The following is a 41,449-nucleotide window of genomic DNA, read 5'->3' as shown; positions in this document are numbered from 1 at the left end:
ACAGGCCGGGGTATCAACATATCTGGCGTTGACTTTTGGCACGCTGTTGAGTTCTCAAGGAACGGACGCTTCCTTCGAAACCATCTCACCGGTTTCTCCGGACGTTTGCCCTTTCGGTGTCTCCGACCTTACCAGAATCTTTTCCCGGCTCGTTTCCGAGCTGATTTCGGATTCCTGGCAATCGGTCGCCCTCGGACCGTAGTTGGCCCGGGTTCCCGATGCGGTGGAGATGTAAACGTACTGGAGCGGGGCGCCCGGAGGCAAATCGAGGCGCCCCGCTCGTCGTGGGCCCGAGCTCGTGCCTCGAGCGCGGACCCGACGGAGGGTCAGACCTCGACGACCACAGGGAGGATCATCGGGCGTCGGCGGTAGGTGTCCGAGACCCACTTGCCGACCGTGCGGCGCACCAGCTGCTGCAGCTGGTGGGTCTCCGCGACGCCGTCCTGGGCCGACTTGGCAAGGGCCTCATCGAGCTTCGGGATGACCGCGGCGAAGTCGGAATCGTCGATGCCGGAGCCACGGGACTGGAGATGAGGGCCGCCCACGATCTTGCCGGTGGTGCTGTCCACCACGACGAAGATCGAGATGATGCCCTCGTCACCAAGGATGCGGCGGTCCTTGAGGGAGGACTCGGTGACATCGCCGACCGAGAGACCGTCGACATACACATAGCCGGCCTGGACCTTGCCGCTGATCTTGGCCTTGCCGTCGACCAGGTCGACCACGACGCCGTCCTCGGCGATCACGATGCGGTCATGGGGTACCCCGGTCGCCGCGCCCAGTTCCGCGTTGGCGCGCAGGTGACGCCATTCACCGTGGACGGGCATCAGGTTCCGGGGCTGGCAGATGTTGTAGAAGTACAGCAGCTCGCCGGCGGAGGCATGCCCGGAGACATGGACCTTGGCGTTGCCCTTGTGGACGACGTTGGCGCCCCAGCGGGTCAGTCCGTTGATCACCCGGTAGACGGCGTTCTCGTTGCCCGGGATGAGGGAGGACGCCAGGATCACCGTGTCGCCCTGGACGATCCGGATCTGGTGGTCGCGGTTGGCCATCCGGGAGAGGGCGGCCATGGGCTCGCCCTGGGAGCCGGTACAGACGAGCACGACCTCGTCGTCCGGCAGGTCGTCGAGTGTCTTGACGTCGACGACGAGGCCGGCCGGGACCTGGAGGTAGCCCAGATCGCGGGCGATGCCCATGTTGCGGACCATGGAGCGGCCGACGAAGGCGACGCGGCGGCCGTGTTCGTGGGCGGCGTCCAGGATCTGCTGGATGCGGTGCACATGGCTGGCGAAGCTGGCCACGATGATCCGCTTCTGAGCGCTGGAGAAGACCTGGCGCAGCACCGCGGAGATCTCGCGCTCGGGCGGCACGAAGCCGGGGACCTCGGCGTTGGTCGAGTCGCTGAGCAGCAGGTCGATGCCCTCTTCGCCGAGGCGGGAGAAGGCCCGCAGGTCGGTGAGGCGGCCGTCCATCGGCAGCTGGTCCATCTTGAAGTCGCCGGTGTGGACGACCATGCCGGCCGGGGTGCGGATCGCGACGGCCAGGGCGTCGGGGATGGAGTGGTTGACCGGGAGGAATTCGCAGTCGAAGGGACCGATGCGCTCCTGGTGCCCTTCCTCGACCTCCAGGGTGTAGGGCCGGATGCGGTGCTCCTGGAGCTTGGCCTCGATCAGGGCGAGGGTCAGCTTGGAGCCGATCAGCGGGATGTCCGCCTTCTCCCGCAGGAGGTAGGGGACGCCGCCGATGTGGTCCTCGTGGCCGTGGGTGAGGACGATGCCGTCGATGTCGTCGAGGCGGTCCCTCAGACAGGTGAAGTCGGGGAGGATCAGATCGATACCGGGCTGCTCCTCCTCGGGGAAGAGGACGCCGCAGTCGACGATCAGAAGCCTGCCGCCGTACTCGAATACGGTCATGTTGCGGCCGATCTCGCCGAGGCCGCCCAGCGGGGTGACGCGTAGGCCCCCCTCGGGGAGCTTTGGCGGCGGGCCGAGCTCGGGATGCGGATGACTCAAAAGACTCTCCTTACCACGCGCGCCACGCACCCGCCTGGGCACGTGGCGCGCGATATTCATGATGCGCACGCAGACGCACGTGTTCGTCCGTACGTGTCGTGCTTGTTCCGAAGGGTCATGCACTGTCGTGCACTGCTGCCGTTGTCCGGCGGTATGCAGTTGTGAAGTCTGAGACCTACAGATGTACCCCGCCGTGGGCGAGATCGTGCTTGAGCTGCTCCAGCTCCTCCGGGGACAGCTCGACCAGCGGAAGGCGGAGCGGACCCGCGGGAAGGCCCAGGCGGGCCAGCGCGGCCTTGGTCGTGATGACGCCCTGGGTGCGGAACATGCCGGTGAAGACCGGGAGCAGCTTCTGGTGGATCTCGGTCGCCTTGGCGACGTCACCGCTCAGGTGCGCCTCCAGCAGGGCGCGCAGTTCCGGCGTGACGACGTGGCCGACCACGGAGACGAAGCCGACGGCGCCGACGGACAGCAGCGGCAGGTTGAGCATGTCGTCGCCGCTGTACCAGGCGAGGCCGCTGGTGGCGACGGCCCAGCTCGCACGGCCGAGGTCGCCCTTGGCGTCCTTGTTCGCGACGATGCGGGGGTGCTCGGCGAGCCGGACGAACGTCTCGGTGTTGATCGGGACACCGCTGCGGCCCGGGATGTCGTACAGCATCACCGGGAGGTCCGTGGCGTCGGCGATGGCGGTGAAGTGCCGGAAGAGGCCTTCCTGCGGGGGCTTGCTGTAGTACGGCGTCACCGCCAGGAGACCGTGCGCGCCCGCCTTCTCGGCGGCGCGGGCCAGCTCGACGCTGTGTGCCGTGTCGTTGGTGCCGGCTCCGGCGACCACGTGTGCCCGGTCTCCTACGGCCTCCACGACCGCCTTGACCAGCTGGGCTTTCTCCGCATCGGTGGTGGTCGGGGACTCACCGGTGGTGCCGTTGACGACGAGGCCGTCGTTGCCGGCGTCCACCAGGTGGGCGGCGAGCTGCTGCGCGCCGTCGAGGTCGAGCGCGCCGTCCGCGGTGAACGGCGTGACCATCGCGGTCAGGACCCGCCCGAAGGGCGTCTGCGGTGTGGAGGTCGGAGCCATAAGGTCCACGCTACTCGCAGCGCACCCCGCGACGCTCCCTCGGGGCCGCTCATGTGGCGGGGATCCGCCGGGGAAACGGTGGGGTTCCGGCCTCGGGGGTGTGAGAAGAGGGCCCCGGCACTGCCTGCTCGGGGGTTCAGGCAGTGCCGGGACCGCACAATCACCCTAGATGAACATCTTCAAACGTCGCAATACGGACACCTCTCGCACCCCGCCGACCGGGGGCAGGTCAGCTCAGGGTGCGACGCGGCCGTTGGCGTTGAACGCGGCGTACGTCAGCGGCATCAACTTGGCCCACTGCTCCTCCATCAGCTCCCCCACCATCTCGATCTCGCGCTGCGGGAAGCTGGGCACCTTGGCCTGCTCGTGCTGGGTGCGCAGCCCGAGGAAGTGCATCAGCGAGCGGGCGTTGCAGGTGGCGTACATGGAGGAGTAGAGCCCCACCGGCAGCACCGCACGGGCGACCTCGCGGGCGACGCCGGCCGCCAGCATCTCCTCGTACGTCTCGTAGGCCCTGCGGTAGACCTCCTCCATGGAGCGGCTCGTCAGCTCGTGCTGCTCCTCGGTGCCTTCCACGAACTCGTACTTGCCCGGGCGGCCCTGCTGGACGAGCTTGCGGGACGGGTCGGGGACGTAGAAGACGGGCTGCAGCTGCCGGTAGCGGCCGGACTCCTCGTTGTACGAATTGTGGACGACGATTCCGTTTGCGAGGAAATTGTGCCAGGGGCCCTCGACCGACAGGTCGTAGGTCATCTCCTCGCCGTCTTCGATCACCGCGACGATCTCGTCCGGGCGGGCCACCGCCACGTTGCCGCCTCGTTTCGCCCGGGCCTGCTCACCTGCACTTTTGGTCGCATGGCAATCAGCGCAGGCGGGGGCGAGATTACTTTCGTCCAGAGCGCGCGACAGGTCGTCCACCACAGGGATGACGTGGTCGAGGGCGAGGTCCTGCCGGGCGAATGGACGTGAGCAGAGATGGCAGCGATCCTGCTCGGCGATCAGACGCTCACGCTGCATCGAGGTCCACACGCCGATACCACGGCGCAGGCTCGGCGGTACGAGCCGTTCACTCGGCCGCGCCTCCGTGCCGGCGGTCATGACGGCATCTCCCACCATGAGCTCGCCGGCCTTGCGCCAACCGTCAGGAGTGAAGACGGCGTGATCGACCGAACAGCGCAGCTCGCGGCCTGAAGCAGTCGTGATCTTGATCAGCCGCTTCACTCCGGACTCGATCACGTCGACGATCCGAGCGCGCTGAGCGGTGAGGGTCTCCTCGTCGTAGCACCGCACGTGGTTGCGGCGCACCGAGCCGAGCCGTCGCAGCCGGGTGGTCGGATGCTGCTCCCGGAACTCCAGCACCGCGCTTTCGGCAGCCTCCCGGCTCTCGTGGAGGCCGAGGTAGTGACAAACACCCTGGCGCCTTACCTGAGCCATCCATTTGCTCGCCTTGCTGTGCCAGGTCACTTCCCCTGCGGACCAAGGGAGCTGGTCCTCCAGGCCGTGGTGCCACTGCTGGTACAAGTCCTTGATCGTCTTGCGCCGGAGGTTCCCCGCTTCGCTCTCCAGCGTGATCTCCGTGTCACCTGCCAGACACCACCCGACGCGGTGACGGTGGAACTCCCGGAAGACGAAGAGCGGGGCGCTGATGAAGAAGGTCATCGAGTTGTGCTCGAAGGGGCTGCCGTGGCGGTCCCGCATCAGGTAGTTGATCAGGCCCTTGGAGCGCTCCGGGTCCTTCTTCAGCTCGTCCAGGGACTGCTCGCCCGCGGTGGAGACCCGGGCCGCCCAGAGCACATCGGTGTCGGACGCGCTGTGCTTGATCAGCTCGACCGTCATGTCGCTGCGGAAACTGGGGGCGGGCGGGGCGGGGGTTTCGGTCACCGGCTGGTCCTTCCACGTACGTCTGCCAGAGCGGGAGCCAGCCTACGGGGAGGGTCCGACAGCGGGAGCCGGGACGGATGAATAGTCCGCTTTGACCATCCTTAACCGGACAAACGAGTCTCAGGGAGGAAGAAACGCGACCCCGATGACATACCTCTGCGTCCCGGTTGATATTTTTCACATGCGTCCGTCGGCAGCGGGCACTCAGACGCCGACCCGGACGTTCACCTCATAACCGACCCAGCTACATGACCGACCCAGAACGATCACGCAGGAGCGCACCTTCATGTCCCGCCGCGGAGAATCCGTTCCGTTCGCCTTCATAGCCGAGGCAGACCGGTTCCGCAGCAATGTCACCCCGCCGCCCCCTGCCCGCCGCAGCTTCCGCCAGGTCGCAGGCAGCGCCCTGGTGGGGCTGACCATCGTCGCCGGGCTCGTGGGCTCGGTCCTGCTCGGCCTGCCGGCACTCAGCGACAACCAGACCCCGTCGCACGAACCCCCGGCAGCGGCCGAGGGCCGCTGACCCGACGGCCACCCCCGGCAACGGCACCCGGGGGTGGCCGCCTCGTTCGGGCCTCGCTAATGTCACCGCTCACACCGCTGCGGCGAGCAGCCGCGTGCCAGACCCGTCGTGAGCGAGCGAGGACGTGCCGTGCCCCTGCCCTTTGTGACAGCCGACCGCGAAGACGCCGTGCACGCGGCCCAGTCGGTCACCCTCGCCGAGGCCGACCGCGATCTGTGGCGGCGCCCCTACCGCCCGGGCCCCTGGCGGGTCGCCGGCGGCGCGCTGCTGCTTCTCCTCGCGTCCTATGTGCTCTTCTCCGCTCTGATCATCGCTCTCGCCGGCGGGCTGCCGAGCGGGGCGATATGCGCGGGAGGCGGACTGCTGCTGACCGTCCTCGCGGTGCGCCTGCTGCGCGCCGGGGTGTGGGTCAGCTCGTACGGGCTGCGCCAGGTTCGGGTGTTGCGGACGACGACGCTGCCCTGGGCCGAGGTGGGCACGCTGCGTACGCTGCAGCGGCCGGTGCGGTGGCTGGGGATGCCGCGCACGGTGCAGGGGCAGGCGCTGGTGCTGGTCCCTGCGGGGCGGGCCGTCGGCGAGCGTACGTTGCTGACCAACCAGAATGCTGATTTTCTCTCCCGGCCGCGGGCGTTCGACCGTGCGGCCGATGTCATCGAAGGCTGGGCCGCCGAGTCGCGGTGAGCGGCCAGGGCTCGCCGGCCGACGGCGCTAGTCGTGGCGAGCGGCCTCGTGCAGGGCGATCGCGTGCTGCATGGCCTTGCGGGCGCGGGGGGTGTCGCGGGCGTCGTGGTAGGCGACGGCGAGCCGGAACCAGGAGCGCCAGTCGTCCGGGTTCTGCTCCGTCTCGGCCTGCCGCCGGGCGAAGACCGCGTCCGCCGAGGCCCGGTCGACACGGCCCGAAGGCGTGCGTTCCAACTCGTCGACGGGCAGACCGCCCTCCGCCTCCAGCTGTCGCGCCAGCCGTCCGGCCCGCCGTGCGAAGCGCGTGGTGTGCCACAGGAACCAGGCCCCGATGAAGGGCAGCACCAGCACGGCGACGCCGAAGGCGATGGTGACCGCTGTGCCCTGCTCGATCAGCAGCACGCCCCTGCTGCCGACCAGGACGAAGTAGACGACCAGGACGGCGGCCAGGAGAAAGTAGGTGATCTTCGCGCGCATGCTGCTGTGCTCCGTCGGTCCGGTCAGTCCAGGTCGAGGAAGTGTTCGAGCCCGAAGGTGAGCCCCGGCACCGCGGACACCTTGCGCACACCGAGCAGCACGCCGGGCATGAACGAGCTGCGGTGCAGGGAGTCGTGCCGGATGGTGAGCGTCTCGGCCTCGTCGCCGAAGAGGACCTCCTGATGGGCGACCAGCCCCCGCAGCCGCACCGCGTGCACGGGCACTCCGTCGACGTCGGCGCCGCGCGCGCCCTCCAGCGAGGTGGTGGTGGCGTCCGGCTGGGCGGGCAGCTCCGCCGCTTCGCGGGCCTGTGCGACAAGCTGCGCGGTACGCACGGCGGTGCCGCTGGGTGCGTCCGCCTTGCCGGGGTGGTGCAGCTCGACGACCTCGACGGACTCGAAGAAGCGGGCGGCCTGCTGTGCGAAGCGCATCGTCAGCACGGCGCCGATTCCGAAGTTCGGGGCGATGAGCACGCCGGTGCCGGGCGACTGGGCCAGCTGGGCGCGTACGGTCGCCAGCCGCTCCTCCGTCCAGCCGGTGGTGCCGACGACGGCGTGGATGCCGTGGGCCAGGCAGAACTCCACATTGGCCATGACGACGTCCGGGCGGGTGAGGTCGACGGCGACCTGAGCGCCCGCCTCGGTCAGCGTGCTGAGCGGGTCGCCACTGCCGAGGGCCGCGACCAGTTCCATGTCGTCGGCGCCCTCGACGGCCCGTACGGCCTCGGAGCCCATGCGGCCCTTCGCGCCGAGAACGGCTACCCGCAGCTTGCTCATTGTGCTCGTTCCTTACGTGAGACGTGTGAGACGTGAGACGTGATCGAGGAGGAGGTGACGCCCGAGTCGTCAGGCTACGGCCTCGTGGAGATGAGCTGTCTGGCGGTCGGTGAGCCGCCCGATGGCGGCCACCGACGGGCGCCGGTCCAGCACGTCGCGGGCGACCTCGCGGATGTCGTCAGGGGTGACGGCGGAGATCTTGGCCAGCATGTCGTCCGTGGACATCTGCTCGCCCCAGCACAACTCGCTCTTGCCGACGCGGTGCATCAGCGCCCCGGTGTCCTCCAGACCGAGCACCGTGGAGCCGGACAGCTGGCCGACGGCACGGCGCACCTCGTCGTCGCTCAGCCCATGCCGTGCGACGCTGTCGAGCTCCTCACGGCAGATCTTCAGCACGTCGGGCACCTGGCTGGGGCGGCAGCCCACATAGATCCCGAAGAGGCCGCAGTCGGCGTAGCCGGAGGTGTAGGCGTACGTGCTGTAGGCCAGGCCGCGCCGTTCGCGGATCTCCTGGAAGAGCCGGGAGCTCATACCGCCACCGAGCGCGGTGCTGAGCACCGCGAGCGGCCAGCGGCGTTCGTCGTGCCGGGAGACGCCGGGCATGCCGAGCACCAGGTGCGCCTGCTCGGTCGGCCGGTCGAGGAAGTCGACGCGACCGCTGGTGCGCAGGGTGCGGCTGCCCGAGCGAGGGCCGACCGGGTCGGCGCCCTCGGTGCGTTCCAGGGCTCCCGCCCGGTCGAAGGCGGCCCGCACCTGCCGTACGACCTTCTCGTGGGAGAGGTTTCCGGCGGCGGCGACCACCAGCCGGGTGGGGTCGTAGTGCTTCTTGTAGAAGCGGGCCACCCGGTCGCGGGTGAGCGCGTTGACGGTGTCGACGGTTCCCAGCACGGGGCGGCCCAGCGGGGTGTCGCCGAACATGGTGTGCGCGAACAGATCGTGCACGCAGTCGCCCGCGTCGTCCTCCGTCATCGCGATCTCTTCGAGGATGACGCCGCGCTCGGACTCGACCTCGTCCGGGTCGATGACGGAGCTGGTGAGCATGTCGGAGACGACATCGATGGCCAGCGGCAGATCGGCGTCCAGGACCCGCGCGTAGTAGCAGGTGAATTCCTTGGTGGTGAACGCGTTCATCTCGCCGCCCACCGCGTCCAGCGCCGCGGAGATCTCCAGCGCGCTGCGCCGCTCGGTGCCCTTGAAGAGCAGATGCTCCAGATAGTGGGTGGCACCGCTCAGCGCGGGCGTCTCGTCACGGGAGCCGACATGCGCCCAGATGCCGAACGTCGCGGAGCGGACCGTCGGCAGGGTCTCGGTGAGCACGCGGAGTCCGCCGGGGAGCACGCTCTTGCGGACGGTACCCGCGCCGTTCTGCCCCGGGATCAGGGTCCGGGTGCGGGTCTTGGTACGGGCGACGGCCCGCCCTGCCGGGGTGGCGGGGCGGGCCGTCGTACGGAACGTACGCGTCACTTCGCGGTCTCGTCCTCGGTGTCGGAGGAGCCGGTCTCGGAGCCCGCGGCGGAGCCGCTGTCGGACTCGGCCTCGTCCATGACAGGGATCAGCGAGAGCTTGCCGCGCTGGTCGATCTCGGCGATCTCGACCTGGACCTTGTGGCCCACACCGACGACGTCCTCGACGTTCTCCACGCGCTTGCCGCCGGCCAGCTTGCGGATCTGCGAGATGTGCAGCAGACCGTCCTTGCCGGGCAGCAGCGAGACGAAGGCGCCGAAGGTGGTCGTCTTGACGACGGTGCCCAGGTAGCGCTCGCCGACCTCGGGCATCGTCGGGTTGGCGATGCCGTTGATGGTGGCGCGCGCTGCTTCGGCGGCCGGACCGTCGGCGGCACCGATGTAGATGGTGCCGTCGTCCTCGATCGTGATGTCGGCGCCGGTGTCCTCCTGGATCTGGTTGATCATCTTGCCCTTGGGGCCGATGACCTCGCCGATCTTGTCCACCGGGATCTTCACGGTGATGATCCGCGGCGCGTTCGGGGACATCTCGTCCGGGACGTCGATGGCCTCGTTCATCACGTCGAGGATGTGCAGCCGAGCGTCGCGGGCCTGCTTGAGGGCCGCGGCCAGCACGGAGGCCGGGATGCCGTCCAGCTTGGTGTCGAGCTGGAGGGCCGTGACGAACTGCTTGGTGCCGGCGACCTTGAAGTCCATGTCACCGAACGCGTCCTCGGCGCCGAGGATGTCGGTGAGGGTCACGTAGTGGGTCTCGCCCTCGATCTCCTGGGAGATCAGGCCCATGGCGATACCGGCGACCGGGGCCTTGAGCGGCACACCGGCGTTCAGCAGCGACATGGTGGAGGCGCAGACCGAGCCCATCGATGTCGAGCCGTTGGAGCCCAGCGCCTCGGAGACCTGCCGGATCGCGTACGGGAACTCCTCGCGGGTCGGCAGCACCGGCGTCAGCGCACGCTCGGCCAGCGCGCCGTGGCCGATCTCGCGGCGCTTGGGCGAACCGACGCGGCCCGTCTCACCGGTGGAGTAGGGCGGGAAGTTGTAGTTGTGCATGTAGCGCTTGCGGGTCACCGGCGAGAGGGTGTCCAGCTGCTGCTCCATGCGCAGCATGTTCAGCGTGGTGACGCCCAGGATCTGGGTCTCGCCGCGCTCGAACAGCGCCGAGCCGTGCACCCGCGGGATGGCCTCGACCTCGGCGGCCAGCGTACGGATGTCCGTGACGCCGCGGCCGTCGATGCGCTTCTTCTCCTTGATGACGCGCTCGCGCACCAGGGACTTGGTCAGCGCGCGGTAGGCGGCGGAGATCTCCTTCTCGCGCCCCTCGAACTGCGGGAGCAGCTTCTCGGCGGCGAGCGCCTTGACGCGGTCCAGCTCGTTCTCGCGCTCCTGCTTGGCCGCGATGGTCAGCGCCTGGGCGAGCTCGTCACGGACGGCCTCGCTGAGCGCCTGCAGGACGTCGTCCTGGTAGTCCAGGAAGATCGGGAACTCGCCGGTGGGCTTGGCGGCCTTCGCGGCGAGGTCGGCCTGCGCCCGGCACAGCACCTTGATGAACGGCTTCGCGGCGTCCAGACCGGCGGCCACGACCTCCTCGGTCGGTGCCTCGGCCCCGCCCTTGACCAGCTCGATGGTCTTCTCGGTGGCCTCGGCCTCGACCATCATCACGGCCACGTCGCCGTCGGGCAGCACGCGGCCCGCGACGACCATGTCGAAGACGGCCTCCTCCAGCTCGGTGTGGGTCGGGAAAGCGACCCACTGGCCCTTGATCAGGGCGACACGGGTGCCGCCGATCGGGCCGGAGAAGGGCAGGCCCGCCAGCTGCGTGGAGCAGGAGGCGGCGTTGATGGCGACCACGTCGTAGAGGTGGTCGGGGTTGAGCGCCATGATCGTCTCGACGACCTGGATCTCGTTGCGCAGGCCCTTCTTGAAGGAGGGGCGCAGCGGGCGGTCGATCAGGCGGCAGGTGAGGATCGCGTCCTCGGACGGGCGGCCCTCACGACGGAAGAAGGAGCCGGGGATCTTGCCCGCGGAGTACATCCGCTCCTCGACGTCGACCGTCAGGGGAAAGAAGTCCAGCTGGTCCTTGGGCTGCTTCGAGGCGGTGGTGGCCGACAGCACCATGGTGTCGTCGTCCAGGTAGGCCACGGCCGAACCGGCGGCCTGCTTGGCGAGGCGGCCGGTCTCGAAGCGGATGGTGCGGGTGCCGAAGGGGCCGTTGTCGATGACGGCCTCGGCGTAGTGGGTCTCGTTCTCCACCAGGAATATCTCCTCGTCTGCGTCCGCTGCTCGTCCGCGGCGGACTGTGTGCTTAAGGAGCGCTCCCGGTGCGGGCCGGTCTTCGATCGAAGCTCCCGGTGCCTCCGCGGGGTTTCCGCGGTTCCGGGGGCCACTACCGAGGACCGGCGTCTCGGGTGCGCTCCTCCTCATGCTGTCAGTGATGTCTTACGGCTTTGTCTCGCGTGACAAGACTACAAAGCTTCCACGTTCCGCGAGAGGCCGTCGTACTGCGATATGGGGAGCGGCCGTACTGCGATACGGCGAAGGGAGCGGCCCCCGGGTCCGGGAACCGCTCCCTTCGTCATGTACTAGCGGGCGCCCGCCGCGCCGCGGCGGATGCCGAGGCGCTCGACCAGCGCACGGAAGCGCTGGATGTCCTTCTTGGCGAGGTACTGCAGCAGGCGGCGACGCTGGCCGACCAGCAGCAGCAGGCCACGGCGCGAGTGGTGGTCGTGCTTGTGGGTCTTCAGGTGCTCGGTCAGGTCGCTGATGCGACGGGAGAGCAGCGCCACCTGGACCTCGGGGGAGCCGGTGTCACCCTCCTTGGTGGCGAACTCGGAGATGATCTGCTTCTTCGTCGCGGCGTCGAGAGACGACACTCGTACTCCTCAGGGTTGCAAGCCGCCGAGCGCCCCTGGTCTTCTTCACAGGGGAGGCTTCGATACTCGGGAGGCCGGTACAGGGTATCAGTGGCTAACTGGTGAGACTGCGGGCCGCCGAGTAGACGTTCATCACCGCCAGGCACAGCGGCACCAGCGTGAGCAGGAAGAACGTCTCCAGGATCTCCAGGAACCGGCCCCAGAAGGGGGTCAGACCCTTGTTGGGGACCGTCAGCCCGATGGCGACGGCCAGCAGCGCGGTGACGGCGAGCGCAGCGCTCAGCCACACGGTGCGCACCGCGTCACCGTCGGCGGGGAAGTCCACAGCGAGCCCGGTGCCGAGCAGCAGCAGCGCCGCCAGGCCGGCGACCAGGGAGCTGCTGACCTGTGAGGTGTAGCGGAAGAGACGGGAGCGCAGCAGCATGGCGATGCCCGTGGCGAGGGTGAGCAGCTGTCCCCAGCCGGAGGAGGAGAAGCTGAGCACCGCGCTGGAGACGACGACCACCGCCGCGCAACCGCCGACCAGGCCGACGAGCAGTTCGTGGCCGCGCCGGGCCTGGGCCGCGATCCGCTCCGCGTCGATCGGTCCCTGCGTCTGCGGTGCGGCGTCCGGGTCGCTGTCGTAGTCGCTCATCCGGGTGCGGGTGGCCTCGAAGCCGATGGGCAGCCGCGCGAAGCGGGTCGAGAGGCCCGGAAGGAACGCGAGGACACCGACGGCGACGGGCGCGCAGATGGCGGCCGTCTCCACCGGACGCAGTTCGGTGACGATCGCGATGAAGGTGATCAGGGTACCGACGGTCGCGGTGAAGGCGGCGGCGACGAACGGGCCGTCCCCGTTGGGGGTGAGCGCGACCAGGAGGGCCGCTCCCAGCAGCACGGCCACGCAGCCGAGCAGGAACTGGAGCCTGCCGATGCCGAGCCCGTCCTCCAGGGGCAGCAGGCCGCTGCCCGCCACCATCAGGTGCGGCATGGCGGCGAGGCCCAGGGTGACGGCTGTCGGCCGGTCGTCGTAGACGCGGGCCCGTACGGCGGACAGCGCCAGCAGCAGCACCCCGGTGACGGCCGCCAGGACGCCCGCCAGCCCGTGCATGTCGTGCCCGGCCGGGTCGGAGAACCACAGCACGACCGCCATCAGCGCCAGCAGCACACCGCCGCCGATCAGTCCGGCGGCGCGCAGCATGTCGTCGCCCCACAGCCGGCGGTCGCGGGTGACCGCGGAGGCGACCGCGTCGGAGACGTCGTCGAAGACGGCGGGCGGCAGCGACTCGGCGAACGGGCGCAGGCTGAGCACCTCGCCGTCCAGGATGCGCTGGGCCGCGAAGGAGCGGGAGCTGTCCAGGACCGTGCCGTCGCGGCGCACCAGGTGGTAGCCGACGGGCGCGCCCTGCGCCGGGCTCTGCCCGGAGAGCCGGAGGATCTCCGGGTACAGATCGGCGACCGGGATGTCCTCGGGGAGCGCGACGTCGATCCGGCTGTCCGGTGCCACGATGGTCACCCGGCAGAAGCCGGTGTCCAGTGCCGATCCGGCCGCCCGGCCGGACGGACCGGCCGCACCTCGGGCACCGCCGGAGCCCGGCTGCCCGCCGGATCCGGTGGCCGCGGCGGAAGCCGTCGTACTCACCTGTGTGTCCCCCTCGAAGAGCCTGCTGGGCACCTGCTCGAAAGTGTGCTGGGCGTCGGTGTGCCGGGCTGTGCTCGAAAGCCCGCCGGGCAGCGCCGCGGTCATCGCGGCAGCGCGCGACACCCTACCGCTCCCGGTCAACTCACTGTGCCACTAGGATCGCCAGCCGCGGAGGGGGACCGTCCTGAGGGGACCGTCGCCACGGGGTGCCTGCACCGACCGTCCCTTCCGCACCAGGGACGCAGGGAACCTAGCCGCAGGGACCCCAAGGGAACGCAAGGGAACGCAAGGGAAATTGGTGCGCGAGTGACCCAGATCGTCGTCAAGCGTCCGCCTCGGGCACTGCCCCCCGAAGTGCCCGAAGCAGAGCTCAGGCTGGAGCCGCCGCCCGAGCTGCCCAAGGGGCAGCAGGAGGGCATGTGGATGCAGTTGCTGCCGATGCTCGGCATGGGCGGCTCCAGCGTGTACTTCCTCATGCCCGGCATGAACTCGCACCCGATGATGAAGATCATGGGCGTCCTGATGCTCTTCTCGACGCTCACCATGGTCATCGCCATGGTGGTCCGGATGCGTCGGGGCACCCAGGGCGAGATGGCGCAGTCCCGGCGCGACTATCTCAGATATCTGGCGCAGACCCGCCGCACCGTCCGCAAGACGGCACTCAAACAGCGCGACGCCCAGTTCTATCTGCACCCCGCGCCCGACCAGCTGTGGTCCCTGGTGGCCGAGGGCAGCAGGGTGTGGGAGCGGCGCCCCTCCGACGTGGACTTCGGACAGGTGCGCGTCGGGCTCGGTGTGCAGCAGCTGGCCACCCCGCTGATCAGCCCGGAGACGGCACCGGTGGACGAGCTGGAGCCGCTGACGGTCGGCGCGATGCACCAGTTCATCAACACCCACGCCACCGTCGACGGGCTCCCGATGGCCGTGTCGCTGCGCGCCTTCTACCACATGACCGTCAGCGGCGACCCCGACTCGGTGTACGCCTCCGCGCGCGCCATGCTCTGCTCACTCGCCGCGACGCACTCCCCCGACGACCTGGTGATCGCCGTCGCCGCGGGCCGCGAGTCCTACGACGCCTGGGACTGGGCCAAGTGGCTGCCGCACGCCCAGGCCAAGGACCAGTCCGACGGCGCGGGGGCACGCCGGCTGATCGTCAACGACACCCTGGAACTGGAGGAGCTGCTCGCCGCCCGGCTGGAGGGCCGGCCCCGGTTCAGCTCCGCCGCCGAGACGGTGCTGGAACAGCCGCACATCGTCGTCGTCCTGGACGGCACAACGGTGCTCCCCAACTCGCTGCTGGCCGCTCAGGAGGGCCTGCAGGGGGTCACCATCGTCGAGATCGTCCCCGGCGACATCGACGTGGCACGCGGCGGCCTGTCCGTCGTCGTCCAGCCGCGCACCCTGCGGCTCGAATCGGGCCAGGGCATGGTCTACGACGGGACCCCCGACTCCCTCTCCTACCAGGCGGCCGAGGCGGTAGCCCGGCAGCTCGCACCGCTGCGGGTCGGCTCCGGCGACGACGGCGACGAACCCCTGCTGGCCAAACTGGAGTTCACCGACCTGCTCAATCTGGGTGACGCCGCCTCGGTGGACGTCTCCCGCACCTGGCGACCGCGTTCGCAGGCCGAGCGGCTGCGGGTGCCCATCGGCGTGGGTGAGGACGGCCAGCCGGTGATGCTCGACCTCAAGGAGGCCGCGCAGGACGGTATGGGCCCGCACGGGCTGTGCGTGGGCGCGACCGGTTCCGGCAAGTCGGAACTGCTGCGCACCCTGGTGCTCGGCCTGGCCGTCACCCACTCCTCGGAGACGCTGAACTTCGTCCTCGCCGACTTCAAGGGCGGTGCCACCTTCGCCGGCATGGCACATATGCCGCACGTCGCCGCCGTGATCACCAACCTCGCCGACGACCTGACCCTCGTCGACCGCATGGGCGACTCCATCCGCGGCGAGCTCAACCGGCGCCAGGAGATGCTGCGCGACGCCGGCAACTACGCCAACATCCACGACTACGAGAAGGCCCGCGCGGCCGGCGCCCCGCTCTCCCCCATCCCCTCGCTCGTCCTGGTCATCGACGAGTTCAGCGAACTGCTCACCGCCAAGCCGGACTTCATCGACATGTTCATCCAGATCGGCCGCATCGGCCGCTCCCTGGGTGTGCACCTGCTGCTGGCCTCGCAGCGCCTGGAGGAAGGCCGGCTGCGCGGACTGGAGACCTACCTCTCCTACCGGGTCGGTCTGCGGACCTTCTCCGCCGCCGAGTCCCGTGCCGCGCTCGGCGTCCCCGACGCCTACCACCTGCCCTCGGTGCCCGGCTCCGGCTACCTCAAGTTCGGCACCGACGAGATGACCCGCTTCAAGGCCGCCTACGTCTCCGGTGTCTACCGCGCGGGCAGCGACGACCTGCCCGCCGGCCCGCTGGCCCCCGGCCGGCGCCCCGTCCTGTTCACCGCGGCCGAAGTACCCCTGCCGGCGCCCGACCCGGAAGCGGCACCCGTGCCCGCACAGCCCGTCACCGGCGCCGACGACGACGCGCTCGCCGACACGGTGCTCGACGTGGTCGTACGCCGCATCGAGGGCCAGGGCACCCCCGCCCACCAGGTGTGGCTGCCGCCGCTGGACAACGCCTCGCCGCTGGATGAGCTGCTGCCGTCGCTCGCGCCCGTGGAAGGCCGCGGCCTGACCGCCACCGACTATCCGCGGCAAGGGCGGCTCGTCGTGCCGGTCGGACTCGTGGACAAGCCGTTCGAGCAGCGCCGCGACCCGCTGTACCTGGACTTCTCCGGCGCCGCCGGCCACATGCTCGTCGTGGGCGGACCGCAGTCCGGCAAGTCCACCCTGATGCGCACGCTGATCTCGGCGTTCGCCCTCACCCACACCCCCGCCGAGGTGCAGTTCTACGGGCTGGACTTCGGTGGCGGCGGCATGTCGGCCGTCTCCGGACTGCCGCACGTGGGCGGTATCGCCTCCCGCCTCGACCCGGAGCGGGTACGGCGCACCGTCGCCGAGGTCTACGGCATCCTCAACCGCCGCGAGGAGTACTTCCGCGCCAACAACATCGACTCCATCACGACCTACCGCAGGCGCCGCGCCCGCGGTGAGATCACCGACCAGCCGTGGGGCGATGTGTTCCTGGTCATCGACGGCTGGGGCAACTTCCGCAACGACTACGAGGGCCTGGGCGACATCGTCAACGACATCGCGGCCCGCGGTCTCGGCTACGGCGTCCACCTGGTCGTCACGGCCTCCCGCAACATGGAGGTACGGGCTGCCCTCAAGGACCTGCTGATGAACCGGCTGGAGCTGCGGCTCGGCGACACCATGGACTCCGAGTTCAACCGCAAGGTCGCCGCCAACGTCCCGGCCGGCGTACCCGGCCGGGGCCAGACGATGGACGCGCTGCACTTCATGGCCGGCGTCCCGCGCATCGACGGCATCGGCTCCGACGACGAACTCGCCGACGCCAGCGCCGAGATGTGCAACGCCGTCAGCGCCCACTGGCAGGGCGACCCCGCACCCCAGGTCCGGCTGCTGCCCAGGGAACTCCCGGCCGCCCGCCTCCCCGGCGGCGGCGCACACCCCGAGCGCGGCGTCGCCTTCGGAATCGACGAGAACAACCTGGAGCCGGTCTTCGTCGACTTCGAGACCGACCCGTTCTTCCTCGTCTTCGGCGAGAGCGAGTCCGGCAAGACGGCGCTACTGCGGCTGCTCGTCAAGCAGATCACCGAGCGGTACTCGGGCGACGAGGCGAAGATCGTCGTCGGCGACTACCGGCGCTCCCTGCTCGGCGCCATCCCGGACAGCCATCTGCTGGAGTACGCGCCAATGTCCAACACGATGGAGACGCATATGAACGCGCTCCGCGATCTGATGGACCGCCGCGCCCCGTCCTCCGACGTCACCCCGCAGCAGCTGCGCGACCGCAGCTGGTGGACGGGCCCGCAGATCTTCATCGTCGTCGACGACTACGAGCTGGTCGCCACCTCCAGCGGCAACCCGCTGGCCGTTCTGACCGAGCACCTGCCCTTCTCCCGCGACGTCGGCGTCCGCTTCATCATCGCCCGCAGCGCCGCCGGCGCCTCCCGGTCGATGTTCGAGTCCTTCATGACCCGCATCAAGGAACTCGGCGCCCAGGGCGTCGTGCTGTCCGGCGACCCGAGCGAAGGCGACCTTCTGGGCAACGTCCGCCCCCGCCCCATGCCCCCGGGGCGCGGCTTCTTCGTCTCCCGCAAGCGGGGCACGCCGCTGGTGCAGCTGGGATGGATGCCGGACGAGACCTGAGCCGGGGCCGAACACGTGGACGCGGCGCACGGTAGCGCCGCGTCCACGTAGGCTGACACTCCGAAGCCGGATGCCGGAGGAAGGAGCACTGCTGTGGGTACTCAGCAGGAAAAGGAAGAGCTGTACGCCATGGACATCTCCGACGCGGTCTGGGAGAGCGCCCCCGGCAGCCCGGAGGACGAACGCGTCGAGATCGCCCATCTGCCCGGCGGCGCCGTCGCCATGCGCAACTCGAAAGAGCCCGACGTCGTCCTGCGCTACACCGCGGCCGAGTGGGAGGCGTTCGTACTGGGCGCCCGCGACGGCGAATTCGACCTGGAGCCGGCGCCACGGAACGGGGCAGCCGCCCCTCAGGACTGAGTCGGCAGGGTGGCGGCTTCGTCGAGCTCCGCCGCACCCGTACTGCTGCACCCGCACTGCGAATGGGAGGGGTGGGCGCCCACTGCGCCCACCCCTCCCATTCAGCTCTCAGCTCCGCCGCGCGGAGGGGAGTACCACTACCCGTTGGGGTGGAACCACCTCGCGGACGCCAGGTCGGTCTCCTGGTAGCCGTCCCTACCCAGCCGAATGACCCTGACGATCTCGGTCAGAGCCTGCTGAACAGCCTGGCTCTTCGTGTCCCATTTGCGCATCGCTTCCTTGTAGGCGGTCTGCGCCTCGCCCTCCCACGCCTCGGAGATGGACGCGACTTGCTTGCGGATGTCCCCCAGGTCCTCCATCAGCGTCTTCGCGAAGCCCTCGATGGACGTGGCCGCCTCATCCAGGCTGGCATAAGTTACTTTCAGCCCGTCCTGGTACCCTTTTGGCATTTTGTCTCCAGTGCCATGTTGTTCCGCCGCTTGTTGAGGCCGCCCCATGCGACCCTCAGCTCATAAGCCCCTGTGCAGCGCCTTCGATGCGGCGCCCGATTCACCGAGCAGGCGGAGGCGAGTACATGTCGAGCTTCGACACCGACTGCCCGGACGCGTCCGTGCCCAAGCCGCCGCCGTCAACCACATCGACACCCTTGAGGGCCTGTGCGATGTCGAGTTCGTTCGCCCCGGACTTCTTCCGGGTGGCCTGGATCCCTTCCAGGAAGTAGGCCAGGAGGTTGTTGATTTCCTTCATTCGATTGTTGATCTCGTTCTGCTTCACGTCGAAGGCGTGCGCACCGATGCCCTGCCACTGGCCTTCGATGGCGTCGATGACACCCTGCAGCCCCCGCACCTGGCTGTTGATGTTTCCGATCTTCTCGATGAGAGCCTTCTGCTTGCTATCGAGTTGATCATCGCTGAGTTTCTGGTCGGCCATGACCTTTCCGTCCCTTCGTCGATCCTTGAACGAGTCGCCTTGAAGACGCGGAACCGTTCCGCACTAGTTCCGCCGGATACGTACAACCGCGAAGCCGCACCCCCCGAGGATGATGACTCCCGCTGCGATGCCGATGGCGGGGAGAAGCCAACTGCCGCCGTCATCCTCGGCCTTGGAGTCTGCCACCTTCACCTTGTCGGGGGCAGCCTCTTTGTTCGAGTCGTCTTTGCCGGAGCCCTTGCCGGAGTTCTTGGCATCCGAACCCGACTCCTTCGACTTGGTGTTGAGGGTCCGCTCACCGGTGAGCGGACTGATGTCCGGATCACCGGGATCGCCCTTGCCCTCCAGAAGGTTCATGCGAGGGCGGACGGCCCCGTGTCCTACGTAAATGCTGGGCTTGTCCGCCAGGTCACCTGTCTTCAACAGCACGCGAAGGACCTGGTTCGCGGTCCAGTCCGGGTGGTGCGACCAGATCAGGGCGGCGGAGGCGGAGGCAATGGCGGTGGCAGCACTCGTACCACCGCGCGGACAATAGGCCTGCTTCTTTCCGTCACACAGTACCGGGACCCCCTCGCCCGGTCCCGAAAGATCTGTCTGTTCGCCGTAAGTGGAGGATTCGGCAACCCTGCCGGTCTTGTCGATCGACGCCACGGCAGCTACGTTCGGATACGCAGCGGGATAATTCTCCTGGTTCCCTTTCTTGGCATCATTCCCCGTGCCGGCCAGTAGCAGCTTGCCCTTCTTCGTGGCATAGTCGAGCGCCTTTTTAAAAGCCGGGTGAGGCGCGCCACCGAAAGACATGTTGATGATTTGGGCATCGCTGTCGGCGGCCGCTCTGATGGCCTTGGCGCCACTGGCGTCCTTTGTGGCCTCTGGAACGCCCTTCAGGTTACCCTTAATAGGAATGATCTTCGCGTCCGGTGCGAGCCCTTTCAGGGCTCCGCCTTTCCCGGAACCCGCGATGATTTCGGCCATCGTTGTCCCATGACCGGCGTCATCGCGCATCTCGTCTCCTGGCGCCCCTGAAACGTCTTTCCCTGGAAGAACTCGACCGCGAAGTGACGGAGTGGAAGAGTCGACACCGGTGTCGACAACGGCCACCTTGATTCCTTCACCTGTGGCGACCTTCCACATCTTCTCAGCCTGCATCGGCTTGAGATACCACTGCTGAGATTGGACGCTGTCGGCGCCGGCGACGGGTGCCAATACGGTGAATGAAACTGCCCAAGCCCCCATTGCAGCGAGTCCAGTGAAGAGACGGCGCCTCATTCGCGGCTTCCGTGATGCTGTCGTCATCGTCATCTTCACTGGTTACTCAATAACTGGCGGAACGCTGCCACGCTGTGCGCCCGGCCGGGTCTGTTCGTTTTCTGTCAAGTAGTCCGGGCGCCGCGTCCCCTGGCGGGGGGTGTCTTCAGGAGTGACCGGCTCCCCTCCAATAACCAGGCCCCCGCCTCCAGGCGTGGATTCTCGCGAATCACGGTCCTGCCCAGTGTCACCGTTGGTGGGCTCCCCGACGATGCCATCGCGGTTCGTTGCTCTCCTCCGACCCGCCGCATTCCGCCCACCGCCATTGCCTGCTGCTCCCCCTGCACCCAGAGCGCTTACTGGCGGAACCATGCCCATCGGACGCCGGGCCGCTGCGGCGTTCTGTCCGTCGACGACCGTCCCCCTCGGTACACCGGAGCCGGACGAGTTCGAGCCCGGGCCCGGCTGGGTCGGGGTACCGCCCACGATTCCGCCGCGCTGGGCGGCTCGACCGACACCGGGACGTCCACCAGTGTTCGGGCCTCCCGTCGTTGTGGGGGGAACCCCCATCATCCCAGGGCGACCGAGCCCACGCGGCCCGTTGTTGCCCGCTTCCCTGGCTGTCAGCCCGGGCATCATCGGGCCGACGGGTCCTGGCCTCATCGGCCCCGGCCGCCCAACGGGACCGTTCGGGCCTGTCGGCCCGGTACGACCCGTGTTCGTAGGCGGCGGCACGAACGGACGCTGCTGGGGAGGACCGCCGGGGCCCACCCGGCCGGGAGGTGGCGGACTACCTGGCGGGACGTAAGCGGGAGCGGGGCCGGGAGGCCCACCACCGGGCGGCAGGCCGGGCTGACCGGGGGCCGGAGGCAGGTGAGGCGAAGGAGCACGATCCATCGGCTGCGCCACAGGAGCGGGAGGGGCGCTGTCGATATTCGTGGCAACCGACATGTCCGGGTAGACAGGATTTTCGGGAACAGAGGGCGGTACGACGGCACCAGTCCTGCCAACCGCTCCGTCGCCGGCTGGGATGAATACCTCGTTCCCGGACGCGTCAGGTGGAGCACTTCCTGCTGCGTAAGGAGCCGAAGCCGACTGCGGCCCGCCCACACCGCCAGTAGCGCCCCCGCCGGAGGGGCCGGGCTCTGAGGACTCGCGCCTGGACGCTGGCGGCACTCCCACATGCGGCATCGTCCCGAACGTCGGCTTGTTCTTCTCCGCGACCTGGATGTTCGCGAGGGCCACGTTGTAGTAGGAACTCAGCTTGTTCATCTGCTGAATGGCCTCTTGGCGCTTCTTCTCGCGCTCGCGTACCTCAGGCTTGGATTTGCTGGTGATCTTGGGAGGAAGGTAGGGCCCGTAGACCTTGTCCTCCTCCGGGTCCCGCTTCGGCATCGACGACTTGACCATGGACAGACCGAAGCCCGCGGCCTTGAGCTGCGTGCCCGCAGCTCCCGCGTACTCACTGAGCTTGAGAGTCTCCCGGCGAAGGCTCTTGGCCCACTTGGAGAACTCCTGTTTCGTTTCGCCCTCCCACTCGGACTCCACCTCGTCGAAGTAGGTCTTCAGCTCCTCCTCGGCCTTCCTGATGGAGCGGGCAGCGTCCCACAGGGCGTCGCCGACATCCTCCAGGTCCTGGGGAGAGGCGTCCTCGACGAGATCCACCATCTGGTTGAGACGGTAGGGCTCGAAGTCCGTGTTCCCGGCCGAGCCAGCAGCCGGCGGGGCCAAGGGGCCGGCGCCGGGCGCACGGAAGAGTTCGGGCTTCCGCGTCGTCGTGGGAGGCGGAAGGAAAGGGCTGAATTCTGCCGGAAGCGTGGGGTCTTTCGGCATCTCATCAGCCGAGTACCCCTTCCCTGTGAAAGGGTCGACCGGCTCGTTGTTCCCCTTGCCGCCCATGCGTCCTCCTGGTTCCGGGCATATGCCAGCCGATCAGAGGCCGGTCTTCTCGGACTTGCCCTCGGGCTTGTCGTCCTTGGGCCCTGCGTCACCCTCGCCGTCCGGATACTTCAGCTTCTTCTCCGTCGCCTCCACCCGGGCCTGGATCTGCCAGAAGAGGCGCTTCTCGTCCTCCTCCAGGTTGTCGAAGCCGCGGTCGGCGCCTTTGATGGCGATACCCGTCGCGTCGATCTGATCCCGGAGGTTGGAGGAGAGGAGTGTGAGGGTTTCGTGCACCTCGCTGTACTTGGCGAAGAGGTCGTCGGCTTCCGTGTAAGGAATGCTCTCCCCGCTGAGCGACTTCCGGGTGACGCGCCTGCAGGAGACCTTGTGTTTCGCCGCAGGAGAGGTGTCCAGTTCCGAGATGACACCGTCGATCCGCTTCTTCAGCTTCTTCAGCGCTTCAGCACGCCGTTCCAGGTCCCCCTTCGGGGACGACGACGACACCTTCCCCGATGACGGGACTGGTGGTGGCATCTCCTTGCCGTCCGGCCCCAGCTGTCCCATGGGCTCCCCCCTTCTGCCCGGTTCTCATCCGCTTGCCCGACGGTCTTCGTGGTCCGGTCGGGCAGCGCTCACGTCACTGTAGTAGCTGGGTGCAGCCCGTTCCAACTGCAAATAGGCCGCTGACAGTTGCTCGTAGCAGGACCGTAACGTGTGGCACGCGTGTGGCACATACCTCTTTTCTACCAGCCGCCTGTGACACCGGCGGATCGGCGGGCGGTGGCCCGTCAGCGGGTGGCCGCCGGGCGCTTGCGACGGCGCCAGTCGCGGTAGACCAGGGAAGTTCCCGCGATGACCGCGACGAGGGTGCCGCCTCCTACCAGGACGTAGGTTCCCAGCCTCTCGTTGCGTTCCTGCTCGGTTTCGCCGAGCTGGAGCTTGGCCGGTGTGGGTTTCTTGCCCGTTTCGACGCCTTCTTTGGCCACGGGGCGTTCGATGCGCTTGTCGTCCTCGGTGAGGGCTGCCACCGGGTCCACGACGCCCCAGCCGACGAGGCGGTCGTGGCCGGGGATGGAGCGCTCCGCGGTCTGCTCGATCTGGGCGACGATGTTCTGCTGGGACCACTTGTCGCGGCCCTCGTCGTGCTTGGCGCGGAGCAGTGCCGCGACGCCCGACACATAGGGGGCGGAGAAGCTGGTGCCGTTGTCGACGCAGTGACCACCCTTGGGGACGGTGGAGACCATGTCGACGCCGGGAGCAGCCACGTCCACGAAGTCACCGGCCTGGGAGAAGGGGGCGCGCTCGTTGTTGCGGTCGGACGCGGCCACCGCGAGGACGCCCGGGTAGGAGGCCGGGTAGGTTGCCTTGTTCTTGCCGCCCAGGCCGTCGTTGCCCGCGGAGGCGACGACGACGACGTCCGCCTGCACGGCGCGCCGCACCGCTTGTTCCAGCGAGGAGTCGGGCTGCAGGGCCTCGGCCGTGTCCTGGGAGATGTTGATGATGTCGGCGTCGGCCTGAACCGCGTAGTCGATGGAGTCGGCGAGGGTGGCGGCGGTGCCGCTGCCGTTGGCGTCGTTCTGCTTGATGGGAATGATCGTGGCCTTCGGCGCCAGCCCCACGAAGCCGGTGTCGTCGGCGGGGCGTGCGGCGATGATGCCGGCGACCTTGGTGCCGTGCCCGACCTCGTCGGTGGTGCCGTTGGCCTTGCCGCGGGGCGTGGCACGGCCCGTCTCCACGTCCTTCTTCGGCTTCTTGGGGAGCAGGTTCTTGCCCGCCTCGGCGTCGACGGCTTCCTTGAGTTGCTTGTTGTCGATGTCGACGCCGGTGTCGATGACGGCGACCCGGACTCCTGCGCCCTGATCGGTGTCCTGCCACAGCTCGTTGAGCAGAACCCGCTGCAGCGACCAGGGGCGGCCCTTGAACGGCTTGGCGGGAAAGCTGCACTGCGTGCTGGCGTCCGCGGCTGCCGGAGGAGCTGCGGTGACGGTCAGGGTGGAGGCTGTGACGGCTGTCGCCGCCGCGACCGCGCCCAGTCGGCGCAGCCCCCGCAGCCGACGCGGTCCGGTGCCGCGCCTCGCCTCGGTGGTCCTGGTCATCGTCGTCACCACCCTCAGGAGCCCTGCGGCTGAAGTGCGTCACCGGTGGACAGCCGCGGGCCCGTGGGCAGGAACGCGGCCCATTCGGCGGGAACGGGCGCCGGTTTGACGTTCTCGTAGCCGAGCCTGCGCTGCGCGTTCTGGCCTTCGGCCTGCTGTCGCTCGGACTTCTTGCCGTCGTCGCCGATACCCGATTCGCCCTGTTCGCTGTCGGTGTTGTTCTGCATCGCGTAGCGCAGTCCGGTGTCGGTCACCAGGAAGATGCCGCCGACGTTCGGACTGCGGCCCTTGAACTGGCGGAAGAGCTGTCCGGTTCCGGGCGTGACGTAGGCGCTGGAGGTGCCGGCGGGGAGCTGTTCGGGGAACTCCTTGCCCACCCAGGTGGTGAGTGTGGTGGCGCCGCTCTTGCCGTCGACCTTGCGCAGCACGTTGCAGGCGACGTTGCGGCTGCCGGAGCGGGTGCTGGCGGAGTTGACGGCGTAACTCTTCTCCTCGGGCCACTTCAGGGTGTCGCCGAAGGTGCCGGACGGTGAGAAGGCGCTGGCGTTGACCTTGATCGCCTCGCCGTTCTGCTTGAGGGGCAGCAGTTGCTTGGAGGAGAGCAGCAGCTGCGCCATGAAGTCACTGATCTGCAGGACCTTGCCGGACAGCACGACGTAGTGCTGCATGTGGTTGCCGGACGTCGACTGGATGACGGTGCCGACCAGGTTGGTGCTCGGGTCGAGACCGGGGACACCGGCGTCCGCGCCGATCTGCCCGGGGACCTGCGGGAAGGAGATGTTCTGGCCGGTGTGCAGCGTGGCCAGCCACTCGCGGGAGACGCGCTGGGGTTTGCGGTTGCCCACCAGGATGCGCAGCAGCGTCTCGTCGTGCGCGATGCGGTACTTGCGGCCGGACTTGTCGACGACGTACAGCCGGTCGTCGGGGCCCTGGACGAAGATGAGCTCGCCACCGCGCAGCCGGTTGGCGCCCTCGACCTTCTTCTTGTCGCGGTCGGCCAGTACGAAGGCCGCCTTCTGGACGGCACGGTCGCCCTGGCTGGGGCGCTCGCAGACCGCCCAGCGCTTCTTCTCGCCCGCTTCCTTGCCCTCGGGGAGGCGGTCGGGCGCGTAGGGGATGCCGAGGGTGGCGCCGTGCGGTATGTCGCCCTTGTCGAGGACCTTCTCGTCGACCTTGACGACCTCTCCCTTGCCCGGGTCGAGGAGCAGCTTGGCGGAGGCGAGGTTGAGCACCGGGTGGAGCTGGGCCTTCCCGTCGGTCTTGAGGACCACGTAGCGGGTGGTCGACTCGGAGCCGATGATGACCTTCTCCTCGGGCGTGTCCCAGCCTTCGGGGGCCTTCGGTTTGAACATGCCCCAGGCGCCGAATCCGGCGAGGATCAGCACACCGACGACGATGCCGGGCAGGATGCCGCGCAGCGGGCGGGGGGCGCCCTCCTCGGTGCCTGTCGGTGACGGCTGGAGGAACGCCGCCACCAAGCGCTTCTTCGCGAAGGTGTAGGCATTGAGCTCGTCGCGCCGTGATGCCATGAGTGAAAGACGCTCCCCTGAAGTCCCTGCTGTCCCCCGCACCGTCCGGCCTGGGGGGCCGTGACGGCCCCGGCCGGTCCGGAACGGTACCGCTCACCGGTCCGCGCGACGCCCGCGGGCGCTGCCGATTGTCGGACCGGGCCCCTACTATGCCGGTTGGGGATTGCCTTGTGCCGCTCCGGTATCGTGATCGCCCGCCCAACGCCCCCGACGAGTGGGGCGAATTCGGACATGAGGGGGCCTTCTCGGATGGGATCTGCGACGCGGGCGCGGGGTGCGGCCGGCGCCACGAGCCGCTCTGGGCCGGGTGCGTCCCGGCGCCAGGGAGCCGCCGCGTCCGCATCCGCGGCCTCCCGCCCCGCTCCCCGGGTCCCCGCCTCGACAGCCCTGCGGACCGAGTCGCGTACGAGCCGCCTGGGACCGCTCCAGTTGCAACAACTGGTGCTGCTGGAGCTGGCCGGTGCGGTGCTGTTGATCGCTGCGGCCGTCGACCGGCTGCTGCTGGTGCCGGGCGTGGTGGTCGCCGCCGTGCTGGTGGCCCTGGCGGTGATGCGCAGGCATCACCGCTCGGTCCACGACTGGTTCAGCACGCTGCTGGCGCTACGGGCCCGCAGGCGCGCGGCGGCCCAGCCACTGACGCCCGCGATGGTGCTGGACGAGGAGGGCGAGCGGGTCGACGCGGGCTTCCTCCCGCTGGTGGAGTGCGCTCCGGCGCTGCGCACATACGCCTACGTCGACAAGAAGCGGCGCACCATAGGGATGCTGGGCGACGGCACGTTCCTGACGGCTCTGGTGCGCATCGAGGCCGCTCCCAGCGCGCTGCGCCCGGCCTTCGGCGCGCGCGCCCTGCCGCTGGAGCTGATGCACGACGCGCTCGACGTGGACGGCATCGCACTGGAGTCCGTCCAGGTGGTGCAGCACGTGCAACCGGCTCCCGCGCCCCATCTGCCGGACCAGTCGGTGGCGCGGCGCAGCTACGCGCCGCTGCAGGAACAGACCGGGTCGCCCGCGCTGCGGCTGACCTGGGTGGCGCTGAAGTTCGATCCGGAGCTGTCCCCCGAGGCGGTCGAGGCACGCGGCGGCGGTCTGGAGGGCGCGCAGCGCTGCCTGGTGCGTGCCGCGGATCATCTGGCCAGCCGGGTGACGGGCGCCGGTTTCGTGGCCACGGTGCTCAACGAGCAGGAGCTGATAGCCGCGGTCGCGACATCCGCCTGTGTGAGCCCGGCGGCCACGGCCAGGGCGAGCCGGCCCGACGCGACGCCCGCGCGGCGCACCGCCGAGTCCACGCGCGCCTGGCGGTGCGACGACCGGTGGCACACCACCTACGGCGTAGGCCGCTGGCCGGAGTTGGGCCGTGCCGCCACCCCGCTTCCACGGCTGGTGGCGCTGCTGACCTCCGCTCCGACGTTCACCACCACGTTCAGCATGACGCTGGGCCGCTCGGCTCGCCGCAGCGCGGTCACGGTCAGCGGCCATGTACGTCTGACGGGCCGCTCGGACAACGAACTGGCGACGGCCCGACGGCATCTGGAGCGGGCCGCCCGCTCGGCGCGGGTCGGGCTGGTGCGGCTGGACCGCGAACAGCTGCCCGGCGCCTTCGCGACGCTGCCGCTGGGGGGTGTGCGCTGATGGCGAGCCGCTACACGCAAGGGCTGCTGGGTCCGCGCCGTACGGAGCACGCCGTGTACGCGGACCACTTGGGCGCGCTGTCGCTGCCCATCGGGGACGACGGCGTGGTGGTCGGGAACGACGCGGAGGGCCGCCCCCAGGTGGTCGGCTTCCACCATCCGTCCCCGTACGACGTGGTGCTCATCGGCGGACTGTGGACGGCCCAGGTGCTGGCGCTGCGGCTGGCCGGGGCGGGCACACGGGTCGCGGTGGAGACCGGCCGGGCCCAGGTGTGGACGAACCTCGTGCAGGCGGCCGGAGCGGGCCAGGAGTGCATCACGCTCTACGACGTGGGGCGGGTGCCGCCCATGGGCCCCACGGTGAGCAGTCCGGTGCTGGTCGTGCGGGACTGCGGCATGCGTCCGCCGCGCGGCCGTGTCGCCTCCATGCCGTGGCAGTCCGTACTGACGCTGCTGCCGTATCTGAGCCCCGTCGCTCCCCGGTTGCTGCGCGGAGCGTCGCTGGTCGGCATTCAGCGGGTCTCTCCGGACGAGGCACAGCAGATCGGGCGCGTCATGCAGTTGCCGCAGCAGGAGGTGGAGGCGCTCTCCACCCTGGGCGACGGTGTCACGCTGTGGTGCACACGGCGCGAGAGGCAGTACGCACTCACGCAGCCGACCGACGCGGAGTCGGGACTGCTGGGGACTCCGCGCCGGCTGGACTGACCTCCGGTCGCGGGACCGCGCTCCCCGAGCGACAGTTGCGATGATTAGGCTGGACTGACGCGCGTGGGCGGACGCGCGGCAAACCGGGGTGAATGACCACAGCAGGAGGCATTGTGAGCAGCGACCGGGACGAGATCCGCGTCCGCGGGACCATGCCCGGCTCCGACCAGCTCGACGCGGAAGCGGATGCCGAGAGCGAGACGGAGTCGACGGGCCAGTTCACCATCGACTACACGCCGCCTGCCTGGTACACGCAGGACGCGGCCAGCAGGCCCGAGCCCCAGGAGACGACACCCGCGAGCGCGCCCGCACCGACGTCCGGAGCGGGACAGGGGACCCCCTCGGCAGACGAGTCCGCCTACGGTGGTGCACGGTTCAACGACACCGACTGGTGGGCCGGTTCGGCCGCTCCGTCGGCGCCGTCCACCCCGCCGGACTCCGACGCTCCGCGGCCCGACCACGAGGCGCCCGGCTCCCCGCAGAGCGGCAGCCCGTCGGACGACCTGCCGGCCTTCCCCTCGCTCCAGCCGTTCAGCGAACCGCGGGCCGGGGAAACGGAGTCGGAGCCGGAGCCGGAGGCACAGTCCCAGGACGCCGTGGCGCCGTGGGAGGCCGAGAGGCAGCAGCCGTTCGCCACCACGCCGGACACCGTGGACGCGGCGAGCGGGCTGGACGCGCAGCAGGAGAACGAGCGGACGGCCGACGCGGCCGACGACCTCGGTCCTGACTCCTTCGGTGCCGACGCCGGCGGCTTCGGCACCGACGCGGACCGCGCGGGCGAGGACCGCACCGGCGCGGACCGTCCGGACGACGAGCGCGGAGACGACGAGGCGCTGTCGAGTGCCGCCTCGCCGAGTTGGCGCGCACCGTCCACAGCGGCGCCAGAACCGGAGTCGCAGCCGGACGCCGTACCCGAAGGCGCGGCGGAGCCGGAACCGGAGCCGTCGGAACCGACGCAGGCGCCGACGGACTCGGAGGCCTCCGAGGAGTCGCGCACCTCGGCCGATGTCGGCGACGGCGCCACCATGCGCTTCTCCGCCGCCGCGCTGCGCTGGGAGATCGCCGCGTACGCCGCCAAGGAGCAGCAGGGCAGCGACCAGCCCGCCGCGAGCCCGCCACAGGACACCTCGGCCCCGGAGAGCGCGGACAGCGGCGCCGACGGCCAGGACGCCGACAGCGAGGGTGACGACGGCGGCCAGGGCGCTGCTCGGGACTCCGGGGCGGACGAGCCGCAGGACGCGGTTCCCGCCACGTACGACTTCGACTTGGAGGCCCCCTCCGGCGAGCGCCGGTACGCCGAGGCCCCGCCCGCGCAGGCGGCCACCGAGCCGCAGGACGCGGAGCCGCAGGACGCCGTGCCGCCCCACCCGCTCTCCCCTGCCCCGCCCGCCGGGGGAGGCGGCAGCACCATCGGGGGCGCACAGGGGCTGCCTCCGCTGCCGCCGGACTTCCAGCCCGCCGCTGCGGCACCGCCGCCGGACCCGGCATGGCAGGGCGCCGACGCGCGTCCTGGTGCCGAGGCGGCGCCGCAGGACGAGACCGCACGTCCGCCGCAGGGGCACGGTCAGGGCGGAGGACAGGAGCAGGCAGGAAGCCAGGGGCAGGCACCGGCGCAGCCGCCTGCCGCACAGGCGCTGCCTGCGGCACCGTACGCGCCGCAGCAGCCCCACCATGCTCCGCAGAACCCGCAGATTCCGCAGGCCCCGAACAGCCCGCAGGCCCCGCAGATCCCGCAGCAGGCGCAGGGGCAACCTCCGCAGCAGGCGCAGGGACAGCAGCCGGGCGGGCCGCAGGAGAGCCGCTACGGCTACCCGCAGGCAGGGCAGCACCCCCACGGCCCCCACGGTGCCGGAATGCCGCCCGCGCAGCAGCAGCCGGGCCACCCGGTGCCCGGTCAGCCGCACCCCGGTCAGCAGTACCAGCCACCTGGGGCGAGCGGGCCCGTGCCGCCGCACGGTCAGCAGCAGGCCGGAGCTCAACAGCCCGGTCAGCCCGGGTCCGGTTACGGCTACCCCGGCCAGACGGCACAGCCCGGCGTGCCGCCCCAGGGCCAGGGTCAGCCGCCCGCACAGCTGCCCGCACCGGCGCAGCAGCCGGCGCAGGCCCAACAGCCCCAGGCACAACCCCAGGCCCCGGGACCGGCACCGGCGCAGCAGCCCCCGGCCCAGGCTCAACAGGCGGCCCAGGGCCCGCCGCCCGCCCCGGCGCAGCAGCCGCTCCAACCGCACCCAGGCGCTGTGGATCCGCGCCGCGTGGACCAGTCCGGCTCACCGCTGGGCTACACGGCCGCGGTCGAGCTGTCCTCGGACCGGCTGATCAACAACAAGAAGAAGCCGCGCCCCCAGTCGGGCAACAAGAGCTCGCGTTTCAAGTTCGGTGCCAAGAAGGAGGAGGCGGAGCGGCAGCGCAAGCTGGATGTGATCCGCACTCCGGTGCTCTCGTGCTACCGGATCGCCGTCATCAGTCTCAAGGGCGGTGTGGGGAAGACGACGACCACCACGGCCCTGGGCTCGACGCTCGCCAGCGAGCGTCAGGACAAGGTGATCGCCATCGACGCCAACCCGGACGCGGGCACGCTCGGCCGCCGGGTACGGCGCGAGACCGGAGCCACCATCCGGGACCTGGTCACGGCCATCCCGTACCTCAACAGCTACATGGACATCCGCCGGTTCACCTCTCAGGCGTCGTCCGGGCTGGAGATCCTGGCCAACGACGTCGACCCGGCGATCTCGACGACGTTCAACGACGACGACTACCGGCGCGTCATCGACGTCCTGGGCAGGCAGTACCCGATCATCCTGACGGACTCGGGCACCGGCCTGCTCTACTCCGCGATGCGCGGCGTGCTGGATCTCGCGGACCAGCTCATCATCATCTCCACGCCGTCGGTGGACGGTGCGAGCAGCGCCAGTACGACGCTGGACTGGCTGGCCGCGCACGGCTACTCGGAGCTGGTGCAGCGGAGCATCACGGTGATCTCCGGGGTGCGCGAGGTCGGGAAGATGATCCGGGTCGAGGACATCGTGGCGCACTTCGAGACCCGGTGCCGCGGCGTGATCACCGTCCCGTTCGACGAGCACCTGTCGGCAGGTGCCGAGCTGGATCTGAACATGATGCGGCCGCGGACGCGGGAGGCGTACTTCAACCTGTCCGCGATGGTGGCCGAGGACTTCGCTCGGGCCCAGCAGGAGCAGGGGTTGTGGACGGCGGACGGCAACCCGCCGCCGCAGCTCGCCCCGCCGATGCCCGGCCAGGGCGGGGTCCCGGGCCAGGCCGCCCAGCCCGGACACCCTGGCGCCACGGCCGGCCCGCCGCATACCCAGCAGCAGCCCCCGCCGTACGGAGCGGGCGGTGGCTACGGATACCCGGGTCCGGGACACCCCGGAAACCCGGGGCACTCCGGTCACCCGGGCCAGCCCCAGCCCGGCAGCGGCTGGCAGCAGCAGTAACACCGGTATCAGCAGCGGCAGCACGAGGGAGGGGCGGCGGACAGTGTCCGCCGCCCCTCCCTCGTGCTCCGCCCGTGTCGGGGCCTCGTGCCCGGCTCCCTCAGCCTTCGGCCGCCGCCGTCACCGAGCGCCGGGCCTCCTCGACATCCTGGGCCATCCGGTCCTTCAGCGCCTCGAGGGTGTCGAATTTCTCCTGGCCCCGGATGTACTCGAGGAAGTCGACGGCCACGTGCAGCCCGTACAGCTCCAGGTCGACACGGTCGATGGCGTATGCCTCGACGGTCCGCTCGGTGCCCTCGAACTGCGGATTGGTACCCACGGAGAGCGCGGCCGGCATCGCCTCGCCCTCGACGTTCAGCCAGCCCGCGTACACGCCGTCGGCAGGGATGGCGGTGTGCGGCAGCGTGTCGACGTTCGCCGTGGGGTAGCCGAGCTCGCGTCCGCGCCGGGCGCCCGGCACCACGACCCCTTCGACGCGGTGCGGTCGGCCCAGCACCTCGCTCGCGCCCCGCACATCGCCCTCGGCGACCAGTCGCCGCGCCATCGTGGAGGAGAACGCCTCTCCGCTCTCCGTACGCTCGAACAGGTCGACGACGACCACGTCGTAGTCGTACGTCTCACCGAGCTCGGCCAGGGACTCGACGGTACCGGCCGCCTTGTGCCCGAAGCGGAAGTTCGGGCCTTCCACGACGCTGCGCGCGTGCAGCTTGTCGACGAGCACCTTCACCACGAAGTCGGCGGGCGACAGCTTGGAGAAGTCGGAGGTGAAGGGCAGCACCAGGACGGCGTCCACGCCCAGCTCGCCCATGAGTTCAGCGCGTCGGTGGTGCGGTGCGAGCAGCGGGGGGTGACTGCCCGGCCGCACGACCTCGCTGGGGTGCGGGTCGAATGTGACGACGACGGCGGGGACGCCCAGCTCCCTGGCGCGCTCCACCGTCCTGCCGATGATGAGCTGGTGCCCCCGGTGCACCCCGTCGTACGAGCCGATGGTGACGACGCTGCGCCCCCAGCCCTCGGGGATGTCCTCCAAGCCACGCCAGCGCTGCACGTCTGCTCCTCGTCGCTACCTAGTTCGCCAGTACCTGTGCCGATGGTGATGTCGGCGGGTCTCGCCGGTCCAAGGGTGCCATGCCCCGCCGCCCCGGCCCGCACGGACCCACCTCCGGACGGTCGGCGCATGGGGGGCGCCGCCCGCCGGTCAGGGGCGCCGGGCGTCCTCGTTCAGCACGGGTACGTCCAGCAGGTCTTCATCCGGTGGCTGTGCGTCCAGCGAGTCGCACAGCCGGCGGGCGCGGGGCCCCAGCACCGGTGTCCACTCCTGCGGCTCCCGCGCCACCCAGACACGGAGCGCCCTCGTGAACCCGGGCAGCTCCCGGGCCAGGCCGGCGAGCGCCCGGTCGAAGGAGGCCGCGCCCTGCGCCGTGTCGGCCATCAGCGCCCCGATCCGCCGCACGAACCGCGCCTCGGAGCCACAGTCGGGAGCGCCGCCGGGCCCGTGGCCGGAAGCGCTGGAAGCACTGTCGGAGTCGCCGTCGGGCGCGGTCGTGCGTCGGGGCCGCACGACGATCGCGCGCCGCGCCACGGCGTCCAGCGCGGCCTCCAGGACGGAGTCGTCCTTCTCCTGGGCGAGCAGGAGGTCCAGCAGCTCGTCGCGCAGCGGCCCCTCCCCCGCGCCGAGCACCCCGGCCAGCCGGGCCCGGAAGACGGGTTCCTCCTCGCACAGCAGCTCCGCCACCAGCGGGCGCAGCACGGCACGAGCGCCCGGGCCGTGCCGCAGGCGACGCCTCACGAAGCGGGCCACGTCGTCGCGGGCCCGCCAGGGACGGAGCTCGGCGTGCTCGCGCACCAGCAGCGCGGCGCGGCGGGCCAGCGCCGGGGTGTCCACCCGGGCGAGAGCTCGTACGGCCTCGGACTGCGCCGCGGGGCCGGCGGGCCCGGTGAGCAACGCGTGGAAGGCGGCGAGCACCGGCTCCGGATGCGTGGCCAGCGCGGTACCCAGGGCGCCCGCCAGCTCGGCGTCCCCCGACTCGGTGAAGCGGCGCAGGGCAGCAGCCATGTGCTGGGAGCGGCTGTGCGGGTCGCGTACGAGCACGGCGAGCGCCGCGGTGTGCAGGGTCCGGTCCGCGGGACGGTGCACGGGACGGCGCAGCAGTGCACGCGCGGCCGACCGCAGCAGCTTGCGGTCGGTGTCGGTACGGGCCCGGCGCGCCGCCAGCACCCCGTAACCCGCGGCGGCCGTCCGACGTCCGGCGTGGGTCTCGTACGCCCAGCGTTCGACGGCTCGGCACATGGCGGGGAGTTCGTCGCGTACCAACTCGGCCAGGAGTTCGTCGGCGCGCGGGTGCGCGGCGTCGACGAGTGCGTCGGTCAACTCGTCCACCGCACGGCGCCGGTGGGTGTACAGCAGTGCCTGGGCGGCGGTTGCCACAGTGGGCACCGTGCGGTTGTCCATGTCCGTACGCCGCCTCAGGGGCCGCAGATCGCTGAACCACTCGCACAGCAGTGGTTGCACAGTGCGGGGTTCGGCCGTGAGGAGTTCCTCCAGCAGGTCCAGACAGCGCCCCCGTTCGCACGGCTGGTCCGCAGGGGGGTCGGCAGGCAGCAGGTGGCGCAGCAGCTCCACCTTTTCGGTGGCTTCCAGCCGCAGTCCGCCCCAGAAGCCGGGCCCGAAGCGGTCCCGAAGCAGTGTGCTGTCCTGCCGCTCGGCCACGCGCTTGGCAAGGCCTACCAGCACCCGCACATACGAGCCCACCTCGGGCAGCTGCGGCAGCGTCTCGGCCAGCAGGTGCGCGGCCCACCACACGATCTCGCCGTTCGGCTCACTGTCGTCCGCGCCGTCGAGAGTGTCGTCGTCCGAGCCGTCGGGCGAGGCGGCGACAGCGGTGTCCCCCGGGCCTGGCTCCGCGACTCCGTCCAACTCGCCGTCCAATGCGCCGTCCAGCGCGTCGGCCAACCGGCGCAGCCGCGGGGCGAGCACCTCCGCGCCGTCCCTGCGGTCGCACAGCAGCAGCGCCTGCACGACCGGCCCGATGCGGTGCCGGGGCACCGGTGCGGTACCGGTGGCGTCCGGGCCCCGGTGTTGCACCAGTGCGTCCAGCGCCACATCGAGATCGAGGTGGCAGCCCTGCAGCCAGTCGGAGAATTCCTCGTCCACGAACCGGTATCCCTCACCTGCGGGGGCCAGTGCCCCCTCCGCCAAGACCGCGGACGCCCAGCCGTCGTGCCAGGGGAAGAGCTCGTCGAAAGCGGCGCGGCTCAACTCGCCCTGCCCGGAGGCGAGACAACGGCGAGCGGCCTCGTGCAGCCGGCCTGCCGCCCGGGCAGCGAGGCGCCGCACCGAAGCCGGGCCCCCGGCCCCACCGCCGACCGCTGTTCCTGCCGACTGCTGCGACAGCCCGGCGTCGCCCTCCTCCTCGCCTCGCCAGGCGAGGCGCTGCGCACTGCGCAGGCACAGCAGGTCGAGGAAGGCGGAGAAGATCTCGTGGCGGGCCGGGGCGGGTTCGACCACCTGCGCCGCATCGACCGCCTCGGCCACCTCCGCAGCAGGGTCCGGCGCATCGGAGCAACCCGGCGTGACCGGAGGGTCCGACGGGCCCGGCAGCGTGCGTCCGCACAGGGCGCCTTGCGCGGCACGCACCTGGGCCAGCATCCGGATCGCCAGCGGGTGGCCGACGTCCCAGGGTGCGAGGACACCGTCCGGCAGTCCGTAGGCGGCCCGGACCCGGACGGCCTGCCGCGGGGACAGCTGCCCCACCCGGACACTGCCCTCGGTACCGGCGAGTGCGTAGAGCATGTCCTCGGGGAAGAGCGTGGCTGCCTGCTCCCAGAACTCGGGGCGGCAGGCGACCGCCAGCCGCGCGCCGGAAGCCCGCAGCCAGTCGGCGGTACGAACGGTCCACTGCCGCAGCGTGTGCGGGTGCGCGAGGCGGAGTGGCATCTCCTCCGGCGCGTCCAGCAGGATCAGCAGCGGCCGTCCGGCAGCGCTTGCCAGGCGCGCGACCGCGTCGGGGTCGACATCGTGCGAACCGTCTGCCGGGCGACCGGTCGGCGCCGGATCAGCCGGTGCGGGAAGCTGCGCTGTCGCGGTCCCGCTTCCGCCCGGCTGCCGGGACGCGGTCACGCTTCCGCTCGCCGCAGCGAGTGCGCGGCCGACCGCTTCCCGGAGAGAGGTGTCGTCAGGCCGCAGTTCGGCGCCGCGCAGCCAGACGCTCGGCGCGGCTGCCGCCGCACGCGCCCGGCGCGCCGCGACGGCGGCGAGTTCGGTGGTGCGGCCGGTGCCGGGAGCGCCCACCAACGCGAGGACAGCGGCCCCGCTGTGGGCGAACAGGTCGAAGTGCTCGGCGACTTCGGGCCGGGTCACCGCGTGTGCGCAGCGTTCCGGCGCGGGGTCCACGGAAGCCGCGGCCAGCCGCAGTGCACCGGCCAGGTTCAGATCGGGACCGAAGCCGGGCGCGGAGGCACCGTTGCGGCGCAGCAGTACGCCCAGCGGACCGTCGGGCGCCGACGCATCTGCCGTGTGCAGCGGCACCGCGAAGGGGCCGGGCTGCCCGGATGTGGCGTGCAGCGCGGTGCCCAGGACCCCGAGGACGGCCCCGGTGGCGGAGTCCGCGACGGGGGCGCCGGACGCCCAGCGGGAGAGTCGCAGCGGGACCGCGGCGGCTGCCGGCAGTTCGAGCCGCAGCGCCCGTTCGACGGAGTGGTAGCGGGCGGTCGAGGTGTAGACGGCCGGTACGGTGCCGGTCAGCGTGGTGGGGAGCGGTCCGTCCTCCGTCAGCACCACGGCCGGGGTTTCGGGGTGCGGCCGCTCTCCACCGATGACCAGCGGTTCCATTCGGGGCAGCCCAGGCGTGTGGATGAGCGCCAGGTCCCACTCGGGCAGCGGCGTGATGTCGCGGCTCTCCGCGACGAACGTGGTCCCCTGCGCGTGCAGGACGGCTCTGCTGAGGCCGTCCACCGCCTCGTGGCTGGTCACCACCGTGCCGAGGCGATCGGCGACGAACCCTAGGCCACGCGCCCGTCCCGCCAGATCGCGGACGCGAACCAGCGTGGGTCTCCCGCACACCGTCGACATCGCTCGAACCTCCGCGCCGGCCACACCGCCGCGTCGACCGTAGAGCGGGGTTGATCAGCGGCAACAGCCCCGGCGCCGAACGCGCCCCCGCGCGCGCCCGCGCTTCACCCCGAGCGCCCGCCCACCCGGGTGAATGCGCCGGCGCTCAGGCATATCCCCGGCGAAGCACTCACCAGGGGATGGCGCCGTCGGCCGCACGGCGGGCGGAATGTCACCCACACGAAGACGGGCCCGTCCCCCACACGGAGACAGACCCGTTGCCGGCCTGGGAAGAAGGAGAGCTCGCGGTGCGGCAGCAGCCGTCCCTCACACGAAGACGGCGAGGCTCTTGGCCCTACCCCCCTGCTCCGCCACCAGCGCGACGAACTGCCCTCCGGGGCCGAACACGGCTACCGGGCCCCGTCCGGCGGCATCCGCCGGCATCCGCAGCTGGACGCCGTTGCCGATCCGCCGCGCCTGCTCCTCGTCGACGTCCCAGCGGGAGAACGCGGCGGCAGCCGCCTCGCCCAGCGGCAGGACGGGCAGCGGCTCTTCGGCGTCCAGGTGCTCCTGCAGCCGCTCCAGGGTGTGCGCGCCGTCCAGCCCGTACGGGCCGACCCGGGTGCGCCGCAGCGCGGTCAGATGGCCGCCCGTTCCCAGCGCTGCGCCCACGTCGCGGGCGAGCGCACGCACATAGGTGCCGGACGAGCAGACCACCGACACCAGCAGGTCGGTCACCGGTGTGCCATCCTCGGCGGTCTCCTCGCGCACGTCGTGCACCACGAAGGAGGAGACGGTGACCGGCCGGGCGGCCAGCTCCACTTCCTCTCCCTCGCGCACCCGCGCGTACGCTCGCTTGCCGTCCACCTTGACGGCGCTGACGGTCGAGGGGACCTGCGAGATCTGCCCTGTCTGCTCGGCCACGGCGCAGTCCACGCGCTCCCGGTCGAGGTCCTTGGCCCCCCGGGCGGCGGTGATCTCGCCCTCGGCGTCCTCCGTCACGGTCTCCTGACCGAGCCGGACGGTCGCGACGTACTCCTTCTCCGTCAGGGCGAGGTGGCCGAGCAGCCGGGTGGCGCGCTCGGTGCCGATGACCAGCACACCGGTGGCCATGGGGTCGAGGGTCCCCGCGTGGCCGACGCGGCGGGTGCGGGCCATACCGCGCAGCTTGGCCACCACGTCGTGCGAGGTGAACCCGGCGGGCTTGTCGACGATGATCAGCCCGCCGGGGCCGTTGTCTCTCTTACGTGCCACGGATCAGGCGCTCTCGTCCTTGCCGCCGGCAGCGCCCGGGCTCTCCGGACCGTCCGAGGACTCCGAGGCGGCCGAAGCGCCCGAGACATCCGCGTCGTCAGCATCGTCCGCCTCGTCGTCGAGCCCGGGCTCGCCCGGCTTGCGGTAAGGGTCGGGCTCACCGGCGTACGAGGCTCCGGAGGAGGCCTTGCGGACCTCCTCGTCGGCGGCCCGGGCCCGGGCGAGCGCTTCGTCGATCGTCTTGGCGGACTCCGGCAGCGCGTCCGCCACGAACGTCAGGCTGGGTGTGTGCTTGATGCCCGCCGCCGAACCGACGGCGGAGCGGAGCACGCCCTTGGCGCTCTCCAGACCCGCGGCAGCCGCCTTGCGGTCCTCCTCGTCGCCATAGACGGTGTAGAAGACCGTCGCTTCCCTGAGGTCGCCGGTGACCCTGGTGTCGGTGACGGTCACATGTGTGCCGAGCCGCGGGTCCTTGATCCCTCGGTGCAGCTTCTCGGCGACCACCTCACGGATGAGGTCCGCCAGCCTCTTCGCCCGCGCATTGTCGGCCACTGGTCCGTCTCCTTGCTCTGCGCCATGCGCTCACGCGCTGCTGCGTTTTCCCTGCGTTTGTGCCACTGCCGCACCTTTGCCACTGCTGTGCCTGTCGCGGCGGTGCGTGTCGCGGCGTGCGTCTATTCATCGTCCTCGCCGTGGAACCGCCGCCGCACGGACAGCAGTTCCACCTCAGGACGCGCGGCGACCAGCCGCTCGCAGCGGTCGAGCACGTCGCTGAGGTGCCCCGCGTCCCCGGACACGGCCGCCAGCCCGATATGGGCCCTGCGGAAGAGGTCCTGCTCCCCCGTCTCGGCGACGCTGACCGCATATTTGCGCTGCAGCTCGGCGACGATGGGGCGGACGACGGAGCGCTTCTCCTTGAGCGACCGCACGTCGCCGAGAAGCAGATCGAAGGACAGCGTCCCTACGTACATACAGTGCGGGTCATGCCACCCGTGGGGCCTTGGGGTGCCACCAGCGGAGGCTGGGGGCGTGGCTTCACTGGCACCGTACACGCAACGGCCGGGGCCGATCGACGGAAATATCTTCCGCCGGTCGGCCCCGGCCCGCGCATCGCGCGACCACCGTCCCCGGTGGACCGCGCTACGCGCGGACAGCGCTCATCGCGGCTCAGCCGCGCGGCTTCTCCCGCATCTCGTACGTCGCGATGACGTCCTCGACCTTGATGTCGTTGAAGTTTCCGAGGTTGATACCGCCCTCGAAGCCTTCGCGGATCTCGGTGACATCGTCCTTGAAGCGACGCAGACCCTCGATGTTGAGGTTCTCCGCCACGACCTTGCCGTCCCGGATGACGCGGGCCTTGGTGTTCCTGCGCACCTCGCCCGAGCGGATGATGACACCCGCGATGTTGCCCAGCTTGGAGGAGCGGAAGATCTCGCGGATCTCCGCCGTACCCAGCTCGACCTCTTCGTACTCCGGCTTGAGCATGCCCTTGAGGGCCGCCTCGATCTCCTCGATGACCTGGTAGATCACCGAGTAGTAGCGGACGTCCACGCCTTCGCGCTCGGCCAGCTGCGTCGCGCGCCCCTCGGCGCGGACGTTGAAGCCGATGACGATGGCGTCGGAGCCGGTCGCCAGGTCGATGTCGGTCTCGGTGACCGCACCCACACCGCGGTGCAGGATGCGCAGGTCCACCTCTTCGCCGACGTCGAGCTGGAGCAGCGAGGACTCCAGGGCCTCGACCGAACCGGACGCGTCGCCCTTGATGATGAGGTTGAGCTGCTGCACCTCGCCTGCCTTGAGCACCTTGTCCAGGTCCTCCAGGGAGACGCGGCGGGTCCGCTTGGCGAAGGCCGCGTTGCGCTCGCGCGCCGCGCGCTTCTCGGCGATCTGCCGGGCCGTACGGTCCTCGTCGACCACCAGGAAGTTGTCGCCGGCGCCCGGGACATTGGTGAGACCGAGCACCAGGACGGGGGTCGAGGGACCCGCTTCCTTGATGTTCTCGCCCTTGTCGTCGAGCATCGCGCGCACCCGGCCGTAGGCGTCGCCCACGACCATGGTGTCGCCGACCCGCAGCGTGCCGCGCTGGACCAGCACGGTGGCCACGGCGCCGCGGCCGCGGTCGAGGTGGGCCTCGATCGCGATGCCCTGCGCGTCCTGGTCGGGGTTGGCCCGCAGGTCGAGCGAGGCGTCCGCGGTCAGGACCACGGCCTCCAGCAGCTCCTCGATGTTGAGCCCCTGGCGCGCGGAGATGTCGACGAACATCGTGTCGCCGCCGTACTCCTCGGCCACCAGCCCGTACTCGGTCAGCTGGCCGCGGACCTTGGTCGGGTCGGCACCCTCGACGTCGATCTTGTTGACCGCGACGACGATCGGCACCTCGGCCGCCTTGGCGTGGTTGAGCGCCTCGACGGTCTGCGGCATCACGCCGTCGTTGGCCGCGACCACCAGGATCGCGATGTCGGTCGACTTGGCACCACGGGCACGCATGGCGGTGAATGCCTCGTGACCAGGGGTGTCGATGAAGGTGATCTTGCGCTCTTCGTCGTTCACCTCGGTCGACGCCTGGTAGGCACCGATGTGCTGGGTGATGCCGCCGGCCTCGCCCTCGATGACGTTGGTCTTCCGGATCGCGTCCAGCAGCCTCGTCTTACCGTGGTCGACGTGACCCATGACGGTCACCACCGGCGGACGCGGCATGAGCGCCGTCTCGCCGCCCTCGTCCTCGCCGAACTCGATGTCGAAGGACTCGAGAAGCTCGCGGTCCTCCTCCTCCGGGCTGACGATCTGGACGACGTAGTTCATCTCCTCGCCGAGGAGGTGCAGCGTCTCGTCGGAGACGGACTGGGTCGCGGTGACCATCTCGCCCAGGTTGAACATCACCTGGACCAGCGACGCCGGGTTGGCGTTGATCTTCTCCGCGAAGTCCGTGAGCGAGGCACCACGCGACAGCCGGACGGTCTCGCCCTTGCCGCGCGGCAGCATCACACCGCCGACGGACGGCGCCTGCATCTGCTCGTACTCCTGGCGCCGCTGCCGCTTCGACTTGCGGCCACGGCGGGCCGGACCGCCGGGACGGCCGAACGCACCCTGTGTGCCACCACGGCCGCCGGGGCCACCCGGGCGACCGGCGAAACCGGGACGGCCACCGCCGCCGGGACGACCGGCGAAACCGCCGCCACCACCCGGACGACCGCCGCCGCCGCCACCACCGGGACGACCGGCGAAGCCGCCGCCACCGCCGGGACGACCGCCGCCACCGGGACGGCCACCGCCGCCACCACCGGGACCGCCACGGCCGGGACCCGGACGCGGGCCCGCGGCAGGACGCTGCGGCATCATGCCCGGGTTCGGCCGGTTACCGCCGGCGCCACCCGGACGCGGGCCGCCGCCCTGCGGGGCCTGCGGACGCGGCATGTTGCCCGGTGTGGCACGACCGCCACCCGGAGCCTGCGGACGCGGACCCGCCTGGCCACCGGCGCCGCCGCCCGGCCCCTGGCCCGGCTTGGGCGCACCCGGCTTGGGAGCGCCGGGCTTGGGCGCACCGCCGGAGCGGGGCGCCTGCGGACGGGCCATACCGGTGGAGCCACCGGAGGTGAAGGGGTTGTTGCCCGGACGGGGGCCGGAGGGGCGCCCACCCGGCTTGGGGGCCTGACCGCCCTGCG

General features: G+C 70.5%; 28 protein-coding genes and 3 pseudogenes. 8 read left to right on the top strand and 23 right to left on the bottom strand.

All coding sequences use genetic code 11. From position 1 onward, the window contains the following. A partial coding sequence (locus KBY19_RS26110) for a hypothetical protein (RefSeq protein ID WP_210957488.1) occupies window positions 1-202 on the top strand: 202 nt, incomplete at its 5' end. A gap of 124 nt (window positions 203-326) precedes the next feature. On the opposite strand, the gene KBY19_RS26105 is transcribed toward KBY19_RS26110, so the two are convergent. The 5 genes and pseudogenes from KBY19_RS26105 to KBY19_RS36865 all read right to left on the bottom strand — a co-directional run. After that, complete coding sequence (locus KBY19_RS26105) at window positions 327-2,012, bottom strand: ribonuclease J (RefSeq protein ID WP_099884733.1); 1,686 nt, start codon at window positions 2,010-2,012, stop codon at window positions 327-329. A gap of 175 nt (window positions 2,013-2,187) precedes the next feature. Beyond that, a complete protein-coding gene (dapA, locus tag KBY19_RS26100; RefSeq protein ID WP_099884731.1) occupies window positions 2,188-3,087 on the bottom strand; it encodes a 4-hydroxy-tetrahydrodipicolinate synthase in 900 nt (299 codons plus the stop codon). Window positions 3,088-3,321: 234 nt separating this feature from the next. Beyond that, window positions 3,322-3,771 (bottom strand): annotated as a pseudogene (gene thyX, locus KBY19_RS37625) (FAD-dependent thymidylate synthase); the annotation flags it as partial. A gap of 3 nt (window positions 3,772-3,774) precedes the next feature. Beyond that, window positions 3,775-4,521: pseudogene (locus KBY19_RS37620) on the bottom strand (HNH endonuclease); the annotation flags it as partial. Window positions 4,522-4,680: 159 nt separating this feature from the next. Continuing rightward, a pseudogene (locus tag KBY19_RS36865) lies at window positions 4,681-4,968 on the bottom strand (FAD-dependent thymidylate synthase); the annotation flags it as partial. Window positions 4,969-5,254: 286 nt separating this feature from the next. Between KBY19_RS36865 and KBY19_RS26090 the strand changes: the two are divergent. Together KBY19_RS26090 and KBY19_RS26085 are read left to right on the top strand one after the other, a co-directional pair. Further along, the gene (locus KBY19_RS26090; protein ID WP_099884727.1) at window positions 5,255-5,491 is read left to right on the top strand and encodes a hypothetical protein; all 237 of its coding nucleotides are present in this window, start codon (window positions 5,255-5,257) and stop codon (window positions 5,489-5,491) included. 129 nt (window positions 5,492-5,620) lie between these two features. Beyond that, the gene (locus tag KBY19_RS26085) at window positions 5,621-6,172 is read left to right on the top strand and encodes a hypothetical protein (RefSeq protein WP_185018268.1); all 552 of its coding nucleotides are present in this window, start codon (window positions 5,621-5,623) and stop codon (window positions 6,170-6,172) included. 27 nt (window positions 6,173-6,199) lie between these two features. On the opposite strand, the gene KBY19_RS26080 is transcribed toward KBY19_RS26085, so the two are convergent. The 6 genes from KBY19_RS26080 to eccD form a co-directional block, all read right to left on the bottom strand. Then, window positions 6,200-6,649: a tetratricopeptide repeat protein gene (locus KBY19_RS26080; RefSeq protein WP_185018267.1), complete on the bottom strand. Its 450-nt coding sequence runs from the start codon at window positions 6,647-6,649 to the stop codon at window positions 6,200-6,202. A 23-nt stretch (window positions 6,650-6,672) separates the two neighbouring features. Further along, complete coding sequence (gene dapB, locus KBY19_RS26075; protein ID WP_099884721.1) at window positions 6,673-7,425, bottom strand: 4-hydroxy-tetrahydrodipicolinate reductase; 753 nt, start codon at window positions 7,423-7,425, stop codon at window positions 6,673-6,675. A 69-nt stretch (window positions 7,426-7,494) separates the two neighbouring features. Continuing rightward, window positions 7,495-8,889, bottom strand: a complete 1,395-nt coding sequence (locus KBY19_RS26070; RefSeq protein ID WP_210966825.1) for a pitrilysin family protein — start codon at window positions 8,887-8,889, stop codon at window positions 7,495-7,497. Further along, on the bottom strand, window positions 8,886-11,138 hold the full coding sequence (locus KBY19_RS26065) for a polyribonucleotide nucleotidyltransferase (RefSeq protein ID WP_099884717.1): 2,253 nt from the start codon (window positions 11,136-11,138) through the stop codon (window positions 8,886-8,888). Before KBY19_RS26065 ends, KBY19_RS26070 begins: the two co-directional genes overlap by 4 nt. 329 nt (window positions 11,139-11,467) lie before the next feature. Then, window positions 11,468-11,758 carry a 30S ribosomal protein S15 gene (gene rpsO, locus KBY19_RS26060; RefSeq protein WP_016470189.1) on the bottom strand — a complete coding sequence of 97 codons (291 nt, stop codon included), beginning with the start codon at window positions 11,756-11,758 and terminating at the stop codon, window positions 11,468-11,470. A 94-nt stretch (window positions 11,759-11,852) separates the two neighbouring features. Next, window positions 11,853-13,379: a type VII secretion integral membrane protein EccD gene (gene eccD / locus KBY19_RS26055; RefSeq protein ID WP_099886823.1), complete on the bottom strand. Its 1,527-nt coding sequence runs from the start codon at window positions 13,377-13,379 to the stop codon at window positions 11,853-11,855. Between the two features lie 306 nt (window positions 13,380-13,685). Between eccD and eccCa the strand changes: the two genes are divergently transcribed. Beyond that, window positions 13,686-17,657, top strand: coding sequence for a type VII secretion protein EccCa (gene eccCa, locus KBY19_RS26050; RefSeq protein WP_210957484.1), 3,972 nt, complete (start codon window positions 13,686-13,688; stop codon window positions 17,655-17,657). A gap of 93 nt (window positions 17,658-17,750) precedes the next feature. Beyond that, window positions 17,751-18,017 (top strand): DUF397 domain-containing protein, encoded by a 267-nt coding sequence (locus tag KBY19_RS26045; RefSeq protein WP_099884714.1) that lies wholly within the window; start codon window positions 17,751-17,753, stop codon window positions 18,015-18,017. Window positions 18,018-18,154: 137 nt separating this feature from the next. Here KBY19_RS26045 and KBY19_RS26040 read toward each other — a convergent pair whose 3' ends face one another. The 6 genes from KBY19_RS26040 to eccB form a co-directional block, all read right to left on the bottom strand. Beyond that, window positions 18,155-18,466 (bottom strand): WXG100 family type VII secretion target, encoded by a 312-nt coding sequence (locus KBY19_RS26040; protein ID WP_099884712.1) that lies wholly within the window; start codon window positions 18,464-18,466, stop codon window positions 18,155-18,157. 100 nt (window positions 18,467-18,566) lie between these two features. Then, a complete protein-coding gene (locus KBY19_RS26035) occupies window positions 18,567-18,947 on the bottom strand; it encodes a WXG100 family type VII secretion target (protein ID WP_099884710.1) in 381 nt (126 codons plus the stop codon). Window positions 18,948-19,010: 63 nt separating this feature from the next. Further along, window positions 19,011-20,183: a S8 family serine peptidase gene (locus KBY19_RS26030; protein WP_247691434.1), complete on the bottom strand. Its 1,173-nt coding sequence runs from the start codon at window positions 20,181-20,183 to the stop codon at window positions 19,011-19,013. Between the two features lie 1,944 nt (window positions 20,184-22,127). Beyond that, window positions 22,128-22,640: a hypothetical protein gene (locus KBY19_RS26025; protein WP_143674920.1), complete on the bottom strand. Its 513-nt coding sequence runs from the start codon at window positions 22,638-22,640 to the stop codon at window positions 22,128-22,130. Window positions 22,641-22,864: 224 nt separating this feature from the next. Then, window positions 22,865-24,172 (bottom strand): type VII secretion-associated serine protease mycosin, encoded by a 1,308-nt coding sequence (mycP, locus tag KBY19_RS26020; protein WP_099886821.1) that lies wholly within the window; start codon window positions 24,170-24,172, stop codon window positions 22,865-22,867. 14 nt (window positions 24,173-24,186) lie between these two features. Then, complete coding sequence (eccB, locus tag KBY19_RS26015) at window positions 24,187-25,701, bottom strand: type VII secretion protein EccB (protein WP_099884704.1); 1,515 nt, start codon at window positions 25,699-25,701, stop codon at window positions 24,187-24,189. A gap of 249 nt (window positions 25,702-25,950) precedes the next feature. On the opposite strand from eccB, the gene eccE reads away from it, so the two are divergent. The 3 genes from eccE to KBY19_RS26000 all read left to right on the top strand — a co-directional run bounded on the left by eccE (window position 25,951) and on the right by KBY19_RS26000 (window position 31,483). After that, entirely contained in the window at window positions 25,951-27,330 is a 1,380-nt protein-coding gene (gene eccE / locus KBY19_RS26010) for a type VII secretion protein EccE (RefSeq protein WP_210966824.1), read from the top strand. After that, a complete protein-coding gene (locus tag KBY19_RS26005) occupies window positions 27,330-28,034 on the top strand; it encodes a hypothetical protein (protein WP_099884699.1) in 705 nt (234 codons plus the stop codon). Before eccE ends, KBY19_RS26005 begins: the two co-directional genes overlap by 1 nt. A 113-nt stretch (window positions 28,035-28,147) precedes the next feature. Next, window positions 28,148-31,483, top strand: a complete 3,336-nt coding sequence (locus KBY19_RS26000; protein WP_307843624.1) for an SCO5717 family growth-regulating ATPase — start codon at window positions 28,148-28,150, stop codon at window positions 31,481-31,483. A 100-nt stretch (window positions 31,484-31,583) separates the two neighbouring features. On the opposite strand, the gene KBY19_RS25995 is transcribed toward KBY19_RS26000, so the two are convergent. From KBY19_RS25995 to infB, 6 genes are all read right to left on the bottom strand, one after another. Then, window positions 31,584-32,531, bottom strand: coding sequence for a bifunctional riboflavin kinase/FAD synthetase (locus tag KBY19_RS25995; RefSeq protein WP_099884694.1), 948 nt, complete (start codon window positions 32,529-32,531; stop codon window positions 31,584-31,586). A 150-nt stretch (window positions 32,532-32,681) separates the two neighbouring features. Next, window positions 32,682-36,458, bottom strand: a complete 3,777-nt coding sequence (locus tag KBY19_RS25990; protein WP_210966822.1) for a serine protease — start codon at window positions 36,456-36,458, stop codon at window positions 32,682-32,684. A gap of 402 nt (window positions 36,459-36,860) precedes the next feature. Beyond that, a complete protein-coding gene (gene truB, locus KBY19_RS25985; protein ID WP_210966821.1) occupies window positions 36,861-37,787 on the bottom strand; it encodes a tRNA pseudouridine(55) synthase TruB in 927 nt (308 codons plus the stop codon). A 3-nt stretch (window positions 37,788-37,790) separates the two neighbouring features. Next, the gene (gene rbfA, locus KBY19_RS25980; protein ID WP_099884692.1) at window positions 37,791-38,339 is read right to left on the bottom strand and encodes a 30S ribosome-binding factor RbfA; all 549 of its coding nucleotides are present in this window, start codon (window positions 38,337-38,339) and stop codon (window positions 37,791-37,793) included. A gap of 122 nt (window positions 38,340-38,461) precedes the next feature. Next, a complete protein-coding gene (locus tag KBY19_RS25975) occupies window positions 38,462-38,758 on the bottom strand; it encodes a DUF503 domain-containing protein (protein WP_099884690.1) in 297 nt (98 codons plus the stop codon). A 196-nt stretch (window positions 38,759-38,954) separates the two neighbouring features. Beyond that, window positions 38,955-41,449: translation initiation factor IF-2 (infB, locus tag KBY19_RS25970; RefSeq protein ID WP_210966820.1), on the bottom strand; the 2,495-nt coding region annotated here is incomplete at its 5' end.

Source organism: Streptomyces sp. B15, assembly GCF_018070605.1.
GTDB lineage: Bacteria > Actinomycetota > Actinomycetes > Streptomycetales > Streptomycetaceae > Streptomyces > Streptomyces smyrnaeus.
Note: the sequence above shows the minus strand (reverse complement) of the source record. Positions and strands in the feature narration are given on the sequence as shown.

Bases quoted from the DNA above. Each gene is read 5' to 3' on its own strand.
- dapA (WP_099884731.1), bottom strand. From the start codon at position 3,087: ATGGCTCCGACCTCCACACCGCAGACGCCCTTCGGGCGGGTCCTGACC.
- KBY19_RS26090 (WP_099884727.1), top strand. From the start codon at position 5,255: ATGTCCCGCCGCGGAGAATCCGTTCCGTTCGCCTTCATAGCCGAGGCA.
- KBY19_RS26080 (WP_185018267.1), bottom strand. From the start codon at position 6,649: ATGCGCGCGAAGATCACCTACTTTCTCCTGGCCGCCGTCCTGGTCGTC.
- dapB (WP_099884721.1), bottom strand. From the start codon at position 7,425: ATGAGCAAGCTGCGGGTAGCCGTTCTCGGCGCGAAGGGCCGCATGGGC.
- KBY19_RS26040 (WP_099884712.1), bottom strand. From the start codon at position 18,466: ATGCCAAAAGGGTACCAGGACGGGCTGAAAGTAACTTATGCCAGCCTG.
- KBY19_RS26035 (WP_099884710.1), bottom strand. From the start codon at position 18,947: ATGGCCGACCAGAAACTCAGCGATGATCAACTCGATAGCAAGCAGAAG.
- KBY19_RS26030 (WP_247691434.1), bottom strand. From the start codon at position 20,183: ATGGGGGCTTGGGCAGTTTCATTCACCGTATTGGCACCCGTCGCCGGC.
- KBY19_RS26025 (WP_143674920.1), bottom strand. From the start codon at position 22,640: ATGGGACAGCTGGGGCCGGACGGCAAGGAGATGCCACCACCAGTCCCG.
- mycP (WP_099886821.1), bottom strand. From the start codon at position 24,172: ATGACCAGGACCACCGAGGCGAGGCGCGGCACCGGACCGCGTCGGCTG.
- eccB (WP_099884704.1), bottom strand. From the start codon at position 25,701: ATGGCATCACGGCGCGACGAGCTCAATGCCTACACCTTCGCGAAGAAG.
- eccE (WP_210966824.1), top strand. From the start codon at position 25,951: ATGGGATCTGCGACGCGGGCGCGGGGTGCGGCCGGCGCCACGAGCCGC.
- KBY19_RS26005 (WP_099884699.1), top strand. From the start codon at position 27,330: ATGGCGAGCCGCTACACGCAAGGGCTGCTGGGTCCGCGCCGTACGGAG.
- KBY19_RS25975 (WP_099884690.1), bottom strand. From the start codon at position 38,758: ATGTACGTAGGGACGCTGTCCTTCGATCTGCTTCTCGGCGACGTGCGG.